Here is a 56,990-nt window from a genome sequence, read left to right as displayed (position 1 = left end):
ACGGCCGTCCCGGCCACCGTTTCGCTCGCCGGGCTGCGCAGCAGCGCCGGGATCTCGTCGCGCAGGGTGAAGAGACAGGAGGGCTCGAGCCCGATCACCGGCACGCCGCGTGCGGCAAAGGGTTCGAGCGCTGCGACGAGGCGTTCGGCCTCCGCGCGGGCATGATCGACCATGCCGGTGGCGAGGTAGGTCCGGCCGCAGCAGAGGTTCCGTTTCGAGCCGTCGGCGGCCTGTGCATGATGGACACGATAGCCGCCGGCCAGCAGCACCGCGACCGCCGCATCGAGGTTCTCCCGTTCGAAGGCGCGGTTGAACGTGTCGGCCAGCAGCACGACCTCGCGCCCGCCTTCCGGCCCTTCGCTCGGCGCGGTCGGCGAGAAGACGTCCGAGCGCCAGGCCGGCAGCGAGCGGCGCGCGGAGAAGCCGGCGAGCTTTTCCGACAGCGCGGCGAGGCCGGGCAGCCGGTTGCGCAGGTTGAGAAGCCAGGGCAGTCTCGACGCGAGGCCGGCATAGCGCGGCAGGTGCGCCACCAGCCGGTCGTGCAGGCTCGCGCCATGGGCGGCCCGGCGCGCCGCGGTCACCTCGATCTTCATGCGCGCCATGTCGACGCCGGTCGGGCATTCGCGCTTGCAGGCCTTGCAGGAGACGCAGAGCTTCAGGCTTTCGGCCATGTCGGGCCCGGTCAGCGCGTCGGGCCCGAGTTGGCCCGTCATGGCGAGGCGCAAGGTATTGGCCCTGCCGCGCGTGACATGCTGCTCGTCGCGCGTCACGCGATAGCTCGGACACATGGCGCCGCCGTCTAGCTTCCGGCACGTGCCGTTGTTGTTGCACATCTCGATGGCGCCGAGGAAGCCTTGCGAGGCGCCGGGATAGGCCGACCAGTCGAGCGCGGGGGTGATCTCCGCGCCGCGATAGTCCGGCGGGTAGCGGAACAGGCTGCGGTCGTCCATCCGCGGCGCCCGCACGATCTTGGCCGGATTGTACAGCCCGGCGGGATCGAAGCGATCCTTCACCTCCTCGAAGGCGCGGACCAGCCGGCTGCCGAACATCTGCTCGTGGAACTCGGAACGGACGATGCCGTCGCCATGCTCGCCGGAATGCGATCCCTTGTATCGGCGCACCAGCGCGAAAGCCTGCTCGGCCATGGAGCGCATGCGCTTCGCGTCGACGTCGAGCTTCATGTTGAGCACAGGGCGCACATGCAGGCAGCCGACGGAGGCGTGGGCATACCAGGTGCCGGTGGTGCCGTGCGCCTCGAAGATCTCGGTGAGTCCGGCCGTATAGGCTGCGAGGTCCTTCAGCGGAACGGCGCAATCCTCGACGAAGGAGACCGGCTTGCCGGCCTCCTTCATGCTCATCATGATGTTGAGGCCCGAGGAGCGCATCTCGGTGACCGCCGCCTGCCACGCCGGCTCGACCACCGGCACGACACCGCCGAAGCGGGCGCCCGGCCGGTCCCAGCCGAAGCCGAGATCGCCCATCAGCGCCTCGAGCTCCTTCAGCTTGCCGAGATTGTCCGCTTCGCTCGCCTCGGCGAATTCGACCACCAGCAGGGCATCCGGGTCGCCGCGCACCACCCGTTCGATGGTCGGGCGGAACATGGCGATGTCGCGAGCAAGGCCGATCATGGTGCGATCGACAAGCTCGATGGCGATCGGCGCGAGCGCGACCAGATGCTGGGCCGCGTCCATCGCCTCGTGAAAGGCGCCGAAATGGCAGATGCCGAAGACCTTCGGGCCGATGAGCGGCCAGAGCCTGAGGTCGACCGCCGTGGTGAAGCCGAGGGTGCCCTCGGAGCCGACCAGGATATGCGCCATGTTGTTGGTCGGGCCGTTCGGCGCGAGCGCGTCCAGATTGTAGCCGCCGACACGGCGCTGCACCTTCGGAAAGCGCTCCGCCACCTCCGCCGCCTCGCGCTCGCCGAGCGCCAGGAGATCGCGGGTCAGAAGGTCGCCGTCATTGCGCATGGCCTCGGCCCGCGTCACCTCGCCGAACCAGCGCCGCTCGCCATTGGCGAGTGCCGCCTCCACCGCCAGGACGTTGTCGCGCATGGTGCCGTAGCGCAGCGAGCGGCCGCCGCAGGAATTGTTGGCGGTCATGCCGCCGATCGTGGCGCGCGAGGCGGTCGAGACGTCGACCGGGAACCACAGCCCGTGCCTCTTCAGCTGGCGGTTGAGATCGTCGAGCACGATGCCCGGCTCGACCCGCGCGGTGCGGCCGGCGACATCCAGATCGAGAATGCGGTTCAGCCGCTTCGAGCAGTCGACGACCAGCGAGGCATTGACGGTCTGGCCGCATTGCGACGTGCCGCCGCCCCGCGGCAGCACCGTCGCGCCCTCTTCGCGGGCAATCGCGATGGCGCGGACCGCATCATCCATGGTCTCGGGCACGACCACGCCGGTCGGCATGATCTGATAGATCGATGCGTCCGTCGCATAGCGCCCGCGCGAGAAGGCGTCGAAGAGCACATCGCCCTTCAGCTCGGCCCTGAGGCGCCGCTCGAGAGTGCCTGATGCTTGAGCCGCCGAGCCTGCCATTCGTCCCGTCCCACACGCCATGTTCCGCGCCGCGCGCCGCTGTCGCGATGCCCGCCGGGAGCCGCTGCGACCGCCGCAGGGGCGGCCTCACGACGGCCTTGACTTGAATTTTGCATTCATTATTCATTCTGGCAAGAGGGCTTTTCCGACACCCCTCGCCGAGGAGATTTCCATGGCCCAGAACGCGCCCCGCATCGCCGGCCGGCATTTCCTGCAGATCCCCGGCCCGACCCCGGTGCCCGATCGCATCCTGCGCGCCATCGCCCTGCCGACGATCGACCATCGCGGCCCTGATTTCGGCAAGCTCGGCCGCCGCGTGCTCGACGGCATGCAGACGATCTTCAAGACCAAGGGCCATGTGGTGATCTATCCGGCCTCGGGCACCGGCGCGTGGGAGGCAGCGCTCAGCAACACGCTGTCGCCGGGCGACAAGGTGCTGATGGTCGAGACCGGCCATTTCGCCACGCTCTGGAAGACCATGGCCGACAAGCTCGGCATCGAAGCGACCTTCATCGCGTCGGACTGGCGCAGCGGCGCGGACGCCGCCGCCATCGAGGCGGCGCTGCGCGAGGACAGGACGCATGCCTTCAAGGCGGTCTGCGTCGTGCACAACGAGACCTCGACCGGCTGCACGTCGCGGATCGACGAGGTGCGGCGCGCCATCGACGCGGCCGACCATCCGGCCCTCCTGATGGTCGACACCATCTCCTCGCTCGCCTCCATCGACTATCGCCACGACGAATGGGGCGTCGACGTCACGGTCGCCGGCTCGCAGAAGGGCCTGATGCTGCCGCCCGGCCTGTCGTTCAATGCCGTCTCGGACAAGGCTCTGGCCGTCGCGCGCGCGGCTCGGCTGCCCAAGAGCTTCTGGGGCTGGGACGAGATGATCGCCGCGAACAAGACCGGCTATTTTCCCTATACGCCGGGCACCAACATGCTCTACGGCCTCGCCGAGGCGATCGACATGCTGCATGAGGAGGGCCTCGACAATGTCTTTGCCCGGCACGACCGGCACGCTGAGGCGACCCGCCGGGCCGTGCGCGCCTGGGGCCTCGACATCCTCTGCCGCGAACCGAAATATTACTCCTCGTCGCTGACCGCCGTGGTCATGCCGGACGGCCACGATGCCGACACGCTGCGCGCGGTCATCCTCGACGCCTTCGACATGTCGCTCGGCACCGGCCTCAGCAAGGTCGCCAAGCGGGTCTTCCGCATCGGCCATCTCGGCGATACCAATGACCTCACCATCGTCGGCGCGCTGGCCGGGGTTGAAATGGGCCTTGGCCTCGCCGGCGTTCCGCATCGCGCCGGCGGTGTCGCGGCGGCCATGGCCTATCTTGCCGAGGCCCGGAAGGGAGCGGCGAAAGCCGCATGAGGGACATGGGCGCCTGACATGAACGAACACCCGCTCATCGCGCGCCGTTCACTGTCGACCGAACTGGTGGAGCGCCTGCGCGACATGATCGTCGACGGCTCGCTGCGGGCCGGCGACAAGATCTCCGAGCCGGATCTGTGCGACCGCTTCGGCGTCTCGCGCACGCCGCTGCGCGAGGCGCTCAAGGTGCTCGCTGCCGAAGGCCTGGTGCAGCTCACGCCGAACCGCGGAGCGACGGTGGCCCGGATCGCGCCCGAGGCAGTGGAGGAGCTGTTTCCCATCATGGGCATGCTGGAAGCGCTCGCCGGCGAGCTCGCCTGCGAGCGCCTGACCCCGCCGGCCTTGAAACGGCTGGAAACCATGCACGCGACCATGGTGCGGCATTGGCAGGCCGACGAGTGGGTGCCCTATTCCCGGCTGAACCGGGCGATTCACGAGGCGATCTTCGATATTGCCGGCAACGCCACGCTCTCCGCGCTCTACCAGACGCTGATGGTGCGCATTCACGCGGTGCGCTTCGTCGCACGCAAATCGGCCGAACGCTGGGCCGAGGCGGTGGACGACCATGAGCGGATGATGGCCGCGCTGCGGGCGCGTGATGCCGCCGCGCTGTCGCGGATCATGCGCGAACACCTGCAGCACAAGGCCGACATGGTGCGCGAGGCGCTGGCGCAGCTCGATTCGACTCGGAACTGACGGGCGCAGGACGGCCTTGCGAGCCCGCCGCGCCGGCGGCTTGTGCTGATGCCGGGATTGTTGCTCAACTGCTCGCTCGAGCCGGCATGATGCCTTTCCGCGCGCGCCGGGATCGGCCGAGGAGACCGCCATGAGCCGTGACATCAAAGTCGTCGTTCCCGCCCTGTCCTTCGCCGAAGCCCCGCGCTGGCGTGACAACCGCCTGTGGTTTTCCGATTTCTATACGCATCGCGTCCTGTCCGTCCGGGCGGACGGCAGCGACCTGCGCGCCGAGGCGCATGTGCCGAACCAGCCCTCCGGCCTCGGCTGGCTGCCGGATGGCCGGCTGCTGGTCGTATCGATGCGCGACGCGCGGATTCTGAGGCGCGAAGCCGACGGCCAGCTCACCGTTCACGCCGAGCTGAGCCCCCATGTCGCCGGCTTTGCCAACGACATGGTGGTGGACGCGGCCGGCCGGGCCTATGTCGGCAATTTCGGCTTCGACCTCATGGGCGGCGCCCCGCTCGAGCCGACACGGCTTCTGCGGGTCGATCCGGACGGCACGGTGACGGTCGCTGCCGAAGACCTGTGGTTCCCGAACGGCAGCGCCCTCCTCGACGGCCGGCTGCTGCTCGTCAACGAAACGCTCGGCAATCGGGTCAGCGCCTTCGATGTCGCCGCTGACGGCAGCCTGTCGAACTGGCGCGTCTGGGCGCGGTTTGCCGACCTGCCGGCCGATCGCGACATGGCCAAGATTTTCGACGGGCAGCTGGTTGTCGCTCCCGACGGCGGCGGCATCGACGCGGAAGACGCCTGGTGGATCGCCGACGCCGTCGGCGGCCGCGTTCTGCGGGTGCGGGAAGGCGGCGCCATCCTCGACGAAATCCATCCCGGCACAGGCGTCTTCGCCTGCACACTGGGTGGCGAGGACGGGCGGACCCTGTTCATCTGCACGGCGCCGGACTTCCACGAAGAGGCCCGCAAGGCGGCCCGGGAAGCCCAGATTCTGGCCGTCAGGGTCGAGGTTCCCGGCCGAGCCTGAACGACGGCCGGCCGAAAGCCGCGGCCCCGTGTCATGCGTTCGGCTGCGGCCTGGTCGCCAAGACAGCCGCCGACATGGTATGGTCCAGCCGCGCGGAGCCCGGCGCCCCCGGCCTCCACGGCAAGCCAGACACGGTCCTCGATCTGTGGAGAGCGGCCATGATCGACAGCTGGACGATGGTCCAGACGGCTTTCGGAGCTCTGCTCGGCCTCATCTTCGTCGCGGGCACGCTCACCCTGTCCATTCTCTGGGAACGGCGGCCCGGACGCTCGCGTTTCCTGCCCTTCCTCAACCCCGGGGAGACCGGCTCCGTCGCCCCGGCAAGCTCCCATTGCGGTGATGGCGGCGGCTGGATGGGCTGCGGTGGCGGTGGCGGCGACTGTGGCGGTGGCGACGGCTGAGCCGCGCACCCGCGCGGGCAAGCGTGCTCTGCCCGCTGGGCTCGTCTGCGCGACCCGCACATTGTGGTCGCCGGCCGTCCTGCCTATCTGAACCGGGCTGAAGCCCGGAGATATACAGAATGGCCGAACTGTCGGTTCTCGACCTTGCCCCCGTCGTCGAGGGGTCGACCCCGGGCCAGGCCCTGCGCAATTCGCTCGATCTCGCCCGCCACGCCGAGCGCCTCGGCTACAAGCGCTTCTGGCTCGCCGAGCATCACAACATGGTCGGCATTGCCAGCGCCGCGACTGCGGTCGCCATCGGCTATGTCGCGGGCGGGACGTCGACGATCCGGGTCGGTTCCGGCGGCATCATGCTGCCGAACCACGCACCCATGGTGGTGGCCGAGCAGTTCGGCACGCTCGAGGAACTCTATCCCGGCCGCATCGATCTCGGCCTCGGCCGGGCGCCGGGCACGGATCAGCGGACGCTGCGGGCCCTGCGCGTCGACCCGATGGAGGCCGACAATTTCCCCCAGGACGTGCTGGAGGTGCAGGCCTTTCTCGCTCCCGTTCAGCCCGGCCAGGTGATCCAGGCCGTTCCCGGCGCCGGCACCAAGGTGCCGATCTGGATCCTCGGCTCGAGCCTGTTCGGCGCCCAGCTCGCCGCCATGCTGGGCCTGCCCTACGCTTTCGCCTCGCATTTCGCGCCGGACGCGCTGATCCAGGCGCTGGAAGTCTACCGGGCGAAATTCACGCCGTCCGAGCAGCTCGACAAGCCGCGCACCATGGCCGGCATCAATGTCATCGCCGCCGACACCGATGCCGAGGCGCGGCGGCTGTTCACCTCCTCGCAGCAGCAGCGCGCCAACATGTTCCGCGGCACGCGCGGCCAGTTGCAGCCGCCGATCGACGATATCGAGACCTATTGGACGCCGCACGAGAAGATCCAGGCCGAGCGGACGCTGACCTATTCCTTCGTGGGCTCGGCCGAGACGGTCCGGCGCGGCCTCGCGCATTTCCTCGCCAATACCGGCGTCGACGAGCTGATGGTGGTCGCGGCGATCTACGACCATGGCGCGCGGCTGCGCTCGTATGAGATCCTCGCCGATATCGGCCGCCAGCTCGCCTCCGGCAAAGCGGTGGCCTGATCCGGCACAACAGGCCCAGGATGGCTCCGTCATGACCTCGCATCGACCGACAGCCGACCCGACCCCTGGCGCGACCTATCGTCCGTCGACGGCCCATACCGATCTCGGCCCCGGCTATTTCGATGCCGTGCGGCCAGCGGTCTTCCCGAAGACCGTCCTGCGCTACCGCAACCAGCGCTGGGCCGGCCATATCGGCCTCGGCGATCTCGACGAGGCCGCCTGGATCGCCCATTTCGGCCGGTTCGAGCCCCTGCCCGACAACATCGCGGAGCCGCTGGCGCTGCGCTATCACGGCCACCAGTTCCGCACCTACAATCCCGACCTCGGCGATGGGCGAGGCTTCCTGTTCGCGCAGGTTCGCGACGACCAGGGCCGCCTCCTCGACCTTGGAACCAAGGGTTCCGGCCGCACGCCCTATTCGCGCTCCGGCGATGGCCGGCTGACCCTGAAAGGCGGCGTGCGCGAGGTGCTGGCCACCGCCCTGCTCGAAGCCTTCGGCGTCTATACGTCGAAAAGCCTGTCGCTGATCGAGACCGGCGAAGAACTGGTGCGCGGCGACGAGCCATCGCCGACGCGCTCGTCCGTTCTGGTGCGGCTCTCCCACAGCCATATCCGCTTCGGCACGTTCCAGCGCCTTCTGGCCGAGAACGACGCCGCCCGCACCGCAAGGCTCGTCGCCCACTGCATCCAGCACTACCATCCTGGCGCGGCCCGCGGCGGTGACCCGGCGCAGGAAGCCCCCGCTCTGCTCGAAGCCGTGGCGCGGGCGAGCGGCGCAATGGTCGCGGAATGGATGCTCGCCGGCTTCGTGCACGGCGTGCTCAACACCGACAACATGGTGATCACCGGCGAGAGCTTCGACTACGGCCCCTGGCGCTTCCTGCCGACCTACGAACCTGGCTTCACCGCCGCCTATTTCGACGAAACCGGGCTCTATGCGTACGGCCGCCAACCGGGCACGGTCGCCTGGAACCTCGAGCGCTTCGCCGAATGCCTGACCTTGGTGGCGCCGGTCGCGCCGCTCGAAGACGCGCTGAAGACCTATGGTCCGGCCTTCAACGACGCCCTGCGCCGCATGGTCTGCCTGAGACTTGGCGTCGCGGCGAAGGACGAAGCGGCCGACGACGAGTTGCTGGGCGCGTTCTTCCAGTTCCTGCACAGCTCCAAGGCGGGCTTCGAGCGTACCGTGTTCGACTGGCATGGCGGCGCACCGCGCCGCGATTTCGCGGCGGCGAGCCCGCAGGCCGGGCTCTATTCGGGGGAAGCCTTCATGCGTCTCGTCAAGGCCCTGGAGGCGCATGAGCCGCGTGGCTGGACGGCGGAGGCGCAAGCCTATTTCGAGGGTGCCGGCCCGGCGACGCTGCTGATCGACCAGGTCGAGGCGCTCTGGGCGCCGATCGCCGAACGCGACGATTGGAGTCTGTTCGAAGCCAAGCTCGCCGAGATCGAACGCGCCCGCCTGGCCTTCGCGATCCCCACGCGGGGCGGCCCATCGGATGGACGGGTTGCCACCGCCCCGGCCTTGTGATGATCGTTTGCGCTTTGGCTCCACGGCGCGGCTGGCACGATCAGCCGGTCCAGATCCTTCCGGCGAGGCAGAATGGCCGACGATATCCCCTTCGAGCGTGACGACGATGCGGTTCCCGGCCGCGTCGAGACCCTGTCGCCCCTGATCCGCCGCGTGCTCTGCCCCAATCCCGGCCCCTTCACCTTCAAGGGCACCGTTACCTACATCGTCGGCCATGGCCGGGTGGCGATCGTCGATCCCGGTCCCGACAATGCCGCGCATGTCGCCGCCGTCCTGGAGGCGGTGATGGGCGAGACGGTGGAGGCGATCCTCGTCACCCACACCCATCGCGACCACTCGCCGGCGACGCCGGCGGTCAAGGCGGCGACGGGCGCGACCGTCTATGCCGAGGGCCCGCACCGCGCGGCCCGGCCGCTCAATCTCGGCGAGACCAACGCGCTCGACGCCTCCGGCGACAAGGATTTCATCCCCGATGTCGCGCTCGCCGACGGCGCCGTCGTCAGCGGGCCGGGCTGGACGCTGGAGGGCGTGTTCACGCCGGGCCACTGCGCCAACCACATGGCCTTCGCGCTGCGCGAGGAGAACAGCCTGCTCTCCGGCGATCACGTCATGGCCTGGTCGACCTCGATCGTCGCGCCACCCGACGGCTCGATGGGCGACTACATGGCATCGCTCGAAAAGCTGCGCGCCCGGTCGGAGGCGATCTTCTGGCCCGGCCACGGCGGCGCGGTGCACGAACCGCAGCGCTTCATGCGCGCGCTCGCCCATCACCGCCTGCAGCGCGAGGCTTCGATCATGAGACGGATCGGCGCCGGCGACAGGGCGATCCCCGCCATCGTCGCGGCAATCTACGAGGGGCTGGATCCGCGCCTGACGGGCGCGGCCGGGCTCAGCGTCTTTGCCCATCTCGAAGACCTTGTCGGCCGCGGCCTGGTGACGACGGACGGGCCGCCGGCGCTCGACGGCCTGTTCAGGCCGGCCTGAGCCGCCGAAGCCCTAAAGGCGCGCGATGGCCGGCATGACGCCAGAGCTCCGTGACGCGGTGGAAGAGGCCTACCGGGTTTTCCCTGCGCTGCCGCTCGTGGCGCCGATCGGCGTCTGCACCTGCAATTGCTGCGTCTCTCCCGACCACGAGAAGACCATGGCCTCGACGCCACGGCGAAAGCTGCCGTTGTTCCTGATCAAGGAATTCAACAATTCCGCCCACGGGCGGGACGATGACCTCCTCAGGCATTTTCTGCCCCGCATGTGCGAATTGACGGCCGAGGGCGCCAATGTCTGCAGCCTCGACGAGACCCTCGGCTTCAAGGGGCTCGGCGCGGGCACCGAACGCGTTCCCTATGCCAGCTACCGGGCGAACTGGCCGACGGCCGAAATCGCCGCGATCGATGCCTTCTATCGCGCGCTGTTCCGCCAGGCGCTGAGGGCGCGGCCGGCCCGCATGCCGTTCGGCGATGGCACGCCGGACTTGAACGAGGCCGACATCGGCTGGACCCTTCAGACGATCGCGGTCGGCGGCGGCGATATCGCGCCTCTGCTCGCCCTCTGGGAGGCCGACGGCTCGCGGCTTGCCAGCCAGCAGCTTGCCGCCTTCGTCTGCTCGCTTGACGTCAATATCTGGTCGCACGACAAGACGCCGAAGGTCTTTTCCCCGTTCTCCGACCATGCCCCCGAAGCCGAGCTTCTGGTCGCGGACTGGCTGAAGCGACCGGAACACGGCGCACGTTTCGACCGCGCCATGCTGGATGAGCCGGATGCCGCAGCCTTCGCGCTGCTGTCCCAGGCGCGCCGTTGGGCAACCGGACGGTAGAACACCAGCGCCCGCCAGATCGATGCTCCGCCCGAAGCCTGCGACCGCTCAGACAAAATCGAGCGGCAGGGCGGTGACCTCCTTGATCTCCTCCATCACGAAACTCGCCGAGACATCCTGCATGTCGATCCGGCTGGTCAGTTTCTTGTAGAGGCGGTCATAGGCGGCGACGTCGGGCACCCGCGCATGCAAAATGTAGTCGATCTCGCCGGCCGTCCGGTAGGCGCCGATCAGTTCGGGAATGTCGCGCACGACCGTGTGGAAGCGCTCCGCCCAGGCGGCATCGTGACGGGCCGTGCGCACGGCGATGAACACGGTGAGCTCCAGGTTGAGCTTGACCGGATCGGCCAGCGCCACGCGGGCGGCGATGAAGCCTTCCTCCTCCAGCCGCTTCAGCCGGCGCCAGCAGGCATTGCGGGAGAGATGGACGCGTTCGGCGAGGGCTTCGATCGACAAGCTGGAATCGCGCTGAATCTCTCGCATGATGGATTTGTCGTAAGCGTCGAGTGCGGGCGATTGAGATGGCATCCCACGAAATTAGCGAATTGTGAGATTCTGTCCACAATGCAATGTTTTTCTGTCGTCAGATTGGGAATCCGTCCCGGCCGGCCGGCGGTATCGTCAAAGGATCCTGAATTCGTTCGCCGAGGCCTTCATGCTCGCTCGCGCCAGATCCGCCTTCACTCGCCATCCCCATGCGGTCGGCGAGAGCTATTTCGAGCATTTCGGCGCCGCCATGCGCTATTGCGGCACATTTCTGTTCTGCGCCTTCTGCGCCTTCGTGCACGCTTTCCTGCCCTTCCTGTTCGAAAAGACCGCCTCCACCACGGTGCGCAAGATGGTGGCGGACATGAATGCCCGCAGCCACGCTCCGCAGGGCAAGGTTGAGACGACCCCCCAGGCGGCCGAATAGGGCAGGACGACCATGTGCCGCTGGATGGCCTATTCGGGCGAACCGGTCTTCGTCGACGAATTGCTGTTCCAGCCCTGCCATTCCCTGATCGCCCAGAGCCGTTGCGCCACGAGGCCAAGACCGGCATCAATGCCGACGGCTTCGGCATTGGCTGGTACGGCGAACGCGCCGTGCCGGGGCTGTTCCGCGACATCATGCCGGCCTGGTCGGATGAGAACCTGCGCGCCATCGCGCATCAGGTGCGCAGCCGCCTGTTCCTCGCGCATGTGCGCGCCTCCACCGGCACGCCGACCAGCCGGGTCAACTGCCACCCCTTCGCCGGCGGCCCCTGGCTGTTCGTCCATAACGGCCAGATCGGCGACTTTCCGCTGGTCCGCCGCCGCCTCGAAAGCCTAATCCCCGATGCGCTCTACGGCGAGCGGCAGGGCGCGACCGATTCCGAGCTCATCTTTCTCCTGATGCGCGCCCATGGCCTGGCGGAGGATGCCATGGCCGCGACACGCCGGGCGCTCGCCGACATCGTCGCAGCGATGACGAAAGCGGGCGCCAATGCGCCGCTGCGCTTCACCGCCTGCTTCACCGACGGCGAAACGATACACGCCGTACGCTTCGCCTCCGACGAGCGGCCGCCGACGCTCTATTGCGGCCGGACCGAGAATGGCTGGCTGGTCGTCTCCGAACCGCTCGACATGGATGGCCAGCGCTGGCGCGCCGTGCCACCCGACCACTGGGTGACCTTGACGCCTCAGGGGCCGATGGTCGAGCCGTTCCGCCTGCATTGAATCATCGCCCGCGTCCCTTGCCGGTGCTAGAATGCACCGTTTCCTGCAAAAGGCGCCCGCCATGACCGATCCAGCCGTCGTCGTCGAAGTCCTGCGTGGCGCGACCGTCGAAAGCGTCCACTGCGGCAGCGCCGTGGTCGTCGATGCCGCCGGCAAGGTCGTGTTTGCCTGTGGCGACACCGAGCGGCCGGTCTATCCGCGCTCGGCGATCAAGGCACTGCAGGCGCTGCCGCTGGTCGAGAGCGGCGCCGCGGCCCGTTATGGCTTCGGCGATGCCGAGCTCGCCCTGGCCTGCTCCTCGCATGGCGGCGAGCCGCGCCACGCCGCGACGGCGGCGGCCATGCTGGCCAAGGCCGGCCGCACGGTCGAGGCCCTGGAATGCGGCGCCCACTGGCCGTCCCACGCCGCCTCCAGCCAGGCGCTCGCCCGAGACGGCGGCGCACCGACCGCCCTGCACAACAACTGTTCCGGCAAGCATGCCGGCTTCGTCTGTTTCGCCTGCGCCGCCGACATCGATCCGAGGGGCTATGTCGGCCGCCAGCACAAGGTGCAGCGTTTCATTGCCGAAGCGGTCGGCGAGGTCACCGATACCAGGCTCGACGAGACGGTCGCCGCCGGCACGGACGGCTGCTCGATCCCGACCTATGCCATTCCGCTCGACCGACTCGCCCGCGGCTTCGCGCGCTTCGGCACGGGCCGGGACGTCGGACCGGAGCGGGCCAAGGCCTTCGCACGGCTGCGCGCGGCCTGCGCCGCCGAGCCTTACATGGCGGCCGGCACCGGCCGCTTCTGCACCGGCGTCATGACGCTGCTCGGTGCCCGGGCCTTCGTGAAGACAGGGGCGGAAGGCGTGTTCTGCGCGACCTTCCCTGACCAGGGCCTCGGCATTGCGCTGAAATGCGCCGACGGCGCGTCCCGGGCGGCCGAAGTCATGATGGCCGCGCTGATCCAGCGTTTCATACCGATGAGCGACGACGAAAAAACGGCCTTTGCGCGCTTCCTGAACCCGGTGCTGAGCAACTGGAACGGCATCGAGGTCGGCCGGATCAGGCCGGCGGGCGCGCTGGCTGCCTGAGCCGCAGAGCGTTCGCCGCATGCGCTGATCGCAGCCGCCTCGGGCGCATGGGCCTGTGTCCTGGAAGTGAAATGCGATGCTCGGCCGAGCCGAGTGAAGCGCGCACACCAGATCACCTGGACGAGTTGCATTTTTGGCGATATTTCAACGGCTGGTCGTCGTCGGGATAGGCGGCAATTGCGTGTCTATCCCCTCTCGACCCGATGGCGGCCGGCCACACCACACGAACCGATAGTGCTTGCCCTGCCCGGAGCTTCGCTTGGCGCCCCTCCCTATCCTGATCGACGGCTCCCATCTCAAAAACATTTCGGGCATCGGCTCCTATACGCGCACTCTCGTCCATCTCCTGCAGACGACCGGACAACCGGTCGACGTTCTCTTCGGCGAATACTGCCGGATGCAGAGGTCCGACACAGGCGCCGTTCTTGCTGCTCAGGTCTTTGGGACCGAGCCGCCCCAGTGGTTCTGGATGAAAGCGCTGCGCAGGCTGTCCTTCCTGACGGCCATGACCGTTATGGGGCGCGTCTCGGCGATCGATGTGCCAACGGACCATATCGACCTGAATGCGATGGAACGACCACTGCCGCCTTTTTCCGGCGTGATCAATGCGGATGCCGTGTTTCAGCGCGCTGCCCAGCGCTTTTCCGCGCGGCAGCGCTTCCTTGAAGTCGACACGCCTAGATCTTACGTGGCAGCCCATTGGACATCGCCACTCCCTATCAAGGCGCGCGGCATACCGAACATCTACACGCTCCATGACGCGATCCCGCTCGAGTTCCCCTACCTCGTCCTCGACCGCGGTGGCCGGAATGCGCGTCTTTTTTCCCGCATCGCCGCAGAAGCCGACCTGATCGTCACCGTCTCCGAGGCGTCGAAGGAGCGCCTCGTCAAGATCCTCGGCATTGCGGAGGAGCGTATTGCTGTCACCTATCAGGCTACGCCGGCACTGCCGATCCTGACTCAGGATCACGCGGAACGCATCGTGAGGGACGTCTATGGTGCCGAGCCTGGGAAATATGCCCTTTTCGTCGGCACGGTCGAGCCGAAGAAAAACCTGAAGCGGCTGATGGAGGCCTATTTGCTGGCCGGCGTCGACATCCCCTTGCTGCTGGCAGGCCCGCTCGGCTGGATGTATGATGATGAGCTGGCGATGATCGACATGATCGCGCGCAACGCGCCTATCGCCGTTCCCCAGGGCCGAACGGATCTGGCCGGCTCGATCACGACTGGCATCGTCGGCGCCGGCCTTGGCCGTGCATCGTCGTGCCTGCCGATCCAACGGCTGGGCGACCTACCCCGGCGTCACGTGGCGGCCCTGCTGCAATGTGCTCGCTTCTTCCTCTTTCCGTCCATTTGCGAGGGCTTCGGCTTGCCCGTCCTCGAGGCGATGAAGCTCGGCGTGCCCGTGCTCACCTCCAGTACGAGCTCTCTTCCAGAAGTCGTGGGCGAGGCCGCTCTGAAGGTGGACCCTCTCGATATCACCGCCCTTGCGGATGGCATCAGAATGCTCGCAAGCGATGCCGCATTGCGCTGCGAACTTGCTCAGCGCGGCCACCCGCAGGCGGCAAAGTTCACCAACAAGGCCTATCGCGAGCGACTTGCCGCGGCCTATGCGAGGGTCGGCGTGCACCTGCCGGAAGCAGCCCGGGAAATCTCACCCCAGGAGACGAGAGCTTACGATGCCTCATGATATTCTTGGCGACAGGCTGTGGACCGAGACGGCGCGCTTCGTCGCGTCGCTTGGGGCGGCGGTCTCCCTCATCATTGCGCCGAAAGAAATGGCTCCGCTGCTCGAGGGTGCCGTTCCCTATGAAAGGCGGCGCGACCTCGCCCGGCCGGAAGTGCTGGTCATCCACAAGGGCATGCTCGGCGACCTCGGCCGCGAGTGGATCGAGGATCAGATCGACGCACTGCATCCGGCATATGCAAACGAGGTCTTCGTCGTTCTGACCCGGCAGCCGCAGCGGGCGCGCTCGTCCGATGCGCCGCATTTCAAATCCTTGCTCGGCATGGTCAAGGCCATGGCCCGTACTCCGACGACGACGCTCATCGCGGCGCCACCGCAGCGCATGGCCGTCTACCTCGGCGATCACAAGGCGCTGACGCGCACGATATACGGCCATAAGATCTTCGTTGACACCCACGATATCAGCATTGCGCCTCATATCCTCCTCGACGGCTTCTGGGAGCAATGGGTCACGGACTTATTCCGAAGCCTCCTGCGCCCGGGCATGGCTGTCGTCGATATCGGGGCCAACCTTGGATATTACTCGATCCTCGCCGCCGATGGCATCGGCCCAGCCGGACGGCTGGTTGCATTCGAAGCCAATCCGGGCCTTGCCGAGTTCTTGTATTCCAATCTGGCAGTGAACGGCTTCCTGGACCGCTCGGCCATCGAGCCTCAGGCGGTGCTGGCCAGTTCGGGCACCGTGCGGTTCGGAGTCTATGAGCGCTACCTCGGCGGTTCGAGCATCTATGCTTCGGAAGACATGGCCGTGAGCCACCGTGACAAGATCAAGATGATCGACGTGCCGGCCATCAGCCTCGATGCATATTTCCGTCCGGGACAGAAGGTCGACCTGATCAAGATCGACGCGGAAGGCGCGGAGCCCTCGATCCTGCAGGGCGCGCGGCGGGTCCTGACGGAGAACCGGGACATCCAGGTCATCATGGAGTTCGCCCCGTCCGTCTTCGAGAAGGGCTACGGTTCGGCCGGCATGGTCTACGAAGGCATCACGGCCATGGGTTTCACCATCTATCGCATCGAGCATGATGGGTCGCTGACCGAAGCGAGCCGCGACATGCTGGGTGGCATAGATCGGCATTGGGACATCCTGCTCCGCCGGCAGATCTCCTGAAGCGGCGGGCTGCTTCTTCCTGGCGATACGGACATGAATGCCGCGCTCTTCGATATCTCATCCATTCCCGGCCTGCCTAGGGCGGACGGCGAGAATGAAATTCGCACCCGCTGCGAGGCCCAGTATCTCGGCGGCGGCGAGCTCCTCGGCCGCTGCCTCGGCCGCTTCAAGATCTTTCTCGATGCCCGAGATCTCGGTTTCGCGCCGCATATTCTGGCGGATGGATATTGGGAATATTGGATCACTCAATTCGTCGCGTCGAAAATAGCGAGAGGATCGGTCGTCCTCGATGTCGGCGCCAATTTTGGATATTACACATTGCTGATTTCGGAGCTGGTGGGGCCGGTCGGCAAATGCCTGGCGTTCGAGCCCAATCCCGCCGTCGCGGCCAAGCTGCGCAAGACGATCGAGGTCAATGGCTTCGCAGGGCGTGCTCGGGTCCTGGACGTTGCCCTCGGCAAAAACCCCGGCGGAGAGACGTCGTTCTTCATCCCCCATCACGAGCCGAAAAACGGCATGGTCCTCGGCGGCGAGCCGCATGACGCGGAGGGCCTGGGCACCGTCATCTCCGTTCCCCAGACCAATCTCGACACAGCGTGCAGAGACCTGACGAGGCTCGACTTCGTCAAGATCGACGCCGAAGGAGCGGAAGCCGACATCATCGAAGGCATGACCGATGTCATCGCGCACTTCCGGCCTAGCATTCTGCTCGAATTCAATGCGGCGCGCGCCTATGATGGGCGGGCACTGGCCGAGCGCCTGCGCGACGTCTATGGTCGGTTGGATTGTGTCGACTTCGACGGCCAGTTGAAGCCGGTCACGATCGAACGGCTCATGCACGAAAACCACGGCCAGGACTGGATGCTATACTTCGCCCGTTGAGCCTCAGCCGGCGCGCGCCGGCGTCCGGCGCGCATAGACCGTGACGTCGCCAAGAACGATGTCGCCGGCGACCCTGGTCCCGAAGACGCTATAGCAGCGATTGGCTGTGGCTTCGAAATGCAGGCGCAGGTGGCGGACGCCGGGAAACACGCCGGCAACGGTGACACGGCGCGCATCGAGCGTGACCATGTCTGCGATATCGTCCGTCGACCACGACATCACCCCGACGATCATCTCGCCATCCGACGGAACATCGGCAGATGTTGTCAAGTTGACCCGGACGTCAACCTCATTGTCACCGAAATAGTGATAGGAGGTCGCGAAGACGATCAGTCCCTTGTCCGGAGGCGTGCTCGTCCAGAGATCGACATAGGGCGATTGCGAGGTCAGCGTCGCACCGAAGGGGTTGAGCGTGAACCAGTCGCTCAGACGTGCCTCGGTGCGCCGCGAGAGCTGCTGTTTCAGCCAAGCGGCGCTTTGCTCATAGCCGACGATCTGCGGAGCACGGTAAGCCTGCGGCCGCAGGACGAAGAGCATGGGCGCCGACATGATGCCGCCGCCCTCGCGAACGATGACCTGCTCCAGGCCATGATTGGACCGGTCGCGGAACTTCGTCTCGCGCAGATCCCGTGGGTAATTGCCGGCATGCTCGGTCAAGCGGTAGTCGATCGTCGGTTCCGGATTGAGGCCGGCCTCCTCGAACAAGCTCAGGAGGTGCGGCAGGGCGAAGGCATAGTTGCCCACGACGGCATGGGATGCGCCCCCGAAGCGCAGTTCCGTCGTTAGCACATAGACGCCGTCGGGCTTCAGAATGCGTCGCACGCCCCGCAAATGCTGCAGAAAATCAGGCTCTGCGCCAATATGCTCGAAAGCTGATATGGAATAAGCGAAGTCGAAGCTTGCCGCCGGCTCGGCGATATGGCGCATATCGAGACTGCAGACCTCAAGCCTGCTGGCATCGAAAGCCGGCGGCGCGCATGACAGGACGAAAGCCCGGCAGTCATCCGTCCGCGCAACCTCCCACATTGATGCGCCGTTGTAGAGGTCGGTCGCGACGAGATGGCCAGCTTCCATTGCGATCGGAAAGATAAGGGGTTCACTACCGCTGCCGAAGGAAATGCCGCGTTGCGCGCCGCTCAATTTGCCGGCCGCTGCAAGCGCAAGATAGGCCATGCCGAATTCCCACAGCCGCGCATGAAGGCTCGGAGTCGCCTGCAGTTTCTGCCTGATGACATGATCCAGGCGCGGATCGAAAAAATCGGCCGCATCGGCGACTTTCTGCAAGGTTTCGACAGCGCAGACAGCCTCGGGAAACTCGGCCGATGCAGACCCGGCCAAGACCTGTGCTCGTGTCTCGTTCGTCGCGAACATCTGTGCTTCATGCTCCCAGGTGCAAGTTGCGCCGACTTTCACGCTCCGTCGCGCCCTGCCGAGTTTCACCAGGAAACGACCAAAGACAACAACCAGCCCGCTGCCCGAGTCGTGCAGCGCGCAGGATATGAGGTCTTGACCATCGCACCGGGGCTTCGCTTGAAGATCCCACCAGCCCCGAGGACCAGTTTCAAGAAATTCCAAATGCCCTCTTGTCACCGGCCATGAAGCCAGTATCGTTCGCTTACGAATGATCTCCCGAGGAAAAGCGAACGGGGGACGTCACCAGAGATGGAACGGCGGTTCTCCGCCAGCAGGCTTCGAGGGGGAGAATTTTCCATGAGCACACAGAATCCGTCCCGCCGCGCCGTGGTCGGTGGACTGGCCGCGACGGGCCTGGCGATCGGAACCCAGCCGGCTGCCGCCCAGGGCGCGCCGGTGCGCGTCGGCGAACTGAACTCCTACAGCCGCATGGCCGCCTTCGCTGTGCCCTACCGCAATGCGCTGCAGCTCGCCCAGGACGAGATCAACCGGGCCGGCGGCCTGACCGGTCTCGGCGGGCGGCCGCTGGAGATCGTGTTCCGCGACGACGGGTCGAGCCCGGGCGATGCCGTGCGCGTCGCCGAGGAGCTGGTGACGCGCGAGAACGTCACCTTCATCGCCGGCGCCTTCCTGTCGAATGTCGGCCTCGCGCTCGCCGACTTCGCCAACCAGCGCAAGATCCTCTATCTGGCGACCGAACCCCTCACCGACGCGCTGACCATGGCCAGCGGCAACCGCTTCACCTACCGCGTCCGCGCCAATACCTACATGCAGACCAAGATGCTGGTCGAGGCGGCCAAGGGCAAAGGCGTCAAGCGCTGGGCGATCGTCGCGCCGAACTATGAATACGGCCAGTCCGCCGCCGCCAATTTCAAGAAGCTGATGGCCGCCGCCGTGCCCGGCTTCGAGGTGGTCGGCGAGCAGTTTCCAGCGCTCGGCCGTGTCGATGCCGGCGCCACCGTCGGCGCGCTGCTGCAGATGAAGCCGGACGGCATCTTCAACGTGCTGTTCGGCGCCGACCTGCCGGCCTTCGTGCGCGAGGGCAATACGCGCGGCCTGTTCGAAGGGCGCACGGTGGTCAGCCTGCTGACCGGCGAGCCGGAATATATCATGCCGCTCGGCGAGGAGACGCCCGAGGGCTGGATCGTCACCGGCTATCCCTGGGAGCAGATCGAGACCAACGGCCACAAGGCCTTCGTCGAAGCCTATCGGGCGCGCTTCAACGACACGCCGCGCCTCGGCTCGCTGCTCGGCTATGTCGTCGGCTACATGATCCGCGACCTCTTCAACAAGGCCCGGTCGACCGAGACCGAAGCACTGCTCGCCGCCCTGAAGGGGCTGAAGAGCGATACGGTCGCCGGCCCCGTGGTGATGCGCGAGGTCGACCACCAGTCGACGCTCGGCGCCTGGGTCGGCGAGACCACGCTGAAGGGCAAGACCGGCACCATGAAGAACTGGTCCTACCAGGACGGCGCCAAATTCATGTTCCCGGAAGCCGAGGTGCTCGCGGCCCGCAAGGCCTGATCCGCTTCGGCCAGGCGCAGGCCATGCCTGCGCCCCGTCCTGTCGAACACGCGACCATGTCGCGGATCCGGGGCCGCCGCCAAGGCGACCCCATTCATCGACCGTATCGACAAGCCCGAACCTGAACGCATCCGCCATGGATCCTTCCTTCATCGTCATCCAGGCCCTGTCAGGGCTTGCCAATGCCTCGGCGCTGTTCGTGATCGCGTCGGGGCTGACGATCGTCTTCGGCGTGACGCGCATCATCAATTTCGCCCATGGCTCGCTCTACATGCTCGGCGCCTATCTTGCCGTGACCATCGTGCCCTGGCTGCTCGAATTCGATCGCTCGCCGACGCTGTTCTTCGTCGGCGTCATCGTCTCGGCGGCGGCCGTCGGGCTGATCGGCGTGGTCATGGAGGTGCTGCTGCTGCGCCGCATCTACAAGGTGCCGGAGCTGTTCCAACTGCTCGCCACCTTCGGCGTCGTGCTGATCGTCCAGGACATCGTTCTGAAGCTCTGGGGGCCGGTCGACCTGCCCGGCCCACGCGCCCCGGGGCTGCGCCATGGCGTTGAGATCATGGGCCAGCGCTTCCCCGCCTATGAGCTGTTCCTGATCTTCGTCGGGCCGGTCGTGCTCGGCATCCTGACGCTGATCATGCAGAAGACCCGCTTCGGCATCCTGATCCGCGCCGCAACGCAGGACCGGGACATGCTCGGCGCGCTCGGCGTCAACCAGGCGCGGCTGTTCACCAGCACCCTGTTCCTCGGCGCCTTCCTGGCCGGTCTCGGCGGCGCACTGCAGATCCCGCGCCTGCCAGCCAATTCGCAGATGGACATCCTGATCATTACCGAGGCCTTCGTCGTCACCGTCATCGGCGGCATGGGCTCGGTGCCGGGCGCCTTCGTCGCCGCGCTGATCATCGGCCTCCTGCAGGCCTTCGGCATCCTGATCTTCCCCAAGATCACGCTGGTCCTGGTGTTCCTGCTGATGGCCGTCGTGCTGGTCATCAAGCCCTGGGGCCTGTTTGGCAAGCCCGACCCGGTCGCCAATCGCGCCATCCTGCCCGAAGGCATCCTCAATCTGAGGCGCTTCTCGCGGACCGAGACCTGGATCACCGCGCTTGCCGTCCTCGCGCTGCTCGCCGTCCCGCTGTTCGGCGACGCCTACAAGGTCAAGGTCGGCATCGAGATCCTGGTCTTCGCGCTCGCCGCATTCTCGCTCAACTTCCTGATCGGCAATGGCGGCATCGTCTCGTTCGGCCATGCCGCCTATTTCGGTGTCGGCGCCTATGCCGCCGGCCTCATCGTCACCGGCCCGCTGAAGGCACCGATGGAGGCGGCGCTCGTCGTCGCGCCGCTCGCCGGCGGCCTCGCCGCCGCCCTTTTCGGCTTCTTCATCGTCCGCCTCTCCGGCATCTATCTGGCCATGCTGACGCTGGCCTTCGCCCAGATCACCTATGCGGTCTGCTTCCAGTGGGTGGAGGTGACCGGCGGCGACAACGGCATCGTCGGCGTGTGGCCGTCGGCCTGGGCCGGCTCGCGCCAGGTCTATTTCTACGTCGTCGCGGTGCTGGCCATCGCCGCCATCGCGGCGCTTCGCCACGTCGTCTACGCGCCCTTCGGCTATACGCTGCGGGCGGCCCGCGATTCCGCCGTCAGGGCCGACGCGATCGGCATCGACGTGCGCACCCACCGCTGGCTCGGCTTCATCCTGGCGGGCGCGGCAGCGGGCCTTGCCGGCGGGCTCTATGCCTTCTCCAAGGGCACCATCGACCCGACCATGATCTCGATCCCGATGTCGATCGACTTCCTGGTCATGATCCTCGCCGGCGGGATCCAGACCGTGATGGGACCGCTGGTGGGCGCGGCCTTCTTCCATTCGGTGAAGGACTTCTTCATGCCGCTGACCGACTACTGGCGCTTCTTCCTCGGCCTTTCGATCATCGTCATGGTGCTGGCCTTCCCGCGCGGTCTGGTCGGCGCCGCCGACGGCCTGAAGGCACGTCTTGCAGCACGGGGGGCAGCATGAGCCTTCTCGTCGCCGAAAGCTTGGAAAAGAACTTCGGCGGCGTCCGCGCCGCCAAGGGCGTCTCGTTCACGCTGGAGGCGGGCGAGCTGCTGGCCATCATCGGCCCGAACGGAGCCGGCAAATCGACCACCTTCAACATGGTCGGCGGCCAGTTGAGGCCCGACGGCGGCGTGGTCCGCCTCGCCGGCGAGATCATAACCGGCCTCCCGCCGCGGCTCATCTGGCGCAAGGGCGTCGGCCGCACGTTCCAGATCGCCCAGACCTTCGTGTCGATGAGCGTCGTCGAGAACGTGCAGATGGCGCTGATCTCGTTCCACGGCGAGACCCGCGCCGTGCTGCCGGCCACCGCCCGGCTGCACCGCGAGGCGGCACTCGGCTTCCTCGCCCGCGTCGGCATGGCCGACGTCGCCGACAAGCCGGTGAACGAGCTTGCCTATGGCGACGTCAAGCGGGTCGAGCTCGCCATCGCGCTCGCCGCCGAGCCCAAGCTGCTGCTGATGGACGAACCGACCGCCGGCATGGCGCCACGGGAACGCGCCGGCCTGATGGAGCTGACCGCGACGATCGCCAGGGAGCACCGGATCGGCGTGCTGTTCACCGAGCACGACATGGATCAGGTCTTCGCCCATGCCGACCGGATCCTGGTCCTGGTGCGCGGCGAGATCATCGCGGCCGGAACGCCGGACGAGGTACGGGCGGATGCCCGCGTCAAGCAGGTCTATCTCGGCGAACATGGCGTCGAGGCCGCGCTGCGCGCCCGCAAGGCGCGGCTCGCGCAGGCCGGCGCGACGCACCCCACGGCGGAGGCGACCTGATGCGCGCTCCCGCCGCCGTCACCCTTCTCGAAACCAGAGGCCTGTCGGCATCCTACGGTCACGCCCAGGTGCTGTTCGGCGTCGACCTTCAACTGCGCGCCGGCGAAGTGGTCGCGCTGATGGGCCGCAACGGCGCCGGCAAGTCGACCACCCTGAAGGCGATCATGGGGCTGGTGCCGCCGCGTGCCGGGACGGTGACGTTCGAAGGCCATGAGATCGCCGGCCTGAATCCCTTCCGCATCGCCCGGCTCGGCCTCGGCTACGTGCCCGAGGAGCGGCGCATCTTCACCGACCTGACGGTCTTCGAAAATCTCGAGGTCGGCCGCAAGGCAGCCGCCGGCGAGCGGCGCGAGGGTGCCGCGGCCTGGACGCCGGAACGGCTGTTCTCGATCTTTCCGAATCTCGCGGAAATGAAGGGGCGCCGGGCCTCCGCCATGTCGGGCGGCGAGCAGCAGATGCTGACCATCGCCCGCACGCTGATGGGCAATCCCCATGCCGTGCTGCTCGACGAACCTTCGGAGGGCCTTGCCCCCGTCATCGTCGAGCAGATGGCCGATGCCGTGCTCGCCATGAAGGCCGAAGGCATCGCCGTGCTGCTCTCGGAGCAGAACCTCTATTTCGCCTCCGCCGTGTCGGACCGCGCCTATGTCATCGAGAAAGGCACGATCCGCTACGAGGGGACGCCCCAGGACCTCGAAGCCAATGACGAGATCCGTGAAGCCTATCTGAGCATGTGACCGGCTGCGGCGGCGGCATGGCCGCGTCTCGACCGTTCGTAGACGAACAAATAGCCGCCCTTGCCCCGATCGCCCAACGGTCGCGGGCGGGCCAACGTGGAGACGACAGTGAGGCGCGTAGCCGGCATCGATGTGGGGGGCACCTTCACCGACCTCCTGCTCACCGAGGCGGACGAAAGAGGCGTGCGCGTTCGGCTCGCCAAGGTGCCGACCAGCGCCGCCAACCAGGCCGCCGGCGTGGTCGCCGCGATCGAGGCCGCCGGCGTCGCGCCCGCCGATCTCGATCTGATCATTCACGGCACCACCGCCACCACCAACGCGGTGCTGGAACGCAAGGTCGCAAAGGTCGGGCTGATCACCACGGCCGGCTTCCGTGACGTGCTGGAGCTCGGCCGACGCACCCGGCCATCCGCCTATGGCATGACCGGCCATTTCGAGCCGCTGATCCCGCGCGAATGGCGGCGCGAGGTGCCGGAACGGCTGAACGCCCAAGGCGAGGTCGTGACGCCGCTCGACGAGGCGGCGGTCGCGCGCGAGGCCGAAACCCTGATGGCCGCGGGCTGCGAGGCGCTCGTCATCCACTTCCTGCACGCCTATGCCAATCCCACCCATGAGCTGCGAGCCGGCGAGATCGCCGCCCGCATCTGGCCGAACGGCTACGTCACGCTCGGCCATCGACTGCTCTCGGAGTTCCGCGAATATGAACGGGGCACGACGGCGAGCGTGAATGCGGCGGTGCAGCCGATCCTCGACCGCTACGTGCTGCGCCTGCAGGACGACCTGAGCGCCCGGGGTTTTGCCCGCGACCTGCTGGTCATGAACGGCAATGGCGGCACCGTGCCGGCCCGGGTCGTCGCGCAGGAAGCCGCCAAGACGGTCATGTCAGGACCGGCTTCCGGGGTCATGGCGGCCGCCGCGACGCTTGCCCAGACCGGCCTTGCCAATGCCATCACCTACGACATGGGCGGCACCTCCACCGATGTCGCGCTGATCCATGGCGGCGTGCCGGAGGTCTCGGCCGAGCTGACCATCGATTACGGCCTGCCGATCCACCTGCCGATGGTGGACGTGCGCACGGTCGGCGCCGGCGGCGGTTCGATCGCCAGCGTCAACAAGGCCGGCATGCTGCAGGTCGGACCGCATTCGGCCGGCTCCGAACCGGGCCCCATCGGCTATGGCCGCGGCGGCACCCGGCCGACCATCACCGACGCCAATCTGCTGCTCGGCCGGCTCGATCCCGAGCGGCTCACCGCGGTCAAGGCCGGCGTGCCGCTCGCCGCGATCCGCGCCGCCTTCACGCGTGAGCTCGCCGAGCCGCTCGGCATGGGCGTCGACGAGGCGGCGGCCGCGGTCATCCGCCTCGGCAATGTCCACATGTCCGGCGCCATCCGCATGGTGTCGCTGTCGCGCGGCTATGACCCGCGCGATTTCGTGCTGTTCGCCTTCGGCGGCGCCGGCCCGCTGCACGCCGTGGCGCTCGCCCGCGAGCTCGGCATACCGGAGGTGTTGGTTCCGGCGAGGCCCGGCCTCACCAACGCGCTCGGCTGCCTCGTCGCCGACCTGCGCCAGGACCGGGTCAACACGGTCAATGCGCCGCTCGACACGGTCGACATGGCCGAGGTCCTGCGCCTCATCGCCGCGCAGCGCGAGAGCGCCCGCGCCGTGGTCGAGGCCGAGCGGCAGGAGATCGAGGAAACGGTGATCCTGCACGGCGCGGACATGCAGTTCCGTGGCCAGACCCATCTCATCCGCGTCGCCCTGCCCGGCCCCGAGCCGACCCGTGCGGGGATCCAGGCCGCCTTCGAGGCCGCCTATTTCCAGCGCTTCCAGGTGCGCCTGCCCGAGATCCGCGCCGTGCTGGTCAATCTCGTCACCAGCGTCATCGGCCGGCGCCGGCCGTTCCCGCTCGCCGCCCTGATCGATCCGGCCGGCCGCGCCGCGAGCGCTGCGGAAGCCATGATCGGCCGGCGCGATCTCTATGCGGATGGCCGCTGGATCGCGGCCGACATCTATGCCCGCGACCGGCTGCCCGTCGGCGCAACCATTCAAGGCCCGGCCGTGATCCAGCAGGTCGACGCCACCACGGTCGTCGAGCCCGGCGCGGTCGCGACCGTCGACGCCATCGGCAATCTCAGGGTGAAAGTATGACCACGGGAACCGCCACAGCCGCACGACCGACCGATGCCACACCGCTTGACGCACTGACCCTCGCGGTGATCCAGGCCGGCCTGCAGCAGGTCTGCAACGAGATGGACATCGCCTTCTCGCGCTCGGCCTTCTCGCCGGTGATCGCCGAAGCCGACGACCGTGCCGACGGCATCTATGACCGCGACACCGGCGCGCTGATCGCCCAGGGCGAATACGGCCTGCCGGTCTTCGTCGGCACCATGCAGCATTCGACGGCCGAGATCATCCGGCTGATCGGCGAAGGCAGGGCCGGCGCGCCGCAGCCCGGCGACATCTACATCGTCAACGACCCCTATCTCGGCGGCACGCATCTCATGGACGTGCGCTTCGCCAAGCCCGTCTTCGTCGACGGCGCGCTGTTCTGCTGGCTGCAGAATACCGGGCACTGGCCCGATATCGGCGGCATGGTCCCCGGCGGCTTCTCGGCCAAGGCGACCGAGGTCGAGCAGGAAGGCCTGCGTCTGCCGCCGGTGAAGCTGTTCAAGAAGGGCGAGATGGACGCCGAGATCTTCGCGATCATTTCCTCCAACATCCGCGTCGCCGAGCAGCGCATCGGCGACATCAAGGCCCAAGCTGCGGCGCTGCTCGTCGGCGAAACGCGGCTGATGGAACTCGTCCGTCGCTACGGCGCGGCGACGCTCGACCGGGCGATCGCCGCGATCCGCGCTCGCTCGGCGACGCGCATGCGCGCCGAGATCCGCCAGATTCCCGACGGTGTCTACCGTGCGGAGGCCTTCGTCGATTCCGACGGCGTCGTGAACGAGCCGCTGAGGATCGCCCTCGCCGTGACCAAGCAGGGCGAGCAGCTGACCTTCGACTTCTCCGGCTCGTCGCCGCCCTGCAAGGGGCCGATGAACTCGGTGATCGCAACCACCTGTTCGGCCGTCTATCTCGGCGTGAAGCACATCTTCCCCGACGTGCCGATCAATGCCGGCGCCTTCGAGCCGCTGACCATCGTCAGGCCGGTCGGCACCTTTCTCGATGCGCGCTATCCGCGCCCGGTCTCCGGCTGCGCGGCCGAGGTGTCGCAGCGCATCGCCGAGGCCGTGTTCCTCGCCCTCGTCCAGGCGATCCCCGACAAGGTGACGGCCGCTCCGGCCGGCACATCGGGCAATTTCGCGCTCGGCGGGTTCGACCCGGCCAAGCAGGCCGGCTACGTCATGTACAAGATCACCGGTGGCGGCTACGGCGGCAACAGCCGCGAGGACGGCCTGACCAATGGCTGCTCGACCATCGGCATATCCAAGACCGCGCCGATCGAGGTCATGGAGCAATATTACCCCGTCCTGTTCCGCCGCTTCGCGCTGCGCGAGGGTTCGGGGGGCGCCGGCGAGCGGCGCGGCGGCTTCGGCGTCCACTACGAGATGGAGCTGCTCAGGGGCGAGGCGCGCGCCTCCTTCGTGATGGACCATGGCCGGTTCGGCCCGCCCGGCGTGCTCGGCGGCGGCGACGGCGCGCCCAACGTGGTGAAGATCCATCGCAACGGCACAATGACGACGCCGGAACACCTGTCCAAGGACCAGGACATCGTCATCGGCGTCGGCGACCGGGTCGAGGTGATGACCCCCGGCGGCGGCGGTTATGGCGATCCGGCGAAACGCGACCCGGCCCTGATCGCCCGCGACGTCACGCGCGGCTACTACACGGCCGACGAGGCGGCCGCGCTCTGGGGATGGAGGGGCTGATGGTCGCCTATCACCGTCCACGAAGCCTCGCCGAAGCACTCGCCATCCGGGCCAAGGCCGATGTGGCGATCCTTGCCGGCGGCACCGACATCTACCCGGCCCGCACCGCCCGGCGCGCCTGGGGCGATCCAAGCCACAAGGACGTGCTCGACATTTCCGGCATCGCGGAGCTGCGCGGCATCGGCGAGGACGACGGCTATTGGCGCTTCGGCTGCCTCACCACCTGGACCGACCTCATCCGCGCCGGCCTGCCCCCGCAGTTCGACGCCTACCGCCAGGCCGCGCGCGCGGTTGGCGGCGTGCAGGTGCAGAATTCCGGGACGCTGGTCGGCAATGTCGTCACCGCCTCGCCGGCCGGCGACGGCCTGCCGAACCTGCTGACACTCGACGCCGAGGTCGAGCTGCAGGCGGAACGGGGCAGCCGGCGGGTGCCCTTGGCCAGTTTCGTCGACGGCTACCGCCATACGCAGCTCGGGGCGGACGAGATCGTCACCGCACTGATCGTGCCGAAACGGCGGCATGCGGTATCACGCTTCGCCAAGCTCGGCGCGCGCAAATATCTGGTCATCTCGATCGCCATGGTCGCGGTGGTGCTCGATCTCGACACGATGGACCAGGTCACCGAAGCGCGCATCGCCGTCGGTGCCTGTTCGGCCGTGGCGCGGCGCCTCGAAACTCTCGAAGCCGATCTTGCCGGTGCCCCGATCCGCGACGTCGCGCGGGTGGTCGCGCCGCGCCATGGCGACATCCTCGAACCGATCGACGACATCCGGGCGAGCGGCACCTATCGCCGCGCGGCGGCGCTGACGCTGGTGCGCGACTGCCTCTCCGGCCTTGCCGCCGATCATGCCAGGAGGGCCGCCTGATGCTGGACAAACCGGGCGATGTGACCCTGACGCTCACCGTCAACGGCAAGGCCTGCCAGCTGACGGCGCCGCCCTTCGCGCCGCTCGCCGATACTCTGCGCGAGCGGCTCCACCTCACCGGCACCAAGATCGGCTGCGATGCCGGCGACTGCGGCGCCTGCACCGTGCTGATCGACGGCGAGCAGACCTGCGCCTGCCTCGTGACGACGGCCCAGGCGGAAGGCCGGGCGATCACCACGATCGAGACCGGCGATCCCCTGGTCGAGCGGCTGCGCGCGGCCTTCCTCGCCCATGGCGCCGCCCAGTGCGGCATCTGCACGCCCGGCATGATCATGGCCGCGACCGACCTCCTCAACCGGTCGCCGCAGGCCGACCGCCGTGCGATCGAAGACGGCATCGGCGGCGTGCTCTGCCGCTGCACCGGCTATGTGAAGATCATCGAAGCGATCGAGGCGGTCGCGCGGGGCAGCGTCGCGCCGGCGCCGGAAGCCGCCGCCGGCGCAGCGGTCGGCTGCCGCATCGCCCGGGCCGACGGCGCCCCGAAGGTTGCCGGCACCGACCGGTTCGGCGCAGATCACGCGCCCGCCGACGCGCTCTGGCTGCGCGCGGTGCGCTCGCCCCACGCCCATGCCAGGTTCAGCCTCGGCGATCTCGACGCCGTCAGGGCGGCTCATCCAGGCCTCGTCGCCATCCTGACCGCCGCCGACATTCCCGGCGCCAATTCCTTCGGCATCTTCCCCACCATCAAAGACCAGCCGGTGCTCGCTCCCAGCTTCGTGCGCTATCGCGGCGAAGCGGTGCTCGCCCTGGTCGGCACGCGCGAAGCCGTCGAGGGCCTGGCCGATAGCGCGTTGCCGATCGCCTGGGAGATTCAGCCTGCCCTGATCGGCGTCGAGGCCGGTCTTGCCGAAGGCGCGCCGGCCCTGCACGCCACCATCCCCGACAATGTGCTGACCCGCGGCTATCTGGAGACGGGCGACGTCGACGAGGGCCATCGCCAGGGTGCGGTGACCGTCGAGGGGCGGTTCCGCACGGGTTTCGTCGAACATGCCTATATCGAGCCGGAGGCCGGCTTTGCCGAACGCATCGGCGACCGGATCGAAGTGACCGCCTGCACGCAGGCCGCCGTGATGGACCAGGAAGAGGTGGCCCGGGTGGTCGGCGTGCCGCTGGCCGATGTGCGCATCGTGCCGACGGCCTGCGGCGGCGGCTTCGGCGGCAAGCTCGACGTCTCGATCCAGCCGCTGATCGCGGTGGCCGCCTGGCTGACGCGCCGGCCGGTGCGGGCGATCTATTCGCGCACCGAGAGCATGGCGTCGACCACCAAGCGCCACCCGTCGAAGATCTGGGCCAGGGCCTCGGCGGATAGCCGCGGACGTTTCACCGCCTATGAGATGACCGGCGACTTCAACACCGGCGCCTATGCCTCCTGGGGGCCGACGGTCGCCAACCGCGTGCCCGTCCACGCGACCGGCCCCTACAAGGTACCGCATGTGCGCAACGCGACCCGTGCCGTGCATACCCACGAAGTGCCGGCCGGCGCCTTCCGCGGCTTCGGCGTGCCGCAGGCGGCGATTGCCGGCGAGACGCTGATCGACGATCTCGCCCTGGCGCTCAAGCTCGACCGCTGGGCGATCCGGCGCATCAATGCCATCGACCACGGCGACCGGACGCCGACCGGCCAGGTGCTGCACGCCTCCGCCGGCCTGCCGCAATGCCTCGATGCCGTGAAGGCCGACTATGATGCCATGGTCGCCGCGGCGGAAGCGGCGAACGCACGCGGCGGCCGGTTCGCCAGGGGCGTCGGCATTGCCTGCATGTGGTACGGCTGTGGCAATACCTCGATGTCCAACCCGTCGCGCATGCGCATCACGCTCGATCGCGCGGGCAAGCTCACCTTCCTCAACGGCGCCGTCGATATCGGCCAGGGCTCGACCACGGTGCTCCTGCAGATCACCGCCGATGCGCTCGGCCTGCCGACCACGGCTTTCGACTTCGTCATCGGCGATACCGACCGCACCTACGATGCCGGCAAGACCTCCGCCTCGCGCCAGACCTTCGTCTCGGGCAATGCGGCGCGGCTCGCCGGCCTCGACCTGCGCGCCCGCATCCTGGCGCTCGCCAATGCCGGACCGGGCGCGACGCTCCGCCTCGACGGCGCGAGGCTGACGGTCGCCGACGGCGATGCCGGTCGGATCATCGCTCTCGACCAATTGGACGCCGATGCGGGCGGCGTGGTGCTGGCGGGCGAAGGGCTCTACGACCCGCCAACCACGGCGCTCGACGCGAAGGGCCAGGGCATTCCCTATGCGACCTATGGCTTCGCCGCGCAGGTCGCCGAAGTCACGGTCGACCGCGAGCTCGGCACGGTCAAGGTCACCCGCATCGTCGCTGCCCACGATGTCGGCCGGGCCATCAACCCGACCCTCACCGAGGGCCAGATCCATGGTGGCATCGCGCAGGGCCTCGGCCTCGCGCTGATGGAGGAATACCTGCCCGGCCGGACCGAGAACCTGCACGACTATCTGATCCCGACCGCCGGCGACATGCCCGAGATCACGATCAAGCTGATCGAGGATACCGAACCCGAAGGCCCGTTCGGCGCCAAGGGCGTCGGCGAGCCGGCCCTGGTCGCGACCGCCCCGGCGATCCTCTCGGCGATCCGCCACGCCACCGGCGTCCGGATGACCGAGGTGCCGGTGCTGCCGCACCGGCTCTGGGCCGCCATGCAAGAGGCGCGAGGGAACGCATGAGCGAATGTTGCATCGAGGTTGGCCGTGGTTCGAGGCTCGCGGCGCTCGCACCTCACCATGAGGATTGTTGTGTTCTGCATCGCGATCACATGCCCGAACAGCCTTTGTCCCGCATCCGGGACGGCGAGCAGCAGGGCTCCACAGTCCTCATCCAGAGGTGCGCGCCGAAGGCGAGCCTCGAAGGACGGCTGCCCGAAATGCCATGCTCCGATCACCCTGGGAGGTACGCATGACCGCGACAGACCAGCTCTCCCGCGAAGCCCGCTCGAAGAAGTTCGGCGCCGCCGAGGCCGACGGCATTCTGCGCTGCGACGCCTGCCCTGTGCTCTGCCGCATTCGGCCGGGCCGCGCCGGCGCCTGCTCGCGCTATGCCAACGAGGACGGCCAGCTCGTCCGCACCGACCCGGTGGTGCTGCTCGCCAAGGCGGTCGAGGACAGCGGCAAACTCGTCGAATTCGGCCGCAACGACTGGGACGGCCAGCCGCTCGACCCCGGCCGCACCTTCGTCACCGGCATCGGCTCGGGCACGACCTATCCCGACTACAAGCCGGCCCCGTTCATCGTCTCGGCCGAGCACGACGGCGTCGATACGGTGACCGTCGTCACCGAGGGCATCTTCAGCTATTGCGGCGTCAAGGTGAAGATCGACACCGACCGCCATCTTGGCCCGGAAGCCGCGCCGGTCCGGGTCGGCGGCGAGCAGGTCGGCCATGTCACGACCGCCGAATACGGCTCGCAGATGCTGTCGATCGGCGGCGTCCGGCACCTGACCGGAGGCTCGAAAAAGGAAGGCAACGTCACCTGCGACACGATGCTGAAGCTGTGCGCGGGCGAGGCCGTCGCCATGACCATCGACGGCGGCCATGAGGTGGTGGTGGCGGCCGATGCGGCGCCGCTCGTCGACGGCAAGCCCGAGCAGCGCATGCGCGTCGGCTGCGGGTCGGCGACCGTCGGCATCTTCGCCAAGCAGTGGCTCGGCCATGTCGACGAGGTGATCGTCGTCGACGACCACATCACCGGCGTCCTGACCGAGCACCAGGCCGGCCGGGTGCTCGACATGCGCCCGTCGGGCATTCGCGTGCGCGGCCGCAAGTCGACCCCCGGCCGCTATTTCCAGGTGGCCAATCCCGGCATCGGCTGGGGTGGCACGGATATCGACGAGCCCCTGTCGATCATCCAGAAGATCGATCCCGAAACGGCCTGGCCGGGCCTCAGGCTGCTGATGACCTCGACCACCGGCGAGCACTTTCTCTATTGCGTGCTCGACGACGAGCTCAGGCCCGTGCCGGCGGCCATTCCCGAGCCGGTGATGAAGGTGGTCGACCGCATCGGCGAGAACTGCGAGCCCTCGCGCTGCACGGTGCTGTTCATGGCCGGCGCTGGCGGCTCGCTGCGTGCCGGGGTCACCGAGAACCCGGTCCTGCTGACCCGTTCGGTCGCGAGCGGCGAGACGCGCGTCACCATGGGCGGCGCGCCCGTCTATCTCTGGCCCGGCGGCGGCATCACCGTCATGGCCGATGTCACGCGGCTGCCGAAGAACGCCTTCGGCTATGTGCCGACGCCGGCCATCGTCGCCCCCATCGAGTTCACCCTGCCCCGGGCGCTCTACGAGCGGCTCGGCGGACATATGGAGGATGTCGTCTCGATCGACGCCGTCCTGCGGGACGTCGCGCCTGAGGCCCGCATCGACGGCTGGGCCAGCGACAATCCCTGGCCCTTTGCAGGAGGCCGTGCATGACCCTGAAGCGACAGGCCACAGCGCTTTCCAGCGCCGATGCGGCGCCACGCGATTATGTCCTGGAAGATCAGATCGGCCACCTGATCCGGCGCGCGCACCAGCGCGCCAGCGCCATTTTCGACCAGGTGATGGAGGGCTTCGACGTGACGCCGGTGCAATATGCCGCGCTCGCCAAGCTGCACGATCTCGGGCCCACCTCGCAGAACGCACTCGGCCGGCTGGTCGGCATCGATCCGGCCACCATGTTCGGCGTCGCCGGCCGGCTCGCCAAGCGCGGGTTCGTATCGCCGTCGGTCGACCCGAACGACGCGCGGCTGGTGCTGCTGGAGCTGACCGATTTCGGCCGCGAGACGGTGACGGCGATGAAGGCGCGCGGCTTCGAGGTGAGCGAGCGGACGCTGGCCCCGCTCAGCGCCGAGGAAGCGCAGACATTGACCCATCTCCTGGCCAGGCTCGGCTGAACCATGTGGGAGAGGGCCTCGGCACAGTGGCTGGACGGCAACCGGCTGCACCTGCAGCACGGGCCGATCGACCTCGTGCTGCGGGCCTGGGGGGCCGCGAGCGCCCTGCGCGAAGCCTATGACGCGGCCGTCGCCCGCTTCCAGACCGTCCTGCCCGAACTGACCGGCGAGCTCGCCGAGCTGCGCAAGCCGATGAGCGCACGGCCCCAGGTCGAGACGCCCGTTGCCCAGCGCATGGTGACGGCCTGCCGGCCGCATACGGGCGTGTTTCTCACGCCGATGGCGGCGGTCGCCGGCGCGGTCGCCGACGAAATCCTGTGGGTCATGACCGAGGCGGCGCCGCTCGACCGGGCCTTCGTCAACAATGGCGGCGACATTGCCGTGCACCTGACCGAGGGCGAGAGATTGGAGATCGCGCTTGCCGCCGATTTCTCGCGCGGTCCCATCCCCGCCCTCAACGGCCGGCTGACGCTCGGCCACGGCGACGGCATCGGCGGGCTTGCGACATCGGGCGCGCAGGGCCGCTCCTTCTCGCTGGGCATCGCCGATTCCGTCACCGTGCTGGCGCGCGATGCCGCGACAGCCGATGCGGCGGCGACGCTGATCGCCAATACGGTCGATCTCGATCATCCGGCCGTCGGCCGCCGGCCCGCCTCGGCGCTCGATCCCGACAGCGACCTCGGCGACCTGCCCGTGACGGTCTCGGTCGGCGAGCTTACCGGCGACGAGATCGCCGCCGCGCTCGAAGCCGGGCGCCAGCGCGCCGACCAGTTTCGCAAACGCGGACTGATCCGTGACGCCGCCCTCGCCTTGCGCGGCGAGGTGGTCACGCTCGGTCCGTTCACACGCATGAGGGAGCTCAGGCCATGACCATCAATGTCCGCAAGATCGTCGTCGGGGTCGAGGAGGTGCGCCATGACGGTGGCCCGAAGCTCGATCGGCCGATCCTCAAGGGTTTCGTCGCCTGCATCCTGAAGAACCCCTTTGCCGGCCGCTACGAGGCCGAGCTGACGGGCATGATGGAGGAGTTGAAGCCGCTCGGCCTCGAATGTTCGACCAAGCTGCTCGGCGCGCTCGGGGGCGAGGCCAAGGCGATCGAGGCCTATGGCAAGGGCTCGCTGGTCGGCGCCGACGGCGAGCTGGAACACGGCGCGCTCTGGCACGTGCCCGGCGGCTACGCGATGCGCGAGCTGCTCGGCCAGGCCCTTGCCATCGTGCCCTCGATGACCAAGGTCGGCGCCATGGGCGCGAGCCTCGACGTGCCGATCCATCACAAGGACGCCGCCTATGTGCGCAGCCATTTCGACGGCATCACCGTGACGGTGGCCGACGCGCCGCGCGCCGACGAGATCCTGTTCGCGCTCGCCATGACCACCGGCGGCCGGCCGCATGCCCGCATGGGCGGGCTCGAGCAGTCCGGCATCGCCAAGTGGGACGGCCTGCGCTGACGCGCCATGCACGGCGGGGCTTGGTCTCGGCGGCCGACGGCTCTAAGGAGGGCACGTCCGCCGCCGGAGTGATCGTTCATGACCGCCGCAGCCCAAGCTGACCTTTCGGGCCTCCTCGTCGTCTCGGTCGAGCAGGCCGTGGCCGCGCCCTATGCGGCGAGCCGGCTCGCCGATGCCGGCGCGCGGGTGATCAAGATCGAGCGCGAGGAAGGCGATTTCGCCCGCCGCTACGACCGGGCGGTCGATGGCGAGAGCGCCTATTTCGTCTGGCTCAACCGCGGCAAGGAATCGGTGGTCATGGATCTCAAGGATCCGGCCGACCAGGCGACCCTCAGGCGGATGATCGCCAGGGCGGACGTGTTCATCCAGAACCTCGCGCCCGGTGCGCTCGCCCGGCTCGGTCTCGACCCGGAAACGCTGCGGCGCGACAATCCCCGGCTGATCACCTGCTCCATTTCCGGCTATGGCGAGGACGGCCCGCGCAAGGACCTCAAGGCCTATGACCTGCTGGTGCAGGCGGAGACCGGCCTTGCCGAGATCACCGGCGACGGCGCTTCGCGCGCACGGGTCGGCGTCTCGGTCTGCGACATCGCCGCCGGCATGACCGCCTTCCAGGCGATCCTGCAGGCGCTGATCGGCCGATCCGTCACCGGCAAGGGCCGGCACATCGCGGTGTCGCTGTTTCATGCCCTCGCCGACTGGATGAACGTGCCCTATCTGCAATATGCCTATGGCGGCATCTATCCCGAGCGCTCGGGCCTCAACCATCCGACCATCGCGCCCTATGGCGCCTATCCCTGCTCCGACGGCAAGCCGATCCTGTTCTCGATCCAGAACGAGCGGGAATGGGCCGCGCTCTGCGCCAAGGTGCTCGGCGATGCCGCCATCGCGATCGATCCGCGCTTTGCCGACAATGTCGCGCGCGTCGCCAACCGTGCCGCGCTCGATGCGATCATTGTCGCCGCCTTCGCCACGGCGCCGCGCGAAACCATCGCCGGACGGCTGGAGGCGGCGAAGATCGCCTATGGCCGGGTCTCCTCGCTCGAAGACCTGAAGAACCACCCGCAGAACCTCCACATCGCCGTCGATACGCCGGCCGGGACGAAACGCATGCTGGCGCCCGGCGCCCTGCATGACCGCGAATTGCCGGCCTTCGGCCCGGTGCCCGCGCTCGGCGCCCACACCGAGGCGGTGAAGCGCGAATTCGGCTGAAGCGGCCCTGCCGGCAGGGCTCGCGGCCGCCCCATCCCTGGCCAGGCCCGGATCGGCGGGTCAGCCAGCCTGCCGCCTGACCTCGTTGGCGAGGATGCCGATCTTCTCGACGTCGAGCTCGATCCGGTCGCCGTCCTCGAGGAACGTCCCGGTCTCGAGACCGCAGCCATTGCCCACCGTGCCCGATCCGATGAACTCGCCCGGCATGAGGGTCTCGTCCTTCGACATGTGGGCGATGATCTCCTCGAACGAATACAGCATGCCGCTCGTATCGGAATCGCAGCGCGTCTCGCCGTTGACGCGCGCCTGCATGCGCAGGCGATAGGGATCACCGATCTCGTCATAGGTGACGATCCAGGGGCCGAGCACATTGCCGCCATTGAAGCTCTTGCCCTTGGCCGGACCGAGCCGTCCGGCCATCTCGATGCGCTGCGCGTCGCGGGCCGAGAAATCGTTGAAGATGGTGAAGCCGAAAATATGGTCCTTCGCCCTTGCGGCGCTGATATCGGTGCCCTTCGTCTTGGTGATGCAGCCGAATTCCAGTTCGTAGTCCATCACCTCGCTGTATTTCGGCCATGTCACGACGGAGCCCGGCGCGCCGACGGTGAAGCGGTTGGTGATGTAGTAGATCGGCACCTGCCGATAGACTTCAGGCAATTCGCCGAGCGGCTCGGCCGCGATGCGCGCGGCCTCGGCCACATCGCCTCTCGCCAGCGCCGCCAGCCGCGCGCTGCCGCGCGGGCCCTGGAGAATGTGCAGGGGAAACGACATGGCGTCGCGCATCTGCCGCGGCACGGGCAGCGGCGCCATCAGCTCGACACGGCCGACCTCATGCGACAGGTCGGCCTCCGCGACGCGATCGGCGAAGAGCCGCCGCGCGGCATCGAGCGCCCGGTCGCCGCCATCGATGAGGTCCAGCATCGACGCGAACGCCGTGCCGTCGATCCCCGCGCGCCCGGCCGCGAGCGCAAGGTCGAACAGCCTGGTGTCGCCGTCGTGGGCGACGCCCAGCCGCTCGACGCCCCGATGCCTGAATGTCCCGAACTTCATGGCGGCCCTCCTATTGCTCGCGGCGAATGCCCATGGCGGCCGCGAGCTCCGCGAACATCTTCACCTCGCGCTCCATCTGCAGCCGCGCCGCCTGAGGTCCGAGGCCGACGGGCTCCGCGCCGAGCGCCGCCAGGCGGGCGCGCATCGCCGGATCGGCCATCGCCTTGTCGCACAGGCCGGCAATCTCCTCGACCAGCGGCCGCGGCATTCCCGCCGGGCCCGCCAGTCCGAACCAGGTGTCGGACTGCACGCCGGCCAGGCCCTGCTCGTCGAAGGTCGGGACGTCGGGCAGGAACGTGGACCGCTTCGGCGTCGCAATGCCGAGCGCCCTGACGGCGCCGGACTGGATGAAGGGAAGCGCGGAATTCACAGAGGAGAAGACGAGCGGCAGTTCGCCGGCCATGACCGAGCGGATGGAATCGGCCGAGCTGCGGAACGGCACGTGCCGCATGCGGATACCCGCCGCCCGCTCCACCATGCCCGCCATCAGATGGACGGTCGTGCCGAGGCCAGACGAGGCATAGGCGATGTCCTCCGGGGGTTTCGCCTTCGCGGCCGCAACGAAGGCCCGCAGGTCGCGCTCCGGCGCGTCGGCCTTCACGATCATCACGTTGGGCGAGGTCGCGAAGATGGTGATCGGGTCCAGGTCCTTGAGGACGTCGATCGGCAGGTCTCTCATCACCGATGGCACGATCGTCACCGTTCCCGGCATGCCGAGCAGCATGTGGCCGTCCGGCGCCGACCGGGCGACGACGCCGGCCGCGATCATGCCGCTGGCACCCGCGCGGTTCTCGATCACGATCGACTGTCCGATCATCGGACGCAGCCCCTCGGCGAGCAGGCGCGTGGCGACGTCGCTCACGCCGCCCGCACCGAAGCCGACCAGGATCTGCACGATACGGCTCGGCCAGGCCTGCGCGCCGGCGCCGCCGCCGCTCGCCATGAGCGCCGCCCCGGCGCCCAGCACGGTCCGCCTGCTGATCCCCATCCTGTCCATGTCATTCCCTCCCATATTGATCGTTTTCATTGTCGTGCCAGAGCCGCCCGTCGTTCGCGGGTGGCTTCCATATCCGGCACGCCGGCCGCGTCGATGATGACGCCATAGGCTTCCGCCGCATGGGCTGACGTCACATAGCCGGCCTCGACATCCGCCAGCACACGGTCGATCTCGCGTTCGTGCGGCGGCCCGTAGCCGCCTCCCCCGCCCGAGACGATGAGCAGCCGGTCCCCGGCCTCGAGGCTGAACGTGCCTTTCCAGGCGCGCGTCGTCTCGCCACCGGCGCGGATGATCTCGACGAAGCAGGTCGCGCCGGCCCCGCCGCCGGCCAATCCCCAGGGCGGGCACTGGCCGCGTTCGAATTTGAGGCTCACCTTGCAGGACGCGAGAATGCGGTAATGCTTCTCGATGCCCAGACCGCCACGGCGGCGGCCGGCGCCGCCGCTGTCCGGCCGCAGAGCCTTCGAAAGCAGCAGGAACGGATAGAGCGCCTCCTGCATTTCGGCGGGAATGTCGGGCACGTCGCCATGGGCGTTCGAGCGCAGCGGAAAGGCGCCATCCTCGTCGGCCGTGGCGCCCCAGCCGCCCGTCGCCGTATCGAGATTGGCGAACAGTTCGCCGCTGCGGGGCAGACGGCCGAAGAAGGTGTGCACGCCATAGGTGCCGTGATGGGCGGCCGCGACATGGTCCGGCAGGGCCTCGCCCAGCGCCTTCAGGATGGTATCGACGACGGTCGGGATGGTGTTGCCGGAGCCGCCGATCGGCGCATCCGCGCTGGCGGTGAGGAAGGTGCCGTCCGGCGCCTCGACCTCCAGGAGGTCGAAGTCGCCCTGGTTCACCGGCTCCTGCGGCGTCAGCACGTATTTTGCCGCGATGCGGGCGGCGGCGACCGCGCCGCCATTGCGGCCGGCATTCGAGGGCCCGGCCATCTGCGGCCCGAGGCCGGAGAGATCGACGGTCAGGCGCCCCTCGGCGGCCCGCACCGCGACGCGGATCGGCACGCGCACGCCCTTCTCGCCATCGAGGAAGCTCTCGGCGACATGGAGGCCTGGCTTCGCCGCAGCGATCACGCCGGCGGCGGCGGCCCGCGCCTGCGTCCGCATGGTCGCAAGCGTCGCCCGCACCAGCGGCACTCCTCTCCGCCGCAGGATGTCCAGCATCAGGTCGCGGCCGAGCAGGCAGCCGGCGAGCTGCGCCTCGAGATCGCCAAGGAGGAGGCGCGGGAAGCGGCTGTTGGCCGCGCAGAGCCGGAAGACGTCGTCGATCCGCCGTCCGCGGTCGAGCAGGCGCATGCAGGGCAGCTGCAGCCCTTCCTGCCAGACGTCGGTGGTCTCCGTGCCGGTGCTGGAGCCGGGCGTCGATCCGCCGACGTCGATCCAGTGGACGAGGACGCAGAAGAAGCCGAGCAGCGGGCCGTTGGCCTCGCCGCCCTCGCGGACGGGCGTGAGCAGGACCACATTGTTGAGGTGCTGGCCGAGCGTCGCCGGCGAGTTGGTCAGCACGGCATCGCCGTGCAGGAGCGCATCGGCGCCGTGGACCGTGAGCGCCTCGCGCACGCCGGTGCCAAGCGCATTGGCGACGAAGATCGGCAGGCTGCCGCGCGACTGGGCGACCAGCGCCCCCTCCGCATCGACCAGGCCGACCGAATAGTCCTTGTATTCCTGGACGAGCGGACTGAAGGCGCTGCGCTCGATGTTGCGCTCGATCTGGTTCGGGATCGACAGGATTTCGTGGCGCAGGATCTCGATCTCGATCGGATCGGCGCCGGCTTCGGCGAGAGCATCGCTCATGATCGGCCCCTCAATCCTGTCCGATGGAAATGGTGATCTCGCCGAGCGCTCCGACGACGGCCGTATCGCCTTCGCCGATCAGCAGCGTCGAGCTGTATTCCTCGACGACGGCCGGCCCGGCGATCGCAAAGCCGGCCGGCAGGTCGTCGCGGCGCCAGACCGGCGCATCGACAAAGCCGCGCGAGCGCACGTGGAGCCGCCGTGTCGCGTGGCGCGGCGCCTGGTCCGCCGGCGCGGGAAGGACGGCGAGGGCCGAGAGCGCCGGCCGCGAGGCATCGCCCTGCGCGATCACCCGCAGCCCGACCACTTCGGGCGAGAAACCCTGGCCGAGGACACGTCCGAAGCGCCTGGCATAGGTCGCCTCGAAGGCGGCGAGCAGCGCCTCGCCCGACGGCTCGCCGTCGAAGCCGACCGTCACGGTGTGACGCTGGCCGCGGTAGCGCATGTCGGCCTGCCAGGCGAGCATCGCCGGCTCGCTGCCGAATTCGCGCGTCGCGGCCGCCCGCGCCTCGCTTTCCAGCTCCCGGTGCACCTCCGTCAGCGCGGCCATGCCCTCCGCCGAGAGATCGGCAAGGAGCGTGCGGGCGAGGTCGATGCGTGCCTGGGCCAGCAGCATGCCGACGGCCGAGAAATTGCCGGGTTGCGGTGGCACGACCACGGTGCGGATACCGAGCTGCCGGGCGAGCTCCGCGCCGAAGATCGGGCCGCCGCCGCCGAACACCAGCAGGGCGAAATCGCGCACGTCGTGGCCGCGTGCGACGGTGATCTCCTTGATCGCGCCGGCCATCAGGGTCGTCGCGAGGTCGAGGATGCCGCGCGCGACACGCGTCGTGGCCGTGACGTCGCTGCCATAACCGAGCGGATCGCCGACACGCTCGCCGATGGCGCGGAGGGCTGCGTCACGGTCGAGCTTGAGCTGGCCGCCCAGGAACGACCCGTGGCCGATGCGGCCGAGCGCGAGATTGGCGTCGGTGACGGTCGGCTCCAGGCCGCCGCGGCCGAAGCAGGCCGGCCCCGGTTCCGAGCCCGCGCTCTCCGGACCGACGCGCAGCCGGCCCTGGGCATCGACCCAGGCGATCGAGCCGCCGCCCGCGCCGACCTCGACGATATCGAGAACCGGGCTGCGGATCGGGAAGCCCTGTTCGTAGCCGCCGACCCAATAGGTCTGCTGCACGTCGAATTCGCCCTTCTCGACCAGCGCGCATTTCGCCGTGGTGCCGCCCATGTCGAAGGCGACGACACGTTCGAGGCCGAGGCTGCGGGCATATTCCGCCGCAGCGATCACGCCGCCGATCGGACCGGACTCGACCAGCGACACCGGTCGCTCGACCGATGCGTCGAACGGCATGATGCCGCCATTTGAGCCCATCATGGCGAAGCTGCCGGCAAACCCTTCACGGGACAGCCGCTTCGAGAAGCCGTCGACATAGCGGGCGATGGCCGGGCCGACATAGGCATTGGCGGCAGCGGTCGAGGAGCGTTCGTATTCGAACCATTCGCGCGAGAGCGCGGTCGCCGCGGTGACGTAGACGCCCGGCAGCCGCGCCTTCAGAAGCGCCGCGACCCGCTGTTCGTGGGCCGGGTTCGCATAGGCGTTCAGCAGGGCGACCGCGACGGCCTGCACGTCCGCCGCCTTCAGCGCGGCGGCGAGCGCCTCGATCTCCTCCTCCGCCAGCGCCTCGATCACCGTTCCATCCGAACCGATGCGCTCGGTCACCTCGAAGCGCAAGGCTCGCGGAACCAGCGGTGGCTGGCGCCGGCGCCGGGTGTCGAAGGGCACCGGGCGGTTGCCGCGGCCGATCTCCAGGACGTCCCGAAAGCCGCGCGTCGCGACCAGCGCGACCCGCGCGCCCCGGCGCTGGAGGAAGGCGTTGATGACATGGGTCGTGCCGTGGCGAAGCCAGGCCGCATCGCGCGCCGCCCCCTTCGCCTCGGCGATGCCGGCGACGACGCCATCGACCAGATCGCCATAGGTCGTCAGCGTCTTGCCGAAACGGATATGCCCGGCCTCGGTGTCATAGACGGTCACGTCGGTGAACGTCCCGCCGGTATCGGCGGTGATGAACTGCGGCACCCCGGCCCTCCCCCTTGCTTCTGCCGGCCCTAGACTGCGGCAGGCAGCGGGACCGGAATAGGGAGCGAGGACGATCGACGTTCGTGCAGAATCTGCACGACTGAGACGCCATTGCGCTTTCGCGGGAAGCGGCGACCGGGCCGCGCGGAGACAACGCGTCAGAACGAGACTTAGCGGCGATTGCTACGATGAAGTGCCAGCAGCTCCTGCGCGATATGATCGGCCAGGAGCCGCGTGCGCAGCGGCACGCTGCGATGGGCGACCAGCACCCACATGGCCGGCGGATCGCCGTCGGCATAGACGGACCGCATATGCGGCAGGAGCTCGACGAGCCGCCCCTCGGCGATCGGCTGGCGCACCAGCGAGTCCGACAGTCGCGCAATGCCGATGCCGGCGACCGCCAGCTCCAGCAGCATGGTCCAGCTGTCGCAGGCCATGTACGAGTGGATGCGCTGGGCGTGGAGCGTGCCGTCCGCCGCCTCGAAGGTCCATTCCGACGGCTCGCTCACCGTATGGGTCAGGCAGAGGTGCCGCGCGACCTCCGCCGGCGTCCTGGGAGCGGGGCGGGAGGCGAGATAGGACGGCGCGGCGACCAGCCGCCGGCTGTATTCGTAGATCCGGCGGCCGATCAGCTCGGCGTCGGGCCGCCGCCCCGCATGCACCGCGAGGTCGCAAGCGCCGTCGAGCAGCCGGGCCGGTTCCTGCGCGATGGAAATGGCGACGCGGATCTCCGGCTGGCGTCTTGCGAAGCTTGCAAGGATCGCCGGCAAATAGGCGGAGGCGGCGTAGTCGTTGGTCGCCAGCCGCACGAGGCCTGCCGCCTGCCCCTGCATGGCGCCGATCTCGTCGCGCACGCGGCCCCAGTCGACGAGCGCCGAGCGCGCCCAGGACAGCAGCGCCTCGCCCGCCTCGGTCGGCGCCAGCGAGCGCGTCGTGCGCAGCAGGAGCTTGGCACCCATCGTCCGTTCGAGCGCGGCGATGCGGCGGCTCGCCATGGAGGGCGACAGCCCGCATTCCCTGGCCGCCGGCGCGATGCCGCCGCGGTCGACGGCGGCACACAGCAAGCGAAAATCGTCGAGATCCATGACGTGCCCTGCCCCAAGGCGCTCGGCGAGCGCAAGCTGACGATGTTCTACGCGCAGACAGGGATGGCGAGCGAGCCTTTCATGACCATGGCACCGGGCCGACCACGCCCGACAGGCCTCACGACCTGTCGCCTCGCTGGCGGCCGTTGACAGCGTCCGCCGTCTCGGCGACGCTTGCGGCGCTGTGTTGCGCAGGTCCTGGTGGGCCCGCCGGCCCGGGTTCGAGAGCTGGCAGCCGCTCAAGGCAGGAGCACGGTCGATGACCGATCGCGACCAACAGCCCGCCCGGCGTCCCATCCTCACGTCGATCGCGGCCCCATTGTTCGTCGCCGACATCGCGGCCTCATGCGCCTTCTTCACCGAAAAGCTCGGCTTCACCGTCGATTTCGTCCATGGCCATCCACCCTTCTACGGCCAGGTCCGGCGCGACCGCGCCCTCATCGCCCTGCGGCGGGTCTGCGAGCCGGTCTTCGTCGGCGATGTCAGGACACGCGAGCATCTCCTCTCCGCCGCGATCACGGTCGACACGAGGGATGAGATCGAGCAGCTGTTCCTGACCATCCGGGCCGCCGGCGTGCCGTTCCACCAGCCGCTCCGCAGGGAGTCCTGGGGTGCCATGACCTTTATCGTCCTCGATCCGGACGGCAATCTCATCCTGTTCGCCGGGCCGGACGCGTGAAGGCGCCGTGGCGGCGAGGCTGGCCCAACCGGCAGGCCGGGCAGCAATGCGCATCCTCGCCAGCTTCGCCGCCGCTTCGGCCCGTCTCAACCGCGGCGCCGGCACGCCCGCCCATTGGTCTCGGCCCGCCGGTCGTCTATGCTGGGCGTTCAGCAACCGCGCGGCGCGCGCCGACCTGGTGACGATCTCCGATCCGTTGCGATCCGGCCGTCAAAGCGAGCGCACTGTCCGATGCCGCCTCATTTGGCGGCGCTACGAACCTTCCGGCTGCCATGCGAGCGCCGACAAGGTCGCAAGGCACAGCGCGACGAATGCGATCGCCGTATTCGCCGCGTGCGAATATTCCCACTGCCGCCTGCGTGTTTCCCAGTTGGCGGGAACCGTCGTCCAGTTCTCGGTCACCTGGTTCGCCGGCTGCGTCCAGATAACGAAGATCAGGAGCATGAGTACGAAACAGAGCGCGGCGACGAGCGTCAGCCAGAAGGGTACCGCCTGCGACCGCACCAGGATCGCGAGCCCCGCGTTCAGAAGGAGGGCTGCAGGCCAGAGCCAGCCCAGGACGACCCATCCCCGATAGATGCCCTGGACGGTGAAATAATCGGCTTCTGGCAAGCCGATCTTGTTGGGCAAGGCGGCGAGATGCGCTCCCGCAGGGACGAGGGCGAGCGCGGACGCCACGATCGCGAGAAACTGGACGATCCTCACCGTCATGATTGCCTCCGTCGTCGCGCCGCACTGTCTCCTGGCGCGGGGCGACAAGCCCTCACCGCCTCCCTTGCCGGACGTGTCCGATCTTTCCGCCATGGGACGCGCCTGCCGCGCCGTCCGGCACGGCGCCATTCCTCCTATCCGGTCTGGCTGTGCGCCCCGCCCGGACGGGAGATGCCGGCCAGCGCTTCACCGGCCGCGCCGTCCCTGGCGGCCGCGGCGACGTCGCCGAGCGAAAGAATTCCGACCAGTTGCTTGTCGCGATCGAGAACCGGCAGGCGGCGCACCTGGATGTCGCCCATATTGACCGTCACTTCGGCGATCTGCTGATCCGCGAAGCAATATTTGACGTCATCGGTCATGACATCGCGCACTTTCGTTCCCGGCCCCTTGCCTTGGGCCACGGCACGCACGGCAATATCCCGGTCGGTGATCATTCCAATCAGGCGGTTATCCTTGCCTACCGGCAACATGCCGACATCGAGCCCGGCCATCAGCCGGGCCGCCTGTTCGATCGTCTCTTCGGCATTGGCGACGCGCACATCGCGCGTCATGGCGTCGCTCACCTGCATGACGGCCTCCTCGTGTCTCGGGATCGGGGATTGGGCCGCAAGCCGCTCCTGGAGCATCCATTGCGGCGTCGATGTCCGGAAAACGGCCCCATGCTCCGTGAGTTCCCGCCAAGGCCCGATGACATCCATGTGGCGAGCCATGCCCAGGGCGCCTTCGTCGCAGCCGTCGTCCCCATGCCTTTGCGGCCAAGCCCCCGTCGCAGTGGCGGCTGCCGTCCTTCCCGGACGGACGAGTGGCAGCGGATCCGACAGCCGCCCCTGTGCGTTCAAAGGATTGCCGGCACGGTTCAGAACGGGCAAGCTTGCCGGTGGACGCGTGCGATCGGGGATGTGATATCCATGATGAACAGGCGCGGGCTTCTTCTCTCATCACTCGTGGTTGGTGCTGGCATGAACAACCGATCGGTCCTGGCCGGGCCATCCCAGCCCGCAAATGCCGTCGCTTTCGACGTCCCGGCCGGGGCCTGCGACTGCCACACCCATATCCATGGCGACCCGGCACGCTTTCCCTTCTTCGCCGGCCGAGTCTACACACCCGAGCCGGCCTCCCCGGAGGAGATGGCTGCGTTGCACAAGGCGCTCGGCATCGAACGCGTCGTCATCGTCACGCCGAGCGTCTACGGCGCCGACAATGGCGCGACCATCTTCGGCATCGCGGCGCGCGGCACCAGCGCACGCGGGGTGGCCGTCATCGACGAGAAGACGACCGACCAGGATCTCGACAAGCTGCACGGCCAGGGGTTTCGCGGCATCCGCCTGAACCTTGCCACCAGCGGCGTCAGCGACCCGCAGGTCGCGCGCCAGCGCTTCCAGGCCGCCGCCGACCGGATGAAGGCACGTGGCTGGCACGTTCAGATCTATACGACACCGCCGGTCATCGCGGCGATCAAGGATCTCGTCGCCGATGCGCCCGTGCCCGTGGTGTTCGATCATTTCGGCGGCGCCGAGGCCGCGCGCGGCGTCGATCAGCCGGGCTTTCCCGAGCTTCTGGATCTCGTCAGATCCGGCAAGGCCTATGTCAAGATCTCCGGCGCCTACCGGGCTTCCAGCCGCGCGCCCGACTATGCCGACGTCGTGCCGCTGGCGCAGGCGCTGATCGCGGCCAACCGGGAACGCCTCGTCTGGGGCACGGATTGGCCGCATCCGGATTCGGTCACGCCGCCGGGCAAGGCCGCGACCGACGTCACGCCGCTGCTGCGGATCGACGACGGCGCCGTGCTCAACCAGCTGGCGGTCTGGGCGCCCGATGCCGTGGTCCGCAAGGCCATTCTGGTGGACAATCCGGCGCGGCTCTACGGCTTCTGACCGCCGGCGGCCCGCGCGGCCGTCAACTCCTGGCGATCTCGGCCGCCGCAATCTCCGCAATACGGAGCGTCGGCGCGACATGCTCCGTCGCGCCGTCCTCGATCAGCCAGACGGCCGAGAGCCCGGCCCAGGCGAGAATCCAGTGCAGCAGGCGCCGGCGTTCGAGATGCGCGGCCCGCGCAACCACATCCGCCTGCCGGGCCAGGCGGCCCGGCGTCAGGGCGATCGCATGATCGGGATTGCAGAAGAGATTGGCATGGTCGAAACCGCGTTCGCCCTCGAGCCGTTTCGGATCGATGGCGAGCCAGCCCCGGTCGCCGAAATCGAGAATATTGCCGTGGTGGACGTCGCCATGCAGTGGAACGACGTCGCGCGGCTCCGCCAGCAGCAGACGCGCCGCATCCGCACATCGGGCGAACATGCCGCCCGCGCCCGTCGACAGGAGTGCGCGGAACCGCACGGACAGCGGGACGAGGTCCGGCGGCGGCGCTTGGCGCGGCGCATGGAGCCTGGCCACCGTCTCACAGATGATCCGGCTCGCCCTGTCGTCCTCGCCGTGCCTTGCCATGTCGGCCAGCGAGCGGCTGCCGGTCGCGCGCTCGATCAGGATGGCGTCGCCTTCATGCGCGAGCACGCGCGCAGCACCGATCCCGTCCCACCAGACCATCAGACCGGCACCCCATTTTTCCTCGGGCTCGGTCGCGACCTTCAGCATAGCCGGCCTGCCGCCCTGCAGGACTGGCAGAAGCCGGCTCGACCGCGTCACGATCGGCTCGCCATCCGGCGCGAGCGCCCAGCGCTCGACAAGAGATCTGAGATGACCGTCGAGGACCATATGCTTCGGTTCCCTTCGTCGGCGATCATGGCAACGGCAGACGGCAAGACCATGTCGATCGCCATCGCTTGCGGCCGGTCGGAGCGCGATCGATCGCCGCGGGCGCCGATCGCTACAGCGCCGCGATCCAGTCGTGGCCGGGATGCACGTGCGCCAGGGCCAGCTTCAGCCAGTGGCGCGCACCGGGCGGCAGTTTCGGCGCCGCCCCTGCAAAATCCACCTCGTCCTTCGGCCGCCGGTATTTGGCCTTGAACAGAAGGACGGCGGCGGGATTGAGATAGGGGATTCCGTCCGCCGTCCGCGCCACCATGTCGGAACGCGGCCGCGCAAGCGCAGCCGCGCGCTTGCAGACCCAGAGGTCGGGTTTTCCCGGTTCGATCATCATGTCGGCCCGCCAGCAACCGGCCGCATGATCGAAGCACCAGATCTGCTCGATCTCCGGCGCGGGCTCCCAATCGGCCGCCAGCGGCGCAAGCTGTCCCTCGTGCACGGCATAGAATGCCAGATCACCGAGGGCCTGCCGGAAGGCGCCGAGGTCCTCGCGCAGCACGGTGAATTCCAGGTCCTCATGCGGGCGCGTGACGGCGCCGTGCCAGAGATCGAGCGCCCAGCCGCCGACCACACACCAGGGCCGCGACACGATGCCGAGCCGGCGCGCCAGCTCGGCCGGATGCCAAGCCGCCCAGAGGTTCTGATCGGGAACTGACGATCGACCGGTCAATACAAATGCACTCGCGCGATGGCCGGGCGGCGGTCAGCCGATCGGCGCGGCTTCCCAGCCGCCTGTCGAGCGGGTGAACAGGATCGGCGTCGCATTGCGCCGCAGCTCGACATTGAGATCGACGCCGGTCAGGGCGGCGAGCACGAGGAGCTGGCCGCCATGGGCAACCAGCATCAGGTCGCCTTCCGGATCGTCCTCGCGCGACAGCCAGCGCGACAGGCAGTTGCCGGCGCGATGGACGAAGGCGGCGAGGGTTTCGCAGGCCGGGGGATCGTCGCGCCAGTCCATCTTGCCAACCGTCGTGCCGGCAAGCCCCAGGAAATAGCGCTCGGCGAGCCCGCCGTCCGGCTCCGGCGTCAGACCCCGCCCATCGGTGACGATCGCCGCGGTGCGCCAGGCCCGCATCATCGGGCTCGCCGCCACGTGGACGATCGAGGCGAGTGCCAGGCGATCGGCTGCCTCGGCCGCCTGGGCTTCGCCGGCGCTGTTGAGCGGCGTATCGGCGGCCTGGTAGATGCCCTTGCGGTTCCCCTCGGTCTCGCCGTGGCGCATGAAGATGAAACGGCTGAGCCGCGGCCGGAACGGCACGGCGCGGGCGAGGTCGACGATCGCGTCGAAACCGAGGGTCGGCGAGATCTGGGTGGGCGTGCCTGCAGCCAAGGATATCGCTCCTATCCGGCCCGTGCCGCCCCGCGGCCCGGCCATGCATTGCCTTTCGCTGAAATGGCCGAGGCCCGGGCAAGAGTCAAAGGCCCTTGCGACGGCTGCCTCGCATCGCAGGCTCTCGCCAGGATCGCCGGCATGGGTTAGCAAGGCGGCATGAGCACAGCATCCGGCCCCGCCCGCCCCTCCATCCGCGAACGCGTCCGCCCGATCGAGGCCGGCGAAACCGTCCTTTCCGCGCATTTTCTGGGCGACAGCGCCGTTCTGGTGCTCGCCTCGGGCGAGATCCTGATTGCCGACGACACCGACCGGCGCGAGACGCTGCATGACGGCGGCATCCTTGCCAGCGCGTCCGACGGCGCGATCCTGCTGACCGGCGGCGACGACGGCAAGGTCGTGACATTCTCGCCGAAGACGGGAGCGGCGACCGTTCACGACAGCGGCGGGACCTGGATCGACAAGGTCGCCCTTGGCCCGAATGGCGCAGTCGCCTGGAGTGCCGGCCGCAAGGCCTTCGCAAGCCAGGGCAAGGGCGAGCCGAAGCGGCTCGACCTCGTCTCCGCCGCCGGCGGCCTCGCGTTCTTTCCGAAGGGATTCCGCCTCGCCATCGCCCATTATGGCGGCGTCAGCCTGTGGTTTCCGAACAGCGAGGCCAAGCCCATCGGCCTGACCTGGAAAGGCTCGCATCTCGGCGTCGTCGTCAGCCCCGACCAGCGCTTCGTGGTCACCACCATGCAGGAGCCGCAATTGCACGGCTGGCGGCTGGAGGACGGCCAGCACATGCGCATGTCCGGCTATCCCGGCAAGGTGCGCTCGATCGACTGGACCGTCGGCGCGAAATTCCTGGCGACCTCGGGAGCGAGCGAGGCCATCCTCTGGCCGTTCAGCGGCAAGAACGGCCCGATGGGCGCCAATCCCACCATGGTCGCGCCTTCCGCCAAGGCCGGCGGCAAGGTGACCGTGGTCGCCGGCCACCCAGCGGCGCCCGTGGTGGCGGTCGGCTTCGCCGACGGCCTGATCCTGCTGGCGCGCATCGAGGACGGCGCCGAGATCCTGGTGCGCGAGCCGGACGGCGATCCGGTGAGCGCGATCGCCTGGAGCGGCAAGGGCCAGGCGATCGTCTTCGGCACGGAAAACGGCAAGGCGGGCCTCGCGCGTCTGTGACGTGCCCCGGTCAGCCGCCGGCCTCCTCGACGACCGGCGGATGCCGACGCCCGCCGGCAATGCCGAGGGCGCGCTGGTAGATGCGCCCGACCAGCAGCAGCACGAGACCGAGGCCGATGAACGACAGGGCGCGCCAGAGCCCGGTCAGCCCGGCCATGTCGTAGAGGAACACCTTGAACACGGTCAGCCCGACAAGGGCGGCCGAGGTCAGCCTGAGGACCCGGCTCTGGACGATGGCACCGGCCACGAGCAGGGCGATGCCGAGCGCAAGCCAGGCGGCCGAATAGGCATAGATCTCCGCATCCGAGGCGAAACCGTTGGTCACGACCGGGCCGCGGAAGACCGCCGCGATGGTCGTGTTGAGCCAGGCGAAGAGCAGGCCCGAGCCCATCAGCGCCATGACCTTCGCCTCGATGTCCCGACCGGCGCGGCGCTCGTAGAGCGCGGCGAAGAGCGCCAGGACACCGGCCAGGCCATAACCGAGCAGCGCCCAGTTGACGACCGGGTGGCGGCCGATCGGATCGCCGGTGATCCAGGGATTGGCCACCAGGCCCATCACCAGCACGATCCAGGCCCAGGAGCCGTAGCGCAGGATCAGCGCCGCGCCCTGCCAGACAGCGGCCTTGCGCAGCCCCGCAAGCCGCGACAGGCCGAGACCGAAGGCGAGGATGGTGGCGGTGTGGGTCGCCGCCTCGGCGAAGCTCAGCTCATGGGTGATGAGCCGCCGGCCATAGGCGCCAAAGGCATGGCGGATCTCGACGATGACGAGGAGCGCGGTGAACACCATGGCCAGCGCCTCCAGGATCTGGACCGGCGCATCCTCGCCGCGCCGGCGCTGCAGCAGCACGGCCGCCACGGCGGCGCTCAGGGCCGGCACGCCGTAGCCGGGCAGCAGCCAGTTGACGATGATGGTTTCGCCGACGGCGCCGCCGTGGATCGCCGGATCCCAGACGAGGCGCGCCAGAACGCCGATGCCGGTGAGCGCGGCCACCCAGCGCAGCGCCGGCAGCGGCCGCAGCGTATAGACCCAGGCGATGCCGGCGATCAGCGCGCCGAGCGCCAGGGTCAGCCAGGCCTTCTGCAGAAGCAGGGTCAACGCGAAGGCGACGCCCGCCAGCGCGCCGATCGCATAGACGGCGGAGGCGCCGGCAAGGCCCGGCCGGCGGCCGGAGCGCAGGCGGTGCGTCGCCTCGGTCATGACGCCGAAGCTTGCGGCGAGGACCATGGCGAGCGCGGCAAAGCGCGGCGAGATGATGAAGCCTTCGACCTTGCCGTAGACGATGGCCAGCAGCCCGAGCGGCATGATCACCGAGGTCGCCGCCAGGATCAGAACGGTGCGGGCTTCGGCCTGGCGCCGGTAGACGGCCAGAAGCGCCGGGCCGATGCCGTAGAGCAGGGCGAAGGCGAGCCCGGCCCAGACGATGCGGCTCAGCACGCCGGGCAGCGGCTCGGCGATGGCGAAGAGATCGTCGGGATTGAGGCTGGGCTTGAAGCCGGCCACCCAGCCGAGCATGACCAGCAGCGTCGCGAACCCCGCGCCCGGCAGCGCCGGAACGACCGCCGGTGCGCGCCAGACCAGGGCCATGACGGCGATGCCGATGAGCGCGAAGAGCACCATGGCGACGGCCCCCTGCCGCGCCTCGAGAGCCGCGAGCGCGCCGAGCAGGGTAAAGGCGAAGAGGATCAGGCTGGCGCGTGGCGCCATGCCCCGTTCGCGCGGCCGCGCGAAATGGATGCCGGGCACGAAAAACACCGCCGCCGCGGCAAGGCCGGCCGCCGCCTGGACGAGGGTGGCGTTCGAGCCGCCGCCGGTGCCGAACAGGGCGATAGTCCCGAGCCCGCAGGAGGCCGCGGTCGCGCCGAGCGCCAGCCAGGCCCAGCCGCGGATCCACGACAGCGCGAAGCAGGCGGTGGTGATGACGGCCGCATAGATCGGAAAGACGTATGGGTTGGGCGCGTCGGTCTCGACCAGGAAGGGCGCTGCGAAAGCCGCGACGAGGCCGATGCCGCCGAGCAAGGGGCCATGCAGTCCGGCGAGCACCAGCGTGCCGACGCCGACCGCGCCGAGCGCCAGGAAGGTGGCGGTCGGCCCGATGAAGCCGTAGAGCGCATGGGCGGCATAGATGGTGGCGAAAGCCGCCACCGCACCGGCGCCGGTCAGCGCGGAGGGAATGTCGGCCGCCGGCAAGGTCGGCAGGCCCTTGTCGCTGCGGCGCAGCCATTCGCCGCCGACGAGCAGAGCGAGCGAGAACAGGAAACCGAGCGTAATGCGCATGCCAGGGCCGAACAGGCCCTGCTCGATCGAATAGCGCACCAGGAAGATGCCGCCGAGGCCGAGCGCGATGGCGCCGACCCAGACCGCCCAGCGCGAACCGATCGCCTCTTCGAGATCGCCGAGATTTTTCGGTGGCGCAGGCAGTGGCGCAGCCGGCTGCGGCTCCGAGGGCGCGGCGATCGGGTCCATGACCTCGACCGGCCCCGCGCTTGCGATGACCGGCACCCGCCCGCGCGCCGGGCGGGTCTCGGCCGCCGGAGTGGGGACGGGGTCGGCCGCCGCCTCCGGTTCCGGCGCGGGCTGGGCCTCGGCAAGGTCCGGCGCTTCCGGCACTGCCTCGGGCCCGGTCCGCAGAGGGGGAGCCGGAGCAGCAGCCGCCGGCGGCGCGCCAGCGGCCATCGCCTCGCGCACGAGGCGGAGCTCGGTCTCGGACTGGGCGAGCCGCCGCTCCACGACCTGAAGCCGCAGCTTCAGGTCGCCCGAGCGGACGAAGGCGATGATCGCCAGAATGGGCACGCCAAGGACGAGCCCGAGGCCAATGAGCACTGCGAAGACGATTTCCATCGCGGCGGGATCCCCCGATCGGTCGATTCGCGACCATAGCACCTGGGCTCCGGACGCGTGCGTTCCGCAGAAAACAGGCGTGGATTTCAGGCCGATGGCGCGCCGTGCGCCGATGTTTCCGGGCGGAAACCTGCGATTACGCGCCGAGCGGCAGGAAGAACGGCTCGCCTTCGAATGCATCGCGGCCCCGACCGATGCGCGCGATGGCCTCGGTCATTCGCCCGTTGCGGCCGAGCAGGCCATCGGCAATGGCCACCAGCCGGGCATTGGGCGTGGCGCTGGGGCTGCGGGCGCGCAGCTCGCTCGCGATCGCCGCCTCGTCGCGGCGCGGATTGAGCGCACAGCTGGTGATGAAGGCCGCGGCCGTCGAGCGGCTGATCCCGGCCCAGCAATGGATGACGATGGGATGGGCGGGGCCCGCCTCCCCCCACCAGCGCTGCACGAAGTCGAGCAGGCTCAGCACATGGCGTTCGCCCGGTTCGACATAACCGTCCATCGGCGCAACGATGTCGTTCATGCCGAGGAAAAGATGGTTCTCCGGCTGGATCAGGTGCGGCCGGGTCACGGCCGTACCGGCATTGATCAGGGTCACCAGATGCTGCGCGCCCGTCGCCGAAACCGTATCGGCAATGCGGGCGAGCGAGCAGACATGGACGTTCACGGGACGGCGACCTTCGGCAGCGACGACATTCAGGAAGCATATTTTCGCAGCGATTCTGCGACAATGATATGGTTTTGACGACACCGTGTTTCAGGTCTGCGCTTCCAAAGCGCGGAACGTCGCGAGGAAGGCAGCCTTGGCCCGCCCGGCATCCTGCGGCACCAGCACCGGCGGCAGGCCGCGCTCGCCGCCGAAGACGCCGATCGGCGTGCCGAAAATACCGGAGGCCTCCTCCAGGCTGAATCCGGCCAACTGGGTGGCTTCCAGAAAAGCCGAGATCTTGTCGGCGCGTTTCGTCAGCGCGGTAATCTCGGCGGGCGGCTCGGCCGGCAGACCGAAGCGGATGTGGATGGCTGCCATCAGGCGCGCCTCCACGGCGCGATAATCGCCGCCGATCATGCTCTTGAACGGCGAGATCATGTCGCCGATGACATATTCGGGCGCGTCGTGCAGCAGGACGGCCAGATGCCAGCGCGGCGCAAGGCCTGGCTCGAGCCGCGCGGCGATGTCGGCGACCAGCACCGAATGCTGCGCCACTGAAAAGATGTGCCGACCGGTGGTCTGGCCGTTCCAGCGCGCGATGCGGGCAAGGCCATGGGCAATGTCCTCGATCTCGACATCGAAGGGCGAGGGATCGAGCAGGTCGAGCCGGCGCCCGGACAGCATGCGCTGCCAGGCCCTCGGCTTGGTGGATTTCGAAACGGCGGAGCGGGATGCCATGCGGCTGGTTTTGGCTGGTTCGGGCCGAAAAGGGAAGCATGTCGCTCGAGACGACGGCGGCAGCTGTCGGACGGCATTGATGATCGCGGCAAGCCGCAGCCTGCGACGCGTCGGGCGGTCCGGCCAAAAGCGATCACGCCGCCTCAATGTCGGTCAGCGAGAAGTCGGGTCCTTTGAGCATGCGCGGCTGGCCGTAGCGCCGCGCGCATGCATAGGAAAAGCAGTCGCCGAAATTCAACTGCGCCGGATGCCGGCCCTTGCCATGACGATCGAACGCTTCGATAGCCAAACTCGCCGCCTGCGGCGGCACGGCCGCAAGCTCAATTTTCATGAGCACCAAATAGTTCTCCAGCGCCACCGCCGTCTCGCCCACAGGGAAATCGAGCACGCGCGCCACCGCGATCGCAACCTCCCAAACTGCGAGCGGCGAGGTCATTCTGGCCTTGCCGTGCTGCCGACGACCAGTTCCGGCTGCCGGCTCAGGCTGCCGCGACGAACTCCGCCAGCAAGGCGTTGAACTCCTGTGGCCGCTGCAGAAACGGCGCGTGCTCGGCGCCCTTGAGGCGCACAACGCCGCGCGGCCAGAGCGAGGAATAGGTCAGGCCGCCGAAATAGCCGGGCTGGATGAAGGCGTCGTCATGGCCGTTGACGATCGCCAGCGGCACCTTGGTGGTCGCGACGATCTCGCGCTCGTCCAGCGCCTGTCCGGCGGCGACCGAGCCGAACATGACCTCGCGGGCGCGACCATCGGTGCGCCGGCACATGGCGAGCAGATGCGGATCGACCCGTCCGTCGACGGCCGAGGTATGCGTCGCATAGGCGAGCGCATCGGCCTCGGAGAAATCGCGCTTGCCGGTCAGGTTTTCGGCGCTGGGGTCGATGTTGAAGCCGGCCATCAGGCTTTCGATATCGGCCTTCACCGGCGGCGTGCCACTGATCATCAGTCCGCGTGCGGCGAAGCCGCGCCCGAGCATTTCGAGGCCGATATGGCCGCCGAGAGACCAGCCGAAGACGACCGGCCGGTCCAGGCCGAGCCGGGTGACGACGGCCTCCGCGGCCTCGGCATAGCCGGCGAAGGTATAGGTGCGCTCCGGCGCGCGCGCATCGTCGGAGGCGCCATGGCCCGGCAGGTCGAAAGCGACGAGCCGATAGCCGCCGAGCTCAGCGGCCGCGAACTGCCGCCCGAACACCTCCTTGCAGCTCGAATTGCCGTGGATGAGCAGGATGGCCGGTCCGTCGCCACGCGACTGGAGGAAGGCGATCCGCGCCAGATCCGTTTCGATAAAACCGCTATCCATCATGCTGTTCCCGGATGCCGCCCGCGCGGCCGCCGGCGCACCATGCGGGAGAACATCCGGCTGTGGAAGACGGCACCGGGAAAGGCTGTCCCTCAGACGGCGGCATCGGCCCGGCCCGTGGCTGCGGTCGCCAGGTCGAGGACGACGCGACCCACGACGCGCCGCCCGGCCAGCGTGGCAAGGGCCTCGCGCGCGTCCTGCAGGCCGAACCGGTGCGAGATGCGCGGCTTCAGATCGCCCTCTTCCGCCCAGGCGGCCAGCGTGGCGATGCTGGTGCCAAGGCTCGGCGGATCGCGCCGCGCCGCCTCTCCGGCCCGCACGCCAATGATCGAATAGCCTTTGATCAGCGCGAGATTGGCGGCGAAATGAGGGATCGTGCCGCTGGCGAAGCCGATCACCAGAAAGCGCCCGCCCCAGCCGAGCAGGCGCGCCGCCTCCGGCGCCAGCGCACCGCCGACCGGATCGAACACGATATCGACCGCGGGCACCAGCGCACGCACGGCATCGACAAGCGGGACCTGCCGATAGTTGATGACATGGCTTGCGCCTGCCGCACGCACGACGGCGAGCTTGCCGTCGTCGGAACCGACCGCGATCACCCGCGCGCCGCGGTGGCGCGCAAGCTGCACCGCGGCCATGCCGACGCCGCCGGTCGCGCCGAGCACCAGCACGGTCTCGCCGGCGGCAAGGCCGCGGTCGATCAGCGCGTGATAGCCCGTACGCATCGGCACCAGAAAGGACGCGCCGTCCTCGAACGAGAAGCTGGCGGGCAGCGCGAAGACGTTGCCTTCGGCCACCGCCACCTCGCCGGCAAAGCCGCCCGTGCGGGTCATGGCCATGACCCGGTCGCCGACGGCGAAACGGCCCGCGGCCGCGCCGCGCTCGACGACGACGCCCGCCACCTCCATGCCGGGCACGAAGGGCGGCTCGGGGCGCAGCTGATATTCGCCTTTGGTCATCAGATAGTCGGGGAAATTGACACCGGCCGCGCGCACGGCGATGCGCAGGCTGCCGGCCTCGAGCGGCCGGCGCGGCAGCCGTTCGAGGCGCAGGGTATCGGGCCCGGTCAGCGCGGTGCAGACGGCAGCCTCGAAGGTCTCGGCCATGAGCGGCTCCAGATGTCCGATCGAACAGGCGCTCCCGGCCGCTTGTCACATGACCGGGCCGGCAACTCAATCGGCCGTCCGGTCATCGACCGCCCTTGCTGTCACCACATAACGCAGAGGCCCCTCGGTGCGGCCGTCGAGCGGCCAGCAGGTGGAGAGCACCAGCCAGCGGCCGGCGGCCTGCGCATCGATGCCGGAGGCGTTCCACGGCACGACACGCATGCCGTCGACGACAAAGCGCTGGCGCCGGCCGTCATGCCGTTCGACCAGCACCTCGTCGCCCGCCCTGATGGCGCCGAGAAAGGCGAAATGGGTGTCGCGATGCGCGGCGTAGACCGCCGTGCCGGGATCGCCGGCCTGCGGCGTGCCGGGGACATGGCCTGGGCCGAAGGCGAGGGCCTGGCCGCTGTCGCCGGCGAGAACCACGGCCGCCGCGCCGAGCCGGGGCACGGTGATGCGCGCGACCGGCCAGGTGTCGAGCCAGGCCCAAGGCTTGACCGGCCGGCCCTCGGCGACCGAGCGCGCGAAGGCCTGATCGAGCAGCAGCTGCGCGACGGCCGCCTTGGCATGGATCCAGGCGGCCTGGCCGCAGAGGAGCAGCCCCACGGCAAGGCCGATGCCCGCCGCGACGGTGACGAGGAGGCGCCGGACGGCGCCTCCTCCGCGGATCCGGCCGGTCGCGGTCATGCGACCATCCCGCGGCGCCGGCGCGTCAGGGCGAGCGCGGCGAGGCTGAGCAGGAGGCAGCCGGTGCCGGCGGCCAGGCGCAGCCCGGCATCGGTGCCGGTGCGCGGCAGCGTCACGGCCCTGCCCTCGTCGCCCTCCCCGACCGCCGGGCTGGTGGAACCGACGCCACGCGTCTGGGCGA

The 56,990-nt window shown here is 68.7% G+C and carries 50 protein-coding genes and 1 pseudogene (2 of these 51 running past the window's edge); 30 read left to right on the top strand and 21 right to left on the bottom strand.

Features of this window, described 5'->3' with window-relative positions; translation table 11 throughout:
• Window positions 1-2,537 carry the 5' portion of an FAD-binding and (Fe-S)-binding domain-containing protein gene (locus tag OZ671_RS05745; protein ID WP_268859845.1) on the bottom strand. It extends 418 nt beyond the left edge of the window, so only the first 2,537 of its 2,955 coding nucleotides appear in the window; its start codon is at window positions 2,535-2,537; the stop codon falls past the left edge of the window.
• Between the two features lie 172 nt (window positions 2,538-2,709).
• On the opposite strand from OZ671_RS05745, the gene OZ671_RS05740 reads away from it, so the two are divergent.
• The 8 genes from OZ671_RS05740 to OZ671_RS05705 all read left to right on the top strand — a co-directional run bounded on the left by OZ671_RS05740 (window position 2,710) and on the right by OZ671_RS05705 (window position 10,495).
• On the top strand, window positions 2,710-3,912 hold the full coding sequence (locus tag OZ671_RS05740; RefSeq protein ID WP_268859844.1) for a pyridoxal-phosphate-dependent aminotransferase family protein: 1,203 nt from the start codon (window positions 2,710-2,712) through the stop codon (window positions 3,910-3,912).
• Window positions 3,913-3,930: 18 nt separating this feature from the next.
• A complete protein-coding gene (locus OZ671_RS05735; protein ID WP_268859843.1) occupies window positions 3,931-4,608 on the top strand; it encodes a GntR family transcriptional regulator in 678 nt (225 codons plus the stop codon).
• A gap of 130 nt (window positions 4,609-4,738) precedes the next feature.
• Window positions 4,739-5,629: an SMP-30/gluconolactonase/LRE family protein gene (locus OZ671_RS05730; protein ID WP_268859842.1), complete on the top strand. Its 891-nt coding sequence runs from the start codon at window positions 4,739-4,741 to the stop codon at window positions 5,627-5,629.
• 158 nt (window positions 5,630-5,787) lie between these two features.
• Window positions 5,788-6,030 (top strand): hypothetical protein, encoded by a 243-nt coding sequence (locus OZ671_RS05725; RefSeq protein ID WP_268859841.1) that lies wholly within the window; start codon window positions 5,788-5,790, stop codon window positions 6,028-6,030.
• 119 nt (window positions 6,031-6,149) lie between these two features.
• On the top strand, window positions 6,150-7,157 hold the full coding sequence (locus OZ671_RS05720; RefSeq protein WP_038309581.1) for an LLM class flavin-dependent oxidoreductase: 1,008 nt from the start codon (window positions 6,150-6,152) through the stop codon (window positions 7,155-7,157).
• Between the two features lie 31 nt (window positions 7,158-7,188).
• Complete coding sequence (locus tag OZ671_RS05715; RefSeq protein WP_268859840.1) at window positions 7,189-8,685, top strand: protein adenylyltransferase SelO; 1,497 nt, start codon at window positions 7,189-7,191, stop codon at window positions 8,683-8,685.
• A gap of 72 nt (window positions 8,686-8,757) precedes the next feature.
• The gene (locus tag OZ671_RS05710; RefSeq protein WP_268859839.1) at window positions 8,758-9,669 is read left to right on the top strand and encodes an MBL fold metallo-hydrolase; all 912 of its coding nucleotides are present in this window, start codon (window positions 8,758-8,760) and stop codon (window positions 9,667-9,669) included.
• A gap of 34 nt (window positions 9,670-9,703) precedes the next feature.
• The gene (locus tag OZ671_RS05705) at window positions 9,704-10,495 is read left to right on the top strand and encodes a hypothetical protein (protein ID WP_268859838.1); all 792 of its coding nucleotides are present in this window, start codon (window positions 9,704-9,706) and stop codon (window positions 10,493-10,495) included.
• 48 nt (window positions 10,496-10,543) lie between these two features.
• Here the strand turns inward: OZ671_RS05705 and OZ671_RS05700 are convergent, their stop codons facing one another.
• A complete protein-coding gene (locus OZ671_RS05700) occupies window positions 10,544-11,023 on the bottom strand; it encodes an Lrp/AsnC family transcriptional regulator (protein WP_038309576.1) in 480 nt (159 codons plus the stop codon).
• 127 nt (window positions 11,024-11,150) lie between these two features.
• Between OZ671_RS05700 and OZ671_RS05695 the strand changes: the two genes are divergently transcribed.
• From OZ671_RS05695 to OZ671_RS05670, 6 genes and pseudogenes are all read left to right on the top strand, one after another.
• Entirely contained in the window at window positions 11,151-11,408 is a 258-nt protein-coding gene (locus OZ671_RS05695; RefSeq protein WP_268859837.1) for a DUF6356 family protein, read from the top strand.
• Window positions 11,409-11,420: 12 nt separating this feature from the next.
• Window positions 11,421-12,190, top strand: a pseudogene (locus tag OZ671_RS05690) (class II glutamine amidotransferase).
• A 61-nt stretch (window positions 12,191-12,251) separates the two neighbouring features.
• On the top strand, window positions 12,252-13,265 hold the full coding sequence (locus tag OZ671_RS05685) for an asparaginase (protein WP_268859835.1): 1,014 nt from the start codon (window positions 12,252-12,254) through the stop codon (window positions 13,263-13,265).
• 259 nt (window positions 13,266-13,524) lie between these two features.
• Complete coding sequence (locus OZ671_RS05680) at window positions 13,525-14,955, top strand: glycosyltransferase family 4 protein (protein ID WP_268859834.1); 1,431 nt, start codon at window positions 13,525-13,527, stop codon at window positions 14,953-14,955.
• Window positions 14,945-16,123 carry an FkbM family methyltransferase gene (locus OZ671_RS05675; RefSeq protein ID WP_268859833.1) on the top strand — a complete coding sequence of 393 codons (1,179 nt, stop codon included), beginning with the start codon at window positions 14,945-14,947 and terminating at the stop codon, window positions 16,121-16,123. Before OZ671_RS05680 ends, OZ671_RS05675 begins: the two co-directional genes overlap by 11 nt.
• Before the next feature lie 33 nt (window positions 16,124-16,156).
• Window positions 16,157-17,005, top strand: a complete 849-nt coding sequence (locus OZ671_RS05670) for an FkbM family methyltransferase (RefSeq protein ID WP_268859832.1) — start codon at window positions 16,157-16,159, stop codon at window positions 17,003-17,005.
• Between the two features lie 3 nt (window positions 17,006-17,008).
• Here the strand turns inward: OZ671_RS05670 and OZ671_RS05665 are convergent, their stop codons facing one another.
• Window positions 17,009-18,376, bottom strand: coding sequence for a class I SAM-dependent methyltransferase (locus OZ671_RS05665; RefSeq protein WP_268859831.1), 1,368 nt, complete (start codon window positions 18,374-18,376; stop codon window positions 17,009-17,011).
• A gap of 339 nt (window positions 18,377-18,715) precedes the next feature.
• Between OZ671_RS05665 and OZ671_RS05660 the strand changes: the two genes are divergently transcribed.
• The 13 genes from OZ671_RS05660 to OZ671_RS05600 all read left to right on the top strand — a co-directional run bounded on the left by OZ671_RS05660 (window position 18,716) and on the right by OZ671_RS05600 (window position 35,855).
• On the top strand, window positions 18,716-19,942 hold the full coding sequence (locus OZ671_RS05660) for an ABC transporter substrate-binding protein (protein ID WP_268859830.1): 1,227 nt from the start codon (window positions 18,716-18,718) through the stop codon (window positions 19,940-19,942).
• A gap of 136 nt (window positions 19,943-20,078) precedes the next feature.
• Complete coding sequence (locus tag OZ671_RS05655; protein WP_268859829.1) at window positions 20,079-21,953, top strand: ABC transporter permease; 1,875 nt, start codon at window positions 20,079-20,081, stop codon at window positions 21,951-21,953.
• A complete protein-coding gene (locus tag OZ671_RS05650) occupies window positions 21,950-22,768 on the top strand; it encodes an ABC transporter ATP-binding protein (RefSeq protein WP_268859828.1) in 819 nt (272 codons plus the stop codon). The genes OZ671_RS05655 and OZ671_RS05650 overlap by 4 nt, the downstream gene beginning before the upstream one ends.
• The gene (locus OZ671_RS05645; protein ID WP_268859827.1) at window positions 22,768-23,505 is read left to right on the top strand and encodes an ABC transporter ATP-binding protein; all 738 of its coding nucleotides are present in this window, start codon (window positions 22,768-22,770) and stop codon (window positions 23,503-23,505) included. Before OZ671_RS05650 ends, OZ671_RS05645 begins: the two co-directional genes overlap by 1 nt.
• 108 nt (window positions 23,506-23,613) lie before the next feature.
• On the top strand, window positions 23,614-25,653 hold the full coding sequence (locus tag OZ671_RS05640; protein WP_268859826.1) for a hydantoinase/oxoprolinase family protein: 2,040 nt from the start codon (window positions 23,614-23,616) through the stop codon (window positions 25,651-25,653).
• Window positions 25,650-27,377 carry a hydantoinase B/oxoprolinase family protein gene (locus tag OZ671_RS05635; protein ID WP_268859825.1) on the top strand — a complete coding sequence of 576 codons (1,728 nt, stop codon included), beginning with the start codon at window positions 25,650-25,652 and terminating at the stop codon, window positions 27,375-27,377. The genes OZ671_RS05640 and OZ671_RS05635 overlap by 4 nt, the downstream gene beginning before the upstream one ends.
• Window positions 27,377-28,243, top strand: coding sequence for an FAD binding domain-containing protein (locus tag OZ671_RS05630; RefSeq protein WP_268859824.1), 867 nt, complete (start codon window positions 27,377-27,379; stop codon window positions 28,241-28,243). The genes OZ671_RS05635 and OZ671_RS05630 overlap by 1 nt, the downstream gene beginning before the upstream one ends.
• On the top strand, window positions 28,243-30,996 hold the full coding sequence (locus OZ671_RS05625) for a molybdopterin-dependent oxidoreductase (protein ID WP_268859823.1): 2,754 nt from the start codon (window positions 28,243-28,245) through the stop codon (window positions 30,994-30,996). The genes OZ671_RS05630 and OZ671_RS05625 overlap by 1 nt, the downstream gene beginning before the upstream one ends.
• Before the next feature lie 229 nt (window positions 30,997-31,225).
• The gene (locus OZ671_RS05620; protein WP_268859822.1) at window positions 31,226-32,734 is read left to right on the top strand and encodes a 6-hydroxynicotinate reductase; all 1,509 of its coding nucleotides are present in this window, start codon (window positions 31,226-31,228) and stop codon (window positions 32,732-32,734) included.
• On the top strand, window positions 32,731-33,195 hold the full coding sequence (locus OZ671_RS05615; RefSeq protein ID WP_268859821.1) for a MarR family winged helix-turn-helix transcriptional regulator: 465 nt from the start codon (window positions 32,731-32,733) through the stop codon (window positions 33,193-33,195). The genes OZ671_RS05620 and OZ671_RS05615 overlap by 4 nt, the downstream gene beginning before the upstream one ends.
• Before the next feature lie 3 nt (window positions 33,196-33,198).
• Window positions 33,199-34,065: a UPF0280 family protein gene (locus tag OZ671_RS05610; RefSeq protein WP_268859820.1), complete on the top strand. Its 867-nt coding sequence runs from the start codon at window positions 33,199-33,201 to the stop codon at window positions 34,063-34,065.
• On the top strand, window positions 34,062-34,643 hold the full coding sequence (locus OZ671_RS05605) for an amino acid synthesis family protein (protein WP_268859819.1): 582 nt from the start codon (window positions 34,062-34,064) through the stop codon (window positions 34,641-34,643). Before OZ671_RS05610 ends, OZ671_RS05605 begins: the two co-directional genes overlap by 4 nt.
• A gap of 78 nt (window positions 34,644-34,721) precedes the next feature.
• Entirely contained in the window at window positions 34,722-35,855 is a 1,134-nt protein-coding gene (locus OZ671_RS05600) for a CaiB/BaiF CoA transferase family protein (RefSeq protein ID WP_268859818.1), read from the top strand.
• Between the two features lie 60 nt (window positions 35,856-35,915).
• Here OZ671_RS05600 and OZ671_RS05595 read toward each other — a convergent pair whose 3' ends face one another.
• The 5 genes from OZ671_RS05595 to OZ671_RS05575 form a co-directional block, all read right to left on the bottom strand.
• Complete coding sequence (locus OZ671_RS05595) at window positions 35,916-36,905, bottom strand: fumarylacetoacetate hydrolase family protein (protein WP_268859817.1); 990 nt, start codon at window positions 36,903-36,905, stop codon at window positions 35,916-35,918.
• 10 nt (window positions 36,906-36,915) lie between these two features.
• Window positions 36,916-37,902, bottom strand: coding sequence for a Bug family tripartite tricarboxylate transporter substrate binding protein (locus OZ671_RS05590; protein ID WP_268859816.1), 987 nt, complete (start codon window positions 37,900-37,902; stop codon window positions 36,916-36,918).
• Window positions 37,903-37,928: 26 nt separating this feature from the next.
• Window positions 37,929-39,692: a hydantoinase B/oxoprolinase family protein gene (locus tag OZ671_RS05585; protein WP_268859815.1), complete on the bottom strand. Its 1,764-nt coding sequence runs from the start codon at window positions 39,690-39,692 to the stop codon at window positions 37,929-37,931.
• Window positions 39,693-39,702: 10 nt separating this feature from the next.
• Window positions 39,703-41,766, bottom strand: coding sequence for a hydantoinase/oxoprolinase family protein (locus OZ671_RS05580; RefSeq protein WP_268859814.1), 2,064 nt, complete (start codon window positions 41,764-41,766; stop codon window positions 39,703-39,705).
• A gap of 170 nt (window positions 41,767-41,936) precedes the next feature.
• Complete coding sequence (locus tag OZ671_RS05575) at window positions 41,937-42,851, bottom strand: LysR family transcriptional regulator (RefSeq protein ID WP_268859813.1); 915 nt, start codon at window positions 42,849-42,851, stop codon at window positions 41,937-41,939.
• A 259-nt stretch (window positions 42,852-43,110) separates the two neighbouring features.
• Between OZ671_RS05575 and OZ671_RS05570 the strand changes: the two genes are divergently transcribed.
• Complete coding sequence (locus tag OZ671_RS05570; RefSeq protein WP_442957054.1) at window positions 43,111-43,530, top strand: VOC family protein; 420 nt, start codon at window positions 43,111-43,113, stop codon at window positions 43,528-43,530.
• Window positions 43,531-43,782: 252 nt separating this feature from the next.
• Here OZ671_RS05570 and OZ671_RS05565 read toward each other — a convergent pair whose 3' ends face one another.
• Together OZ671_RS05565 and OZ671_RS05560 are read right to left on the bottom strand one after the other, a co-directional pair.
• Window positions 43,783-44,241: a DUF1772 domain-containing protein gene (locus OZ671_RS05565; RefSeq protein WP_268859812.1), complete on the bottom strand. Its 459-nt coding sequence runs from the start codon at window positions 44,239-44,241 to the stop codon at window positions 43,783-43,785.
• A 134-nt stretch (window positions 44,242-44,375) separates the two neighbouring features.
• Window positions 44,376-44,810 carry a CBS domain-containing protein gene (locus tag OZ671_RS05560; RefSeq protein ID WP_268859811.1) on the bottom strand — a complete coding sequence of 145 codons (435 nt, stop codon included), beginning with the start codon at window positions 44,808-44,810 and terminating at the stop codon, window positions 44,376-44,378.
• A 339-nt stretch (window positions 44,811-45,149) separates the two neighbouring features.
• Between OZ671_RS05560 and OZ671_RS05555 the strand changes: the two genes are divergently transcribed.
• Window positions 45,150-46,115: an amidohydrolase family protein gene (locus OZ671_RS05555; RefSeq protein ID WP_268859810.1), complete on the top strand. Its 966-nt coding sequence runs from the start codon at window positions 45,150-45,152 to the stop codon at window positions 46,113-46,115.
• A gap of 22 nt (window positions 46,116-46,137) precedes the next feature.
• On the opposite strand, the gene OZ671_RS05550 is transcribed toward OZ671_RS05555, so the two are convergent.
• The 3 genes from OZ671_RS05550 to OZ671_RS05540 all read right to left on the bottom strand — a co-directional run bounded on the left by OZ671_RS05550 (window position 46,138) and on the right by OZ671_RS05540 (window position 48,331).
• Complete coding sequence (locus OZ671_RS05550) at window positions 46,138-46,950, bottom strand: aminoglycoside phosphotransferase family protein (protein WP_268859809.1); 813 nt, start codon at window positions 46,948-46,950, stop codon at window positions 46,138-46,140.
• 112 nt (window positions 46,951-47,062) lie between these two features.
• Window positions 47,063-47,671: an amino acid transporter gene (locus OZ671_RS05545; protein ID WP_268859808.1), complete on the bottom strand. Its 609-nt coding sequence runs from the start codon at window positions 47,669-47,671 to the stop codon at window positions 47,063-47,065.
• A gap of 33 nt (window positions 47,672-47,704) precedes the next feature.
• The gene (locus tag OZ671_RS05540; protein WP_268859807.1) at window positions 47,705-48,331 is read right to left on the bottom strand and encodes a histidine phosphatase family protein; all 627 of its coding nucleotides are present in this window, start codon (window positions 48,329-48,331) and stop codon (window positions 47,705-47,707) included.
• A 159-nt stretch (window positions 48,332-48,490) separates the two neighbouring features.
• Here OZ671_RS05540 and OZ671_RS05535 point away from each other — a divergent pair, with 159 nt between their 5' ends.
• Window positions 48,491-49,498 (top strand): WD40 repeat domain-containing protein, encoded by a 1,008-nt coding sequence (locus OZ671_RS05535; RefSeq protein WP_268859806.1) that lies wholly within the window; start codon window positions 48,491-48,493, stop codon window positions 49,496-49,498.
• Between the two features lie 10 nt (window positions 49,499-49,508).
• On the opposite strand, the gene OZ671_RS05530 is transcribed toward OZ671_RS05535, so the two are convergent.
• The 8 genes from OZ671_RS05530 to OZ671_RS05495 all read right to left on the bottom strand — a co-directional run.
• Window positions 49,509-52,337: a DUF2339 domain-containing protein gene (locus OZ671_RS05530; protein ID WP_268859805.1), complete on the bottom strand. Its 2,829-nt coding sequence runs from the start codon at window positions 52,335-52,337 to the stop codon at window positions 49,509-49,511.
• Window positions 52,338-52,473: 136 nt separating this feature from the next.
• Window positions 52,474-52,998, bottom strand: a complete 525-nt coding sequence (locus tag OZ671_RS05525; RefSeq protein WP_268859804.1) for a tyrosine phosphatase family protein — start codon at window positions 52,996-52,998, stop codon at window positions 52,474-52,476.
• Between the two features lie 90 nt (window positions 52,999-53,088).
• Window positions 53,089-53,718, bottom strand: coding sequence for an HD family hydrolase (locus tag OZ671_RS05520; protein ID WP_268859803.1), 630 nt, complete (start codon window positions 53,716-53,718; stop codon window positions 53,089-53,091).
• 133 nt (window positions 53,719-53,851) lie between these two features.
• On the bottom strand, window positions 53,852-54,154 hold the full coding sequence (locus tag OZ671_RS05515) for a type II toxin-antitoxin system VapC family toxin (protein ID WP_268859802.1): 303 nt from the start codon (window positions 54,152-54,154) through the stop codon (window positions 53,852-53,854).
• A gap of 43 nt (window positions 54,155-54,197) precedes the next feature.
• Entirely contained in the window at window positions 54,198-55,016 is an 819-nt protein-coding gene (locus OZ671_RS05510; protein ID WP_268859801.1) for an alpha/beta fold hydrolase, read from the bottom strand.
• A gap of 92 nt (window positions 55,017-55,108) precedes the next feature.
• On the bottom strand, window positions 55,109-56,122 hold the full coding sequence (locus OZ671_RS05505) for an NADPH:quinone oxidoreductase family protein (protein ID WP_268859800.1): 1,014 nt from the start codon (window positions 56,120-56,122) through the stop codon (window positions 55,109-55,111).
• Window positions 56,123-56,188: 66 nt separating this feature from the next.
• Window positions 56,189-56,809: a class GN sortase gene (locus tag OZ671_RS05500; protein WP_268859799.1), complete on the bottom strand. Its 621-nt coding sequence runs from the start codon at window positions 56,807-56,809 to the stop codon at window positions 56,189-56,191.
• A protein-coding gene (locus tag OZ671_RS05495) for a marine proteobacterial sortase target protein (protein ID WP_268859798.1) crosses the window boundary here: on the bottom strand, window positions 56,806-56,990 show its end. The gene runs 1,999 nt beyond the window's last position; only the last 185 of its 2,184 coding nucleotides appear in the window; the start codon falls outside the window, past its right edge; it ends in the stop codon at window positions 56,806-56,808. The genes OZ671_RS05500 and OZ671_RS05495 overlap by 4 nt, the downstream gene beginning before the upstream one ends.

This window comes from Phreatobacter sp. AB_2022a (genome assembly GCF_026847585.1).
Taxonomy (GTDB): domain Bacteria; phylum Pseudomonadota; class Alphaproteobacteria; order Rhizobiales; family Phreatobacteraceae; genus Phreatobacter.
This window is presented reverse-complemented; position numbering and strand designations above follow the sequence as displayed.

Excerpts from the sequence above, each read along its gene's own strand:
- OZ671_RS05740 (WP_268859844.1), top strand. The coding sequence starts at position 2,710 with ATGGCCCAGAACGCGCCCCGCATCGCCGGCCGGCATTTCCTGCAGATC.
- OZ671_RS05735 (WP_268859843.1), top strand. The coding sequence starts at position 3,931 with ATGAACGAACACCCGCTCATCGCGCGCCGTTCACTGTCGACCGAACTG.
- OZ671_RS05730 (WP_268859842.1), top strand. The coding sequence starts at position 4,739 with ATGAGCCGTGACATCAAAGTCGTCGTTCCCGCCCTGTCCTTCGCCGAA.
- OZ671_RS05725 (WP_268859841.1), top strand. The coding sequence starts at position 5,788 with ATGATCGACAGCTGGACGATGGTCCAGACGGCTTTCGGAGCTCTGCTC.
- OZ671_RS05720 (WP_038309581.1), top strand. The coding sequence starts at position 6,150 with ATGGCCGAACTGTCGGTTCTCGACCTTGCCCCCGTCGTCGAGGGGTCG.
- OZ671_RS05715 (WP_268859840.1), top strand. The coding sequence starts at position 7,189 with ATGACCTCGCATCGACCGACAGCCGACCCGACCCCTGGCGCGACCTAT.
- OZ671_RS05710 (WP_268859839.1), top strand. The coding sequence starts at position 8,758 with ATGGCCGACGATATCCCCTTCGAGCGTGACGACGATGCGGTTCCCGGC.
- OZ671_RS05705 (WP_268859838.1), top strand. The coding sequence starts at position 9,704 with ATGACGCCAGAGCTCCGTGACGCGGTGGAAGAGGCCTACCGGGTTTTC.
- OZ671_RS05700 (WP_038309576.1), bottom strand. The coding sequence starts at position 11,023 with ATGCCATCTCAATCGCCCGCACTCGACGCTTACGACAAATCCATCATG.
- OZ671_RS05695 (WP_268859837.1), top strand. The coding sequence starts at position 11,151 with ATGCTCGCTCGCGCCAGATCCGCCTTCACTCGCCATCCCCATGCGGTC.
- OZ671_RS05685 (WP_268859835.1), top strand. The coding sequence starts at position 12,252 with ATGACCGATCCAGCCGTCGTCGTCGAAGTCCTGCGTGGCGCGACCGTC.
- OZ671_RS05675 (WP_268859833.1), top strand. The coding sequence starts at position 14,945 with ATGCCTCATGATATTCTTGGCGACAGGCTGTGGACCGAGACGGCGCGC.
- OZ671_RS05670 (WP_268859832.1), top strand. The coding sequence starts at position 16,157 with ATGAATGCCGCGCTCTTCGATATCTCATCCATTCCCGGCCTGCCTAGG.
- OZ671_RS05665 (WP_268859831.1), bottom strand. The coding sequence starts at position 18,376 with ATGTTCGCGACGAACGAGACACGAGCACAGGTCTTGGCCGGGTCTGCA.
- OZ671_RS05660 (WP_268859830.1), top strand. The coding sequence starts at position 18,716 with ATGAGCACACAGAATCCGTCCCGCCGCGCCGTGGTCGGTGGACTGGCC.
- OZ671_RS05655 (WP_268859829.1), top strand. The coding sequence starts at position 20,079 with ATGGATCCTTCCTTCATCGTCATCCAGGCCCTGTCAGGGCTTGCCAAT.
- OZ671_RS05650 (WP_268859828.1), top strand. The coding sequence starts at position 21,950 with ATGAGCCTTCTCGTCGCCGAAAGCTTGGAAAAGAACTTCGGCGGCGTC.
- OZ671_RS05645 (WP_268859827.1), top strand. The coding sequence starts at position 22,768 with ATGCGCGCTCCCGCCGCCGTCACCCTTCTCGAAACCAGAGGCCTGTCG.
- OZ671_RS05635 (WP_268859825.1), top strand. The coding sequence starts at position 25,650 with ATGACCACGGGAACCGCCACAGCCGCACGACCGACCGATGCCACACCG.
- OZ671_RS05630 (WP_268859824.1), top strand. The coding sequence starts at position 27,377 with ATGGTCGCCTATCACCGTCCACGAAGCCTCGCCGAAGCACTCGCCATC.
- OZ671_RS05625 (WP_268859823.1), top strand. The coding sequence starts at position 28,243 with ATGCTGGACAAACCGGGCGATGTGACCCTGACGCTCACCGTCAACGGC.
- OZ671_RS05620 (WP_268859822.1), top strand. The coding sequence starts at position 31,226 with ATGACCGCGACAGACCAGCTCTCCCGCGAAGCCCGCTCGAAGAAGTTC.
- OZ671_RS05615 (WP_268859821.1), top strand. The coding sequence starts at position 32,731 with ATGACCCTGAAGCGACAGGCCACAGCGCTTTCCAGCGCCGATGCGGCG.
- OZ671_RS05610 (WP_268859820.1), top strand. The coding sequence starts at position 33,199 with ATGTGGGAGAGGGCCTCGGCACAGTGGCTGGACGGCAACCGGCTGCAC.
- OZ671_RS05605 (WP_268859819.1), top strand. The coding sequence starts at position 34,062 with ATGACCATCAATGTCCGCAAGATCGTCGTCGGGGTCGAGGAGGTGCGC.
- OZ671_RS05600 (WP_268859818.1), top strand. The coding sequence starts at position 34,722 with ATGACCGCCGCAGCCCAAGCTGACCTTTCGGGCCTCCTCGTCGTCTCG.
- OZ671_RS05595 (WP_268859817.1), bottom strand. The coding sequence starts at position 36,905 with ATGAAGTTCGGGACATTCAGGCATCGGGGCGTCGAGCGGCTGGGCGTC.
- OZ671_RS05590 (WP_268859816.1), bottom strand. The coding sequence starts at position 37,902 with ATGGACAGGATGGGGATCAGCAGGCGGACCGTGCTGGGCGCCGGGGCG.
- OZ671_RS05585 (WP_268859815.1), bottom strand. The coding sequence starts at position 39,692 with ATGAGCGATGCTCTCGCCGAAGCCGGCGCCGATCCGATCGAGATCGAG.
- OZ671_RS05575 (WP_268859813.1), bottom strand. The coding sequence starts at position 42,851 with ATGGATCTCGACGATTTTCGCTTGCTGTGTGCCGCCGTCGACCGCGGC.
- OZ671_RS05570 (WP_442957054.1), top strand. The coding sequence starts at position 43,111 with ATGACCGATCGCGACCAACAGCCCGCCCGGCGTCCCATCCTCACGTCG.
- OZ671_RS05565 (WP_268859812.1), bottom strand. The coding sequence starts at position 44,241 with ATGACGGTGAGGATCGTCCAGTTTCTCGCGATCGTGGCGTCCGCGCTC.
- OZ671_RS05560 (WP_268859811.1), bottom strand. The coding sequence starts at position 44,810 with ATGCAGGTGAGCGACGCCATGACGCGCGATGTGCGCGTCGCCAATGCC.
- OZ671_RS05555 (WP_268859810.1), top strand. The coding sequence starts at position 45,150 with ATGATGAACAGGCGCGGGCTTCTTCTCTCATCACTCGTGGTTGGTGCT.
- OZ671_RS05550 (WP_268859809.1), bottom strand. The coding sequence starts at position 46,950 with ATGGTCCTCGACGGTCATCTCAGATCTCTTGTCGAGCGCTGGGCGCTC.
- OZ671_RS05535 (WP_268859806.1), top strand. The coding sequence starts at position 48,491 with ATGAGCACAGCATCCGGCCCCGCCCGCCCCTCCATCCGCGAACGCGTC.
- OZ671_RS05530 (WP_268859805.1), bottom strand. The coding sequence starts at position 52,337 with ATGGAAATCGTCTTCGCAGTGCTCATTGGCCTCGGGCTCGTCCTTGGC.
- OZ671_RS05520 (WP_268859803.1), bottom strand. The coding sequence starts at position 53,718 with ATGGCATCCCGCTCCGCCGTTTCGAAATCCACCAAGCCGAGGGCCTGG.
- OZ671_RS05515 (WP_268859802.1), bottom strand. The coding sequence starts at position 54,154 with ATGACCTCGCCGCTCGCAGTTTGGGAGGTTGCGATCGCGGTGGCGCGC.
- OZ671_RS05510 (WP_268859801.1), bottom strand. The coding sequence starts at position 55,016 with ATGGATAGCGGTTTTATCGAAACGGATCTGGCGCGGATCGCCTTCCTC.
- OZ671_RS05505 (WP_268859800.1), bottom strand. The coding sequence starts at position 56,122 with ATGGCCGAGACCTTCGAGGCTGCCGTCTGCACCGCGCTGACCGGGCCC.
- OZ671_RS05500 (WP_268859799.1), bottom strand. The coding sequence starts at position 56,809 with ATGACCGCGACCGGCCGGATCCGCGGAGGAGGCGCCGTCCGGCGCCTC.